Annotated in this window: 43 protein-coding genes and 6 pseudogenes (1 of these 49 running past the window's edge); 20 read left to right on the top strand and 29 right to left on the bottom strand. The window is 39.3% G+C overall.

Going from position 1 to position 57,671, the window contains the following annotated elements; all coding sequences use genetic code 11:
- The 7 genes from P20480_RS01450 to rppH form a co-directional block, all read right to left on the bottom strand.
- Positions 1 to 2,473 carry the 5' portion of a tyrosine-type recombinase/integrase gene (locus P20480_RS01450; RefSeq protein ID WP_008132726.1) on the bottom strand. It extends 395 nt beyond the left edge of the window, so the window shows 2,473 of its 2,868 coding nt (coding positions 1–2,473); the start codon lies at positions 2,471 to 2,473; the stop codon falls past the left edge of the window.
- A complete protein-coding gene (locus P20480_RS01445; RefSeq protein ID WP_008132728.1) occupies positions 2,470 to 3,705 on the bottom strand; it encodes a tyrosine-type recombinase/integrase in 1,236 nt (411 codons plus the stop codon). Before P20480_RS01445 ends, P20480_RS01450 begins: the two co-directional genes overlap by 4 nt.
- 92 nt (positions 3,706 to 3,797) lie before the next feature.
- A complete protein-coding gene (locus P20480_RS01440; RefSeq protein WP_008132731.1) occupies positions 3,798 to 4,403 on the bottom strand; it encodes a thymidylate synthase in 606 nt (201 codons plus the stop codon).
- Positions 4,404 to 4,410: 7 nt separating this feature from the next.
- Positions 4,411 to 5,214 (bottom strand): prolipoprotein diacylglyceryl transferase, encoded by an 804-nt coding sequence (gene lgt, locus P20480_RS01435; RefSeq protein ID WP_008132732.1) that lies wholly within the window; start codon positions 5,212 to 5,214, stop codon positions 4,411 to 4,413.
- 12 nt (positions 5,215 to 5,226) lie between these two features.
- Entirely contained in the window at positions 5,227 to 6,036 is an 810-nt protein-coding gene (locus P20480_RS01430; RefSeq protein ID WP_006792676.1) for a sulfite exporter TauE/SafE family protein, read from the bottom strand.
- A gap of 91 nt (positions 6,037 to 6,127) precedes the next feature.
- Positions 6,128 to 8,392 (bottom strand): phosphoenolpyruvate--protein phosphotransferase, encoded by a 2,265-nt coding sequence (ptsP, locus tag P20480_RS01425; protein WP_008132734.1) that lies wholly within the window; start codon positions 8,390 to 8,392, stop codon positions 6,128 to 6,130.
- Between the two features lie 30 nt (positions 8,393 to 8,422).
- A complete protein-coding gene (gene rppH, locus P20480_RS01420) occupies positions 8,423 to 8,941 on the bottom strand; it encodes an RNA pyrophosphohydrolase (protein ID WP_006792674.1) in 519 nt (172 codons plus the stop codon).
- Between the two features lie 528 nt (positions 8,942 to 9,469).
- On the opposite strand from rppH, the gene mutH reads away from it, so the two are divergent.
- The gene (gene mutH, locus P20480_RS01415; protein ID WP_008132736.1) at positions 9,470 to 10,141 is read left to right on the top strand and encodes a DNA mismatch repair endonuclease MutH; all 672 of its coding nucleotides are present in this window, start codon (positions 9,470 to 9,472) and stop codon (positions 10,139 to 10,141) included.
- Between the two features lie 203 nt (positions 10,142 to 10,344).
- Here mutH and eno read toward each other — a convergent pair whose 3' ends face one another.
- The 5 genes and pseudogenes from eno to rlmD all read right to left on the bottom strand — a co-directional run bounded on the left by eno (position 10,345) and on the right by rlmD (position 17,837).
- Positions 10,345 to 11,643, bottom strand: coding sequence for a phosphopyruvate hydratase (gene eno, locus P20480_RS01410; protein ID WP_006794158.1), 1,299 nt, complete (start codon positions 11,641 to 11,643; stop codon positions 10,345 to 10,347).
- A 116-nt stretch (positions 11,644 to 11,759) separates the two neighbouring features.
- Positions 11,760 to 13,394: a CTP synthase gene (locus P20480_RS01405; protein WP_006794157.1), complete on the bottom strand. Its 1,635-nt coding sequence runs from the start codon at positions 13,392 to 13,394 to the stop codon at positions 11,760 to 11,762.
- Positions 13,395 to 13,545: 151 nt separating this feature from the next.
- Positions 13,546 to 14,343: a nucleoside triphosphate pyrophosphohydrolase gene (mazG, locus tag P20480_RS01400; RefSeq protein ID WP_008132740.1), complete on the bottom strand. Its 798-nt coding sequence runs from the start codon at positions 14,341 to 14,343 to the stop codon at positions 13,546 to 13,548.
- 2 nt (positions 14,344 to 14,345) lie between these two features.
- Positions 14,346 to 16,502, bottom strand: a complete 2,157-nt coding sequence (relA, locus tag P20480_RS01395) for a GTP diphosphokinase (protein ID WP_006794155.1) — start codon at positions 16,500 to 16,502, stop codon at positions 14,346 to 14,348.
- Positions 16,503 to 16,510: 8 nt separating this feature from the next.
- Positions 16,511 to 17,837: pseudogene (gene rlmD / locus P20480_RS18815) on the bottom strand (23S rRNA (uracil(1939)-C(5))-methyltransferase RlmD).
- A 125-nt stretch (positions 17,838 to 17,962) separates the two neighbouring features.
- Between rlmD and barA the strand changes: the two are divergent.
- Positions 17,963 to 20,748: pseudogene (gene barA / locus P20480_RS01390) on the top strand (two-component sensor histidine kinase BarA).
- Between the two features lie 70 nt (positions 20,749 to 20,818).
- Here barA and pdxJ read toward each other — a convergent pair.
- The 10 genes from pdxJ to rpoE form a co-directional block, all read right to left on the bottom strand.
- Complete coding sequence (gene pdxJ, locus P20480_RS01385) at positions 20,819 to 21,550, bottom strand: pyridoxine 5'-phosphate synthase (RefSeq protein ID WP_008132749.1); 732 nt, start codon at positions 21,548 to 21,550, stop codon at positions 20,819 to 20,821.
- 22 nt (positions 21,551 to 21,572) lie between these two features.
- Positions 21,573 to 22,265 carry a DNA repair protein RecO gene (gene recO, locus P20480_RS01380; protein ID WP_006794151.1) on the bottom strand — a complete coding sequence of 231 codons (693 nt, stop codon included), beginning with the start codon at positions 22,263 to 22,265 and terminating at the stop codon, positions 21,573 to 21,575.
- A 20-nt stretch (positions 22,266 to 22,285) separates the two neighbouring features.
- Positions 22,286 to 23,218 (bottom strand): GTPase Era, encoded by a 933-nt coding sequence (gene era, locus P20480_RS01375; protein WP_008132750.1) that lies wholly within the window; start codon positions 23,216 to 23,218, stop codon positions 22,286 to 22,288.
- Positions 23,208 to 23,897, bottom strand: coding sequence for a ribonuclease III (gene rnc / locus P20480_RS01370; RefSeq protein WP_033025865.1), 690 nt, complete (start codon positions 23,895 to 23,897; stop codon positions 23,208 to 23,210). Before rnc ends, era begins: the two co-directional genes overlap by 11 nt.
- The gene (gene lepB / locus P20480_RS01365) at positions 23,887 to 24,822 is read right to left on the bottom strand and encodes a signal peptidase I (protein ID WP_008132752.1); all 936 of its coding nucleotides are present in this window, start codon (positions 24,820 to 24,822) and stop codon (positions 23,887 to 23,889) included. Before lepB ends, rnc begins: the two co-directional genes overlap by 11 nt.
- A gap of 16 nt (positions 24,823 to 24,838) precedes the next feature.
- Complete coding sequence (gene lepA, locus P20480_RS01360) at positions 24,839 to 26,629, bottom strand: translation elongation factor 4 (RefSeq protein WP_008132753.1); 1,791 nt, start codon at positions 26,627 to 26,629, stop codon at positions 24,839 to 24,841.
- Positions 26,630 to 26,875: 246 nt separating this feature from the next.
- Positions 26,876 to 27,325, bottom strand: coding sequence for a SoxR reducing system RseC family protein (locus tag P20480_RS01355; protein ID WP_008132754.1), 450 nt, complete (start codon positions 27,323 to 27,325; stop codon positions 26,876 to 26,878).
- A gap of 19 nt (positions 27,326 to 27,344) precedes the next feature.
- On the bottom strand, positions 27,345 to 28,295 hold the full coding sequence (locus P20480_RS01350; RefSeq protein ID WP_008132755.1) for a MucB/RseB C-terminal domain-containing protein: 951 nt from the start codon (positions 28,293 to 28,295) through the stop codon (positions 27,345 to 27,347).
- A gap of 4 nt (positions 28,296 to 28,299) precedes the next feature.
- Entirely contained in the window at positions 28,300 to 28,911 is a 612-nt protein-coding gene (locus P20480_RS01345; protein WP_008132762.1) for a sigma-E factor negative regulatory protein, read from the bottom strand.
- Position 28,912: 1 nt separating this feature from the next.
- Positions 28,913 to 29,494 carry an RNA polymerase sigma factor RpoE gene (gene rpoE, locus P20480_RS01340; RefSeq protein ID WP_006794143.1) on the bottom strand — a complete coding sequence of 194 codons (582 nt, stop codon included), beginning with the start codon at positions 29,492 to 29,494 and terminating at the stop codon, positions 28,913 to 28,915.
- Positions 29,495 to 29,740: 246 nt separating this feature from the next.
- On the opposite strand from rpoE, the gene nadB reads away from it, so the two are divergent.
- Entirely contained in the window at positions 29,741 to 31,351 is a 1,611-nt protein-coding gene (nadB, locus tag P20480_RS01335; RefSeq protein WP_008132766.1) for an L-aspartate oxidase, read from the top strand.
- On the opposite strand, the gene P20480_RS18820 is transcribed toward nadB, so the two are convergent.
- On the bottom strand, positions 31,326 to 31,667 hold the full coding sequence (locus P20480_RS18820) for a hypothetical protein (RefSeq protein ID WP_370587999.1): 342 nt from the start codon (positions 31,665 to 31,667) through the stop codon (positions 31,326 to 31,328). The two genes, nadB and P20480_RS18820, sit on opposite strands and share 26 nt — an antisense overlap.
- Before the next feature lie 70 nt (positions 31,668 to 31,737).
- Positions 31,738 to 31,989, bottom strand: coding sequence for an FAD assembly factor SdhE (locus tag P20480_RS01330; protein WP_006794140.1), 252 nt, complete (start codon positions 31,987 to 31,989; stop codon positions 31,738 to 31,740).
- Positions 31,990 to 32,150: 161 nt separating this feature from the next.
- Here P20480_RS01330 and ygfZ point away from each other — a divergent pair, with 161 nt between their 5' ends.
- A complete protein-coding gene (gene ygfZ, locus P20480_RS01325) occupies positions 32,151 to 33,062 on the top strand; it encodes a tRNA-modifying protein YgfZ (RefSeq protein WP_008132772.1) in 912 nt (303 codons plus the stop codon).
- A gap of 12 nt (positions 33,063 to 33,074) precedes the next feature.
- The gene (locus P20480_RS01320) at positions 33,075 to 33,560 is read left to right on the top strand and encodes an FKBP-type peptidyl-prolyl cis-trans isomerase (protein WP_008132774.1); all 486 of its coding nucleotides are present in this window, start codon (positions 33,075 to 33,077) and stop codon (positions 33,558 to 33,560) included.
- 36 nt (positions 33,561 to 33,596) lie between these two features.
- Here the strand turns inward: P20480_RS01320 and P20480_RS01315 are convergent, their stop codons facing one another.
- Genes P20480_RS01315 through P20480_RS01305 form a run of 3 tightly spaced genes read right to left on the bottom strand, consistent with a single transcriptional unit; the run spans position 33,597 to position 35,287 of the window.
- On the bottom strand, positions 33,597 to 34,085 hold the full coding sequence (locus tag P20480_RS01315) for a hypothetical protein (protein ID WP_008132775.1): 489 nt from the start codon (positions 34,083 to 34,085) through the stop codon (positions 33,597 to 33,599).
- Positions 34,086 to 34,109: 24 nt separating this feature from the next.
- Entirely contained in the window at positions 34,110 to 34,922 is an 813-nt protein-coding gene (locus P20480_RS01310; RefSeq protein ID WP_008132777.1) for a DUF481 domain-containing protein, read from the bottom strand.
- A gap of 44 nt (positions 34,923 to 34,966) precedes the next feature.
- On the bottom strand, positions 34,967 to 35,287 hold the full coding sequence (locus P20480_RS01305) for an HI1450 family dsDNA-mimic protein (RefSeq protein WP_006794135.1): 321 nt from the start codon (positions 35,285 to 35,287) through the stop codon (positions 34,967 to 34,969).
- Positions 35,288 to 35,530: 243 nt separating this feature from the next.
- On the opposite strand from P20480_RS01305, the gene P20480_RS01300 reads away from it, so the two are divergent.
- The 15 genes and pseudogenes from P20480_RS01300 to pelG (P20480_RS20045) all read left to right on the top strand — a co-directional run bounded on the left by P20480_RS01300 (position 35,531) and on the right by pelG (P20480_RS20045) (position 55,335).
- Entirely contained in the window at positions 35,531 to 36,322 is a 792-nt protein-coding gene (locus tag P20480_RS01300; protein WP_008132782.1) for a crotonase/enoyl-CoA hydratase family protein, read from the top strand.
- An 88-nt stretch (positions 36,323 to 36,410) separates the two neighbouring features.
- Positions 36,411 to 36,764 carry a CidA/LrgA family protein gene (locus tag P20480_RS01295; protein ID WP_010555858.1) on the top strand — a complete coding sequence of 118 codons (354 nt, stop codon included), beginning with the start codon at positions 36,411 to 36,413 and terminating at the stop codon, positions 36,762 to 36,764.
- Complete coding sequence (locus tag P20480_RS01290) at positions 36,757 to 37,476, top strand: LrgB family protein (protein ID WP_008132785.1); 720 nt, start codon at positions 36,757 to 36,759, stop codon at positions 37,474 to 37,476. The genes P20480_RS01295 and P20480_RS01290 overlap by 8 nt, the downstream gene beginning before the upstream one ends.
- A 37-nt stretch (positions 37,477 to 37,513) precedes the next feature.
- A complete protein-coding gene (locus tag P20480_RS01285; RefSeq protein WP_008132787.1) occupies positions 37,514 to 38,344 on the top strand; it encodes a mechanosensitive ion channel family protein in 831 nt (276 codons plus the stop codon).
- Positions 38,345 to 38,501: 157 nt separating this feature from the next.
- Positions 38,502 to 41,755, top strand: a pseudogene (locus tag P20480_RS01280) (nSTAND1 domain-containing NTPase).
- Positions 41,756 to 41,775: 20 nt separating this feature from the next.
- The gene (locus tag P20480_RS01275; protein WP_008132792.1) at positions 41,776 to 42,156 is read left to right on the top strand and encodes a DP-EP family protein; all 381 of its coding nucleotides are present in this window, start codon (positions 41,776 to 41,778) and stop codon (positions 42,154 to 42,156) included.
- A 197-nt stretch (positions 42,157 to 42,353) separates the two neighbouring features.
- The gene (locus P20480_RS01270) at positions 42,354 to 43,343 is read left to right on the top strand and encodes a sensor domain-containing diguanylate cyclase (protein ID WP_008132794.1); all 990 of its coding nucleotides are present in this window, start codon (positions 42,354 to 42,356) and stop codon (positions 43,341 to 43,343) included.
- Positions 43,344 to 43,680: 337 nt separating this feature from the next.
- Positions 43,681 to 46,390: pseudogene (locus tag P20480_RS18825) on the top strand (endo alpha-1,4 polygalactosaminidase).
- Positions 46,390 to 49,671, top strand: a complete 3,282-nt coding sequence (locus tag P20480_RS01265) for a tetratricopeptide repeat protein (protein WP_008132801.1) — start codon at positions 46,390 to 46,392, stop codon at positions 49,669 to 49,671. Before P20480_RS18825 ends, P20480_RS01265 begins: the two are co-directional and overlap by 1 nt.
- A gap of 14 nt (positions 49,672 to 49,685) precedes the next feature.
- Complete coding sequence (locus tag P20480_RS01260) at positions 49,686 to 50,201, top strand: hypothetical protein (protein WP_008132805.1); 516 nt, start codon at positions 49,686 to 49,688, stop codon at positions 50,199 to 50,201.
- Complete coding sequence (locus P20480_RS01255; protein ID WP_006794124.1) at positions 50,198 to 51,499, top strand: PelD GGDEF domain-containing protein; 1,302 nt, start codon at positions 50,198 to 50,200, stop codon at positions 51,497 to 51,499. The genes P20480_RS01260 and P20480_RS01255 overlap by 4 nt, the downstream gene beginning before the upstream one ends.
- The gene (locus P20480_RS01250; protein ID WP_008132807.1) at positions 51,492 to 52,475 is read left to right on the top strand and encodes a tetratricopeptide repeat protein; all 984 of its coding nucleotides are present in this window, start codon (positions 51,492 to 51,494) and stop codon (positions 52,473 to 52,475) included. The genes P20480_RS01255 and P20480_RS01250 overlap by 8 nt, the downstream gene beginning before the upstream one ends.
- Positions 52,468 to 53,986, top strand: a pseudogene (gene pelF / locus P20480_RS18830) (GT4 family glycosyltransferase PelF). The gene P20480_RS01250 and the pseudogene pelF overlap by 8 nt, the downstream one beginning before the upstream one ends.
- Positions 53,974 to 54,575: pseudogene (gene pelG / locus P20480_RS20040) on the top strand (exopolysaccharide Pel transporter PelG). The pseudogenes pelF and pelG (P20480_RS20040) overlap by 13 nt, the downstream one beginning before the upstream one ends.
- Positions 54,568 to 55,335 (top strand): exopolysaccharide Pel transporter PelG, encoded by a 768-nt coding sequence (gene pelG, locus P20480_RS20045; RefSeq protein WP_274377875.1) that lies wholly within the window; start codon positions 54,568 to 54,570, stop codon positions 55,333 to 55,335. The pseudogene pelG (P20480_RS20040) and the gene pelG (P20480_RS20045) overlap by 8 nt, the downstream one beginning before the upstream one ends.
- Before the next feature lie 58 nt (positions 55,336 to 55,393).
- Here the strand turns inward: pelG (P20480_RS20045) and P20480_RS01245 are convergent, their stop codons facing one another.
- On the bottom strand, positions 55,394 to 56,392 hold the full coding sequence (locus P20480_RS01245) for a D-Ala-D-Ala carboxypeptidase family metallohydrolase (RefSeq protein ID WP_008132817.1): 999 nt from the start codon (positions 56,390 to 56,392) through the stop codon (positions 55,394 to 55,396).
- A gap of 11 nt (positions 56,393 to 56,403) precedes the next feature.
- Positions 56,404 to 57,660, bottom strand: coding sequence for a L,D-transpeptidase family protein (locus tag P20480_RS01240; protein WP_238530327.1), 1,257 nt, complete (start codon positions 57,658 to 57,660; stop codon positions 56,404 to 56,406).
- Positions 57,661 to 57,671 lie beyond the last annotated feature (11 nt).

The raw sequence follows: 57,671 nt of genomic DNA on the forward strand, positions 1-57,671 counted from the left end.
TATCCATTTCCTTTGTTTCTTTACATTGTTCATCCAAAGCCGATTGATGTATTTCTCTCAATTTATCATTAAGTTTTTTTCGACTAATCGAGTTAAAGTCTAAAGAATCCAGATAACGGATCGTTGTTTGAATTGATGAATGACCTAACATTAACTGGATTTCGCGAAGGGAAACGCCATTATCAAGCATCTCACTAACAAAAGTTGGCCGAAACCTACTAATAGTAAGAGTTAACGGCTCTCCTTTTTCATTTTTTAAACCATGTTTTTCAACAAAAAAAGAAAGTGTTCTGCCTAATAATTGAGCATGACTCCATTTACTCCCTATGAAAGGAAAAACTACCCCATGCTTTTGTGAACTATTAGACTGATAAATAAATAGTCGGTTTTTAAATCTATCGTCATTAATATTTTGTCTAATAGAACTAGTCAGCTTAATTACTTCTTCAAATGTTTGCTTCACCGACCTTGCCTGACCTGAAGAAAGCCAAGTAAGTTGAGCATTAAATAAATCAAGGTGATATTCTTTGTGTCCATCTGAACGCTCTTTCCAGTACCTCAGGCAAGGTCTTGAGGTAGCTGGGTGACTATCTACATAATCGTCAATATCTAAAGAAAGTAATGGCTCCACATTCAACCCCGTCACTTGTGCTAATCTCAAAATATAGGGAATAATAAGATCTACACCTATCATTGGATTAACACCCCAATCATTGTATACCTCAGATAGACCTTTATCTGAGGCTTCAATGATTTGCAAAAATGCTTTTTCCTCTGGCGATTTCGCGGTATTGTGATGGGCAGGAATACATTTCATTGAATTCTCAAATAGCCAGCGAGCGTTATCCAAATTTGACAGCCCTCGAATTCTTCCCCCCTTATCATCAAGAGGGTTTTGACCAATACCTGTTTTTTGATAGGGTTTTAATTGTGCTTTAGATTCTTTTATTCCTATTTTAATGGCATCTAAAATTTGCAGGCGTTCATTCTTAGCGAAAGGCTTCTTAAAATCCGTACTCCTACCAGTCTCAAACCCCTCAATATCATAGAAGCTATATTTCAAGTCACGTACCTGAGTTAATCTACGAAGAGCATTTCGAACTGCGCTTAATATAGTATTAGCATGGTGGCTGGAAATCTTCTGAGTAATGATTTGCTGTTGCAAATATTTTCGATATCTAGATAACAAGTGTTCATCGAAAACATTGAATATAATCAATGGTGACGTTCCGTATTGTTCAGATAAAAACTCAATAAATAGACTGCATGCATTACTGTAGTTACTTTTACCCGATTCCGATGATACTGATTTGCTTCGTGAAGCAAAGATCTGCTCAACTTGGACAAACGGTTCATTTTTTGTAGGTTCAATTAAATCGGCTTGAAAATTCAACGGAATGAAAGCTAACCTAGTAAAGCGATCTTTCTGGGTCTCATGATTTTTATTGTGGTTAAGTGCTTTTAAAGCTTTTTGCTCTGCGACGCTCTGATAGTCGAAACTTATTACACCAAGCTTTTCAAGCTCATTATGAATAAAGTCCCACGCATTCTTTACAAGGTTATATCGGAAATCAGATTTATTGATCGGTCGCTTATCCTTAGGAATTCTCTTAAGTGATATTTTATTACCAAAGATTGGTAAAGCTTTTTTCTCATCAACAGTTAAACATCTATACCAACTTAGCAACTTCCTACGTAACTCTACTCCGGCACAACTGCTTTCCTCATCAGAAGCGACTAAAATCTCTTTATCGATCATTTTTTCAACCAGAGGGTAAGCTAATTCTCTGACTTTATATGCTGAACTATAAGAAACGCCTATGGTTTGTTGGATGTGTTCTACTGTGATATTAAAACCTAGTGGGGTGGGCGCCTTACTGATAGGTAAACTCCAAAGCTCATCTTCACTTTCTGATACCTTAGATACCCACGCTAACATTGCTGACTTTATGTCTTTTACAGGCCTCTTACGCTCAATAACCGTCTTAAATTCAGCATCTATAACTCCAATTTTATGAAGGTCTTCATGGATTTCATCTATGGTTTTTGCTATCCACTCAAACTGAGTTGCTTGTGTTACCCACGAGCGTTGCTCACTTCCCATAGATGTAAAGCTAATATTGTTTTCATGATTAACAGAACGAGGAAGTTGTTTTTTATCTTGTAAGGTAAGGCTGTTATACCAGCCTAAGATCTGTTGCCTTACTATATTTTCTCTACTCGAAGCCCCTTTAACAACGATACCTTTCTCGGCCATTTTATTTATCAAAGGTAAAATTAGTCCACGTCTTCTTCGAGCTTCACTAATCGTTATACCTACATCATTCGACACATAATCAGGCTTTATATTTACTCTCCATGGACTTTTTGTATCACTACTAAGCGGTAAAGATAAAAACAAGTTAGGCTTATTTAACAACTTTTCTAACCAGGTAGTTACTAATAGGTCACTGGCTTTTCCATCACGTTTCATTTTTTATCACCAATACCTATTTTTAATTGCGTACGTTCGACTAGTCGCCTCATCCGATCTGCTCTGGTCAATAGCTCACCATTTTCTGCACACATACTGTTATAAATATCCTGAGGAATACTCGTATAAATTTGCGTTGTTTCAAGATAGTTATGCCCTAAACTCTTTTGAACAATAACCAACCGATCTAAGTAATCTTCCCCCAAATCATTCGATTGTAAAATTGCGTAGGCATTTCCATGACGTAACTTATGTGGAGAGATTAATCTATTCAAACGACCGGACTTCATCGCTCTTTTACTCACTCTCTCAAGTAACTTATTGATCGCACTAGGAGTGTATGGAGTACCTTCAGCATTAAAAATTGCAGGAGTTTCTGCTGCACTCTTATATTTTCTGGCGTGTTTTTTATACAAGGGTGACGAATGATACTTTTGTATTCGTTTTAGGGTTGCTGAGCTTACTAAAGTCCATCGTGGTTTTATTTGATTTCCTCGACCTTTACTACCTTTAACTTCCAAAGGACTATAGTCAGTTTGAATAGGTATGTCCGTATCATGGGCTATAAATTTTTCTGAATTAAATATAGAAGCGGCTTTAAAATCTTCAAGCGTTAGCCGAGGGACTTCTGAGCGCCTTAAACCAGAGTCATATAAAAGCTGAAGTAAAGCTCTTTCCCGTTCAAAGCGAGTTGATTCTATTAGAACAAAAAGATCATCAAGTGCACATGGGCTTAGTGGTTTTCGTTTTGGAGATTTAGAAAGGAACCCTTCAACATATGGATTGTCATCTCTAAGCGGCTCTCGGTCCTCAGTTCGACTACATAGATATTCAATAAATGCCTTTATAGAAGCATCACGATTTCTAATTGTAGATGAGCTTAAAAGTTCATCTACACTCAGGTACGTAAGATATTCTTGAATAACATAACTTGGTATTGTTAAGAATACTTCGTCAGTTTCATCATCTTCATAGTCTGAACGATTGCGAATATATGTCAAAAAGTAAGTAAGGTTTTTCCCATAAGTACTTGCCGATTTAAATGCAATTTTTTCGTGCTTAGATTGATAAGACAAAAACTCAGAAATAATAGGCAAAACTTTTCCGTTATCATCAAATACACCTACACCACTAACTTTAACTACCGTATCTAACGAAAGATTAGGAATTGTTTCATGTAAGCAAGACTTAGATAGGTCTATTTGTGTATTGGAAAAAACTTTCACATCCATAATGAACACCAAGAAGAAGTATGATTGATATTATATATCAAACTGTGCACTTCTCAATGGTCACTATAAACAACAATAATAAAGAGGATTAGCTAAGCAGCTAGAGCCTCATACTGTGAATTATTTTCATGGGGGAATAAAAACGGCACATCGCAGCTGCGCTGATAAGATGTTAGGTAAAGCGTGTCACCTAATAGTGAAAACGTATGCGTGTGCATGCAAGGTCTTAAACAACCTAGTTCAAATTCACCTGGGTTATAAAACGTGATTATTTCACCACGATCATCAATACCATTTTTTAAATTGTTAATTACTTTAGCTAACTGATCGAGTGTTGAGCCATCAGGGCGTTGCCAGCCGCGGCCTTGGACGCCGTAAACGCGCCCCATATCGTCTTCACCTTTACGATTTGGGTTATTAAGCCAAGCTTGGTTATCGTTGGCATTAGCATCCCATGTTTTACAGCCAATTTCACGAAATTGTTCTGCGCTATCGTAGCCTCGTAAATAGCCAAGTAACTCTGCAATGGCCGCTTTATAGTAACTTTTACGCGTTGTGATCATCGGGAACTGATTGTTTGCTACATCATATTCTAAATCGGCGTTTATAACGGTTAAGCAACGTGTGCCTGTGCGTTTGTTTTCTACCCATTGACCTTCGTCAACGATACGCTGACATAATTTTAAATATTGTTTCATGCTTTTATTATGCCTTTGCTGCTGTTACTTGCTGCGGGTTTTTATAAGCCCAAATTAATAAACCTAAACCACCTATAATCATAGGCAGTGACAGTATTTGTCCCATAGAGATAAAGTCGGCAAATAAGCCTAGTTGTGCGTCTGGTTGGCGGAAGTATTCAATACCAAACCTAAACACACCGTAACCTAATAAAAATACACCGCCAACACTGCCCGCAGGGCGTGGCTTTTTAATAAACCATAGCATAATTAAGAATAAAACGAGCCCTTCAAAAAAGGCTTCGTATAACTGCGAAGGGTGGCGAGCAAGCGGCCCGCCGGTTGGAAATACCATAGCCCAAGGTACGTCTGATACACGCCCCCATAACTCACCATTTATAAAATTACCTATACGCCCTGCTAATAACCCCACTGGCACCAGTGGCGCTACAAAATCGCCAACTTGTAGCAGTGATTTTTTGCGTGTCCAAGAAAAAATAGCAACGGCTGTAATTACGCCCAGCGTACCTCCATGGAACGACATACCGCCCTGATCAATGCGGAATAAGTAAAGTGGGTTTTCTAAAAAATAGCTAAATTGGTAAAACAATACATAGCCAATACGACCACCAAGTATGACCCCTAACATGCCATAAAATAATAGATCACTTACCTGCTCTTTGGTCCAGCCAGAATTAGGCTTTGCCGCTTGACGATTTGCAAACCACATCGCAAATGCAAAACCAATTAAATACATCAATCCGTACCAACGTACGCTCAGTGGTCCAATCGAAAAAATAATTGGATCGATTTGAGGAAACTCAAGTGCCATAAAAATAAACCTTTAGCTAAAAACCATTTTAATTGCGATAACAACAAGCAGTACCGCAAAAACTTTCTTTATTGTATTAACAGGTAAATAATGAGTTGCTTTAGCCCCGTAAGGCGCCACAAACCACGACGTAATAACAATACCAAATAACGCAGGTAAATATACAAACCCTGCAAAACCATGTGCTAAGTCGGTCACCTTCCAACCCGCGCTAATGTAGCCAATAGAGCCAAATAAGGCAATTACAATGCCCGAAACGGCAGCGCAGCCAATGGCTTTTCTTATATCAATAGAAAAGTAATTGAGCATAGGCACAATTAACGCTCCACCACCAATACCAATCAAGCCCGATAAACCACCCATAATAGCGGAAATACACCCTAAAATAGGACCCGGTGGGAGCGGCTTAGTTGATGAGGGTTTATTACGTGATGATAGCGCCATTCTAGCTGCAATAAATACAACACTTACTGCAAATACACTACGAAGTAACTGCTCCGGTATTAAGCTTGCGGCAAAGCCACTAATTAAAGCCCCTACTGCTACACCAGCCATAACCCAAGGTGCAACATGCCAAGGCACATTATCATTTTTATGATGAGCCAATGCTGAAGACGTAGAAGTAAATAAAATAGAGGCCAAAGAGGTCGCAATCGAAATAACTACAACATGTTCTGCAGATGTAACATTAAATAAAATCAGCAATGTGCTCAGTGCAGGCACAATTATTAATCCGCCGCCAATACCTAATAATCCTGCTAAAAAACCAACAATACAGCCTAGTAGTGCGCAACATGCGACCAACAAACCTAAGTCATACATAGTTATCTCAAATGCCTTTTGAAGGCTTATATGTTAAAGGATTATAAAACGAATAGCATCTGCGTATTAAAATTAATTAAGTCAGTACTTTTTACTTTGGGGTATAAAATAGGTCACCTAAATTATGTTCTAACATAAAATTGCGCGTTAAACGCAGGACCTGTTTAGCTGTTGATTGTGCTAAACACTCGCTCAACAACTGCTCCATGTCGGCAACGCTCAAACGCCTAAGCACCCATTTTACCTTATTTAAAGACGATAAGTTCATACTCAATCGTCTGTAGCCCATTGCTATTAGCAATATGGCCCCTTCTGGGTCACCACCAAGTTCACCACATAAACTAAAGGGTAATTCGTAATTTTCACACTCACTGGCTATTTTACTTAAAACTCTGAGCACCCCGGGATGATAAGGATTAAAAAGCTCAGCAACACGCGCGTTGGCTCTATCTACTGCCAATAAATATTGTGTTAAATCGTTACTGCCTACTGAACAAAAATCTACTTTTTTAGACCATTCAGGCAACATAAACACACTGGAAGGCACCTCAAGCATAATACCAATATCGGGGCGATCTATTTGCTGCTCAGGAAAATGTTCGTTGAGTTCAAAATAAGCTTGTTCAAATAACCCTAATGCTTCATCTACTTCTTCAGTGCCGCTGATCATCGGCAGCATTATTTTTAAATTGCCTAAACCTATATTAGCCTTAAGCATTGCTTTGAGCTGATCCAAAAATAACTCGGGGTGATCAAGACTAATACGTATACCGCGCCAACCTAAAAATGGGTTTTCTTCGGTTATATTAAAATAGTCGAGCACTTTATCGCCGCCAATGTCGAGCGTTCGCATTACAACGGGATTTGGGTAATAACTAGTGAGCACTTCTCGATACCAATTCTCTTGCTCTAACTGAGAGGGAAACTGGCCTTTTTGCATAAACCACGCTTCAGTGCGGTATAAACCTACGCCGTCGCACACATGTGCGTTGTTTTGATCTATTTTTAGCTCTAGCCCGGCATTTAACAATAAACTGACGTGTTCGCCATCTAAAGTAATAGACTCATACTCTTGCTCTGCTAAAAAGCGATTATTTAAAAGGTTATCTTGATGTTGTAAGTCTGCATACTCATCTAATAACATCTGCGAGGGTGAGATATACAAGCGCCCTGCAAACGCATCTAAAATCATTGGCTTACCATCAAATTGAAGTAATGGTAAATCTTCTATCCCCCAAATAGCAGGGATCCCCATTGCGCGAGTCAAAATAGAAGCATGACTATTGGCAGAGCCATTAACACTAACAACCCCTGCTAAATACCCTTTTGGTACTTCAGCAAGCATGGCGGGAGTTAATGTATTAGCAATCAAAATAGTATTTGGGGGGTAATCTTTTATTGCGTGTTCAGTATTAACTAAGTGATGCAATACGCGTAAGCCTATGTCTTTAACATCAACAGCACGCTCTTTTATGTATGGGTCTTGCATCGCATTAAATTGCGAAATTAAACGCTCAATCACAATTTTAAGTGCGCTTTTTGCACACCATCCCTCGAGTAACTGAACCTCTACATTGTGACCTAAACTTTTAGCATCCAATAACTGTTGGTAAACATCAAATACGGCTAACGCCTCTTGAGGAATAGAGTCACTCAACGTCATCGAAAGCGTGTTAAATTCTTTTCGTGTGGCGGCCACCGCTTGAGTAAATAGCCGCCGTTGCTCTGTTACATCACTATTTTTTTGAAGCTCAATTGATTTAAAGTCAAGCTTTGGTAGAAGCACAAAAGCAGTACCTATACCTATACCCGGTGCACTGGATACACCTTTTAAAACGGATGTTTGATGAGATGACTCGTCTTGGCGAAGTACTTCTTTAATTTCGGCATGTGCCAATTGTGAAGCAAGCTGAGCAGAAAGCGTTATTAAAAATGATTCTTCATCTTGGCTGAAAACACGGGCCATTTTTTGTTGAACAACAATAACACCTAACACTTTTTTTTGATGTACCACAGGCACCGACAAAAAAGCATTATAGCCTTCTTCGTTTACCTCAGGAGAGAGCTTAAAGCGCGGGTGTGATTTAGCAAAGGCAATATTTATGGGCTCTTCGCGTTGAGCAACTAATCCTACTAAGCCTTCTGTAAAGCCAATTCTAAACTTACCAACCGCATCAGGATTTAACCCTTCGGTAGCCATAAGCACAAAATTGTCTTGGCTATAATCAGCAAAATAAATAGAGCAGCACTGGGTTTTCATGGCGTCTTTAACCATTTGCACAAAGCACACTAATGCAGTGTCTAAATTCGCTTGTTGCGATACAGACTCAGCAATAGACCTCAATGTTGCCAGCATGTCCTGCTCCTTTATTTTACTATAATGTTATTACCTTTTACTTCGCCAGTGGTCTTTATGTTGTTCTCTTTTATTAAAAGGCATAGCGAAAGGAGCAAACTCCTTCATTACACGTCGGTAAACATCCCGTTTAAACGACACAACCTGCCTTACAGGATACCAATAGCTCACCCAACGCCAGTCATCAAATTCTGGGTGATGAGTTTTAAGTAAGTTTACATCTTCGTCTTTACAACGAAGTTTCAGTAAAAACCATTTTTGTTTTTGCCCAATACACACCGGACTTGAGTCGCGACGAATTAATCGTTTGGGTAATTTATAGCGTAACCAATGTTTTGAACTTGCGACAATTTCTACATCTTCTGGTCGCAGTCCGACCTCTTCGTGTAATTCACGGTACATAGTTTGTTCTGGTGTTTCACCATCATCAACACCACCTTGGGGAAATTGCCAAGAGTGCTGACCGTAGCGCCTGGCCCAAAATACTTGTCCCTGATTATTGCAAATTACAATTCCGACATTGGCACGAAAACCTTCGGCATCAATCACCTTAGTGCCTCATTTGTAAGTCGATTTTTAATGATTGTTCCACATTAGCCGCAATACGGCAAACACTATTATAAGCGAGCCAGTGGGTAAGTGTAATTTACACTCAGCTCAGAGATGAAAATACTGAGATACGAGTAAAAAGATTTAAAAAATGTATGAAAGCTATTGCAGTTATTATTTTGCTCTAGTTACTCACAGTTTGTGCATAACTTTTAAAAAACACGTTCATTTTGCAAACAAATCCACAATACAAGATCGAAAACGTGTTGTTCTCCACAGATTCTGTGGATAAACATGTTCATATAGTTGTATTTATCCCTGTAACTTTTATTACGCCCAATACAATCAATACTCGACAACAGAAAAAAGCCAAGTTAGTCAGCAACTTAACGAATTAGATGCAATTTTCACAATGTATAAAATTAACACACCCAACCACCGAACAAAAAACACACAACCCTAAAGATATCCACGGCTTAGCTGATTTGCTATCATGAGCATGGTATTTATTCAACTCAAATTAGTGCTATGCGTCCAACTAAACCACATTCAATTAATGACCTTATTCAACGTGTTAACAGTATTGCAGGCCTTACGCTTGGACAGCTTGCCGAGCAATATAACTTTAAAACCCCTGATGATTTATTAAGAGAAAAAGGCTGGACGGGTCAATTAATTGAGTACGTTTTAGGTGCAACCGCGGGTTCTAAACCCCTTCCTGACTTTGAGGATTTAGGTATTGAACTCAAAACGCTGCCTATTTCCTATAAGGGCAAACCTCTTGAAACCACCTTTGTATCGGTAACGCCACTAATAAACGTAACGGGCATGACATGGCACACTAGTGCGGTTCGTAAAAAGCTTAACCACGTTTTATGGCTTCCGGTTTTAAGCGAGCGAGATATAGCACCGTTTAATAGAACCATTGGCAGTGGCTTTTTATGGCAACCAACGCCTGAGCAGGACGCTAAACTACAACGAGACTGGGAAGAGCAAATGGAGCTTATTGCGCTTGGTAGGGTTGATGAAATATCAGGCCATTTAGGCGATGCAATGCAAATTCGTCCAAAAGCCGCTAATAGCAAAATTGTGACCGATGCCATTGGCCCAAACGGGCAAATAATTAAAACCCTCCCCCGTGGTTTTTACTTAAAAACCAGTTTTACAGGTGACATTTTAAAGCAGCAATTTCTGCTTTGATTAATCCTTGTCGACAACAAGGCTTAAATTTTCCATAAAACTTTTTAGGAAGTTTTAACACCATTAACGCCATATTAGTATCTCAAATTAATTGAGGATTCTTGTTAATTAGTGTTGTAGTTACTCAAAAAGCTTAAACAAAAAATCCCCGCATTGGCGAGGATTTTATAGCTTAAAATTTAAAATCAGTTTCTAAAAAAGAATTACTGACCTTTAACTTCTTTTAAACCGTTGTACGGTGCTTTAGCGCCTAATTGCTCTTCAATACGAAGTAATTGGTTGTACTTAGCTACGCGGTCAGAACGACTTAATGAACCTGTTTTGATTTGACCTGCCGCAGTACCTACTGCTAAATCAGCAATTGTTGCATCTTCTGTTTCACCAGAACGGTGAGAGATAACAACAGTAAAGCCAGCGTCTTTCGCCATTTTAATAGCTGCTAACGTTTCAGTTAGTGAGCCGATTTGATTAAACTTAATTAAGATTGAGTTAGCAATACCGTTGTCGATACCACGTTTTAAAATCTTAGTGTTAGTTACGAATAAATCATCACCTACTAACTGGATTTTATCGCCCATTAATTTAGTTTGGTGAGCAAATCCATCCCAATCAGACTCATCTAAGCCATCTTCAATAGAAACGATTGGGTATTGCTGAGTAAGCTCTTGCAAAAAGAAGTTAAATTCTTCAGACGTGAATTTTTTGCCTTCACCTTTAAGATCGTAGATGTTTGCTTCTTTGTCGTAAAACTCAGAGGCAGCACAATCCATTGCAAGCGTAATATCTTTACCTAACTCGTAACCTGCGTTTGCTACCGCAACTTTAATTGCTGCAAGTGCTGCTTCGTTAGACTCAAGGTTTGGCGCAAAGCCACCTTCATCACCTACAGCTGTTGAGTGACCATCTGCTTTAAGTACTTTTGCTAGGCTGTGGAAAACTTCTGCGCCCATACGTAAGCCTTCACGGAAGTTTGAAGCGCCAACAGGTTGGATCATAAATTCTTGAATATCTACAGAGTTATCTGCGTGTTCACCACCATTGATGATGTTCATCATTGGAAGTGGCATTGAATAAACACCCGGTGTGCCGTTTAAATCAGCAATGTGCTCGTATAGCTCTACTTTTTTAGATTGAGCTGCGGCTTTAGCTGTTGCTAGTGATACTGCTAAGATTGCATTTGCACCTAATTTTTCTTTGTTTTCAGTGCCGTCTAAATCTAGCATTACTTTATCAACTGCACTTTGGTTAAGTGCGTCTTGGCCAGCTAGCGCATCAGCAATTTCTTTATTGATGTAACCAACCGCGTTTAATACGCCTTTACCTAAGTAACGCGCTTTGTCACCATCACGTAACTCTAATGCTTCGCGAGTACCAGTAGATGCGCCAGAAGGTGCTGCCGCACGACCCCATGAGCCATCAGCTAAATGTACATCAGCTTCAACAGTTGGGTTACCACGCGAGTCCATGATTTCGCGACCAATTACTTTTACGATATTTGACATCTTGTTTCCTCTATATTCCCAAAATGGTGAGTTTTGTTTACTTTACTATGTTTTGTCATAGTTTAGTCAGTCTTAAAACAAAAAAGCCGTGCAATATATGCACGGCTTTTTATAAATTACGACGACGCTTTTTGGTGGATATGCGCTGCTGCTACAAATCCTTCAAATAGCGGGTGACCATCACGTGGTGTTGACGTGAATTCCGGGTGGAACTGCGCGGCAATAAACCAAGGGTGATCTTTGTTTTCAATAATTTCTACTAGTTTTTTATCTTCAGATAAACCAGAGAATGTTAAACCTGCTTTTTCAAGTTGGTCTACAAAGTTGTTATTAACTTCATAACGGTGACGATGACGTTCTACAATTTCGTCGCTACCGTAAACTTCGTGTACCTTAGAGCCTGGTGCTAAGTGACATTTTTGAGCGCCTAAGCGCATTGTGCCACCAAGATCTGATTTCTCGTCACGAACTTCCACTTTACCTTCGGCGTCTAACCACTCAGTGATTAAACCTACAACAGGCGCTGCTGATTTAGCATTAAATTCTGTAGAGTTTGCATCGGTTAAGCCTGCAACATTACGTGCATACTCAATAAGCGCCACTTGCATACCTAAACAAATACCTAAGTAAGGCACTTTATTTTCACGTGCGTATTTGGCCGCTAAAATTTTACCTTCAACACCACGACCACCAAAACCGCCTGGAACTAAAATAGCATCAAGGTGAGAAAGCAGCTCTACACCTTTGCTTTCTAGATCTTGTGAATCAACATATTCAATGTTGATAGTTAAACGGTTTTTAAGGCCCGCATGTTTTAAAGCTTCGTTAACCGACTTGTATGCATCGGGTAGTTCAATGTATTTACCAACCATGCCAATGGTTACTTCACCCGTAGGGTTAGACTCTTGGTACAATACTTGTTCCCACTCAACTAAATCAGCTTCAGGTGCGTCTAAGTGAAAACGACGACATACAAAGTTATCTAGTTCTTGTGATTTTAACAGTGCTGGAATTTTATAAATACTGTCTACATCAGGTAGTGAAATTACCGCTTTTTCTTCTACATTGGTAAACAATGCAATTTTTGCACGCTCATTGTTAGGTAACTTACGGTCTGAACGACAAATTAGAATATCTGGCTGAATACCAACAGAGCGAAGTTCTTTAACTGAGTGCTGTGTTGGTTTTGTTTTCACTTCGCCTGCAGGGCCTAAGAAAGGCACTAACGTTAAGTGAATAAAGAGTGCGCGTTCGCGACCTATCTCTGTGCCCATTTGACGAATTGCTTCGATAAACGGTTGTGATTCTATATCACCTACTGTGCCACCAATTTCAACAATTGCTATATCATGGCCTTCAGCGCCTTCGTAAACACGCTGTTTAATATCGTTAGTGATATGAGGGATAACCTGAATAGTTGCGCCTAAGTATTCACCACGACGCTCGCGACGTAATACGTCTTCATATACGCGGCCTTGTGTGAAGTTATTTCGGCTAGTCATTTTGGTGCGAATAAAACGTTCGTAGTGACCTAAATCAAGATCAGTCTCTGCGCCGTCTTCTGTAACGTATACTTCACCGTGTTGAATTGGGCTCATTGTGCCTGGGTCAACGTTGATGTAAGGATCCAGCTTTAAAATAGTAACATTTAAGCCACGGGCTTCTAAAATAGCCGCCAACGATGCTGCTGCAATACCTTTACCCAACGAAGAAACAACCCCGCCAGTAACGAAGATAAATTTTGTACTCATGCGAACCCTAGAATATCAGGAATTAAAAGGAATATAACACCCAAAAAAATGGCTATGGGCATATCATCAAGACGGGGCGAAATTGTACCAAAACACGCTTTAGCAATCCAGCTAAAATTAGCGAATGGGCGATTAAAAAACGTGCGCTATTTTATTTATGTTTTTTGATTGCTTCCCATGCATTATCCATTTCTTCAAGGCTTGCCGTGTCTAAGCTTTTACCTTGTGCTTGCAAGTACGCCTGTACCTTTTCAAATCGGGCAGAAAACTTGTCATTTGCATTTCTGAGGAGCTGCTCTGGGTCGCGTTTAACGTGACGCGCTACATTAACAGTGGCAAACAGTAAATCGCCAAGCTCTTCTGCCGTGTGATCCGATAAGGGGTTTTGTGTTATTGCTTCTTTAACCTCAAGTACTTCTTCGCTTACTTTATCAAGTGCGCCATGATAGGTGGGCCAGTCAAATCCCATTGAAGCCACTCGCTGTTGAATTTTTTTAGCCTTGCTAAGGCTTGGCATATTTGCAGGAATATCTTGCCATAACAGTGATTCTTCAGACATTGCTTTTTCGCTTCGCTCTTGGGCTTTAATAGCTTGCCACTGAGCTGACAACTGCTCATCATTGAGGGCTTTTTTATCGCCAAAAACATGAGGGTGGCGACGTGTTAATTTTGCATTTAGTTGTTCTATTACGTCGTTAAAGTCAAACAAGCTTTGCTCTTGAGCTAATTGGGCATAAAAAACAATTTGAAACAGTAAGTCTCCAAGCTCATTTTTAAGCTCACTTAAATTACCCGATTCTATACAGTCGGCAACTTCGTAGGCTTCTTCAAGTGTATGCGGCACAATTGATTTAAAGTCTTGTTTGAGATCCCAAGGGCAACCACCATTGGGATCTCTTAGTCTTTGCATGATATTCAGTAATTCTGTTAATGCTGAATGGTTAGCCAAAGCTACTGCCCTCGCTTAGCATGGTGAACACCTTCAATTTGGTGCAATTTAGACAGTACTCGATTAGTGCCCGATAAATCATGTACTTCTATTTGCATGGTAAATACTGCTAACTGGTCAGCGCCCACGGTATTTACATTCATGTTAAGTACGTTTACTTTTTCGTTAGCCAGTACAGAACTGATATCACGAATTAGTCCAGATCTGTCGCTTGCTTCAATTTTTATACTGAGCGCGTATGATCCATTTATATCTTCAGACCAACTAACTTCAACAACACGCTCTGGGTGCTGCGTTTTCAAATTATTAAATGAATCACAATCATCACGATGTACACCAATACCGCGGCCTTGCGTGATATAACCGATGATCTGATCACCTGGAACGGGGCGGCAACATTTAGCAACGTGGCTCATTAAACTACCCACACCATCAACCACTATGCCGTTTTTATCGCCCGTTACTTTGCTTGGTGCTTTAAAACGAATAACAGGTTCGTCTTCTGTACGGTCAGTAACAAAATTAAGCATTTGGTTAAGACGCACATCGCCTGCTCCAATTGCGACCATTAAGTCATCAAGCTCTTTAAAGTTAAATCGCTTGATTGCTGGGGCTAAATCTTTGTATGTTAAATCAAGCTTTTGCAGCTCGTTATCAAGAATTTCTTTACCCGCACTTAGGTTTTTGTCGCGGTCAAGTTGCTTAAACCAATGGTGTATTTTGGCACGTGCACGAGATGATTTAATATAACCCAGTGACGGATTTAACCAATCTCTGCTGGGATTTGGCTGTTTTTGTGTGAGAATTTCGACCTGATCGCCCGTCGTTAATTGATGCGTAAACGGCACTATTTTGCCAAATACTTTTGCGCCAATACAACGGTGTCCCACATTAGAATGAATGTAGTAAGCAAAATCGAGCGGCGTGGCCCCTAATGGTAGATCAAAAATATCGCCGCGCGGGGTAAATACATATACACGGTCTTCAACAACTTGGTTTTTTAGTTCTTCAGCTAAATCGCCGCCATCCACCACTTCTTCTTGCCATTGCAGTAATTTACGTAACCAGCTAATTTTTTGCTCGTAACCCGAGCCTCGCCCAGGTAAAGCCCCTTCTTTGTACATCCAATGAGCGGCTACACCTAGTTCTGCATCTTGATGCATATCTTGCGTGCGTATTTGTATTTCTACGGTTTTGCCCTCAGGGCCAAAAACAACGGTATGGATTGACTGATAGCCATTTTGCTTAGGCGTTGCAACATAGTCATCAAACTCTTTGTTCAAATGGCGCCAGTTGGTATGCACTATACCGAGCGCACCGTAGCAATCTTGCAAGCGGTCAACCACAATACGCATAGCACGTATGTCAAAAAGTTGATCAAACTCGTAGTTTTTTTGCGCCATTTTTTTGTAAATACTGTAGATATGCTTAGGCCGACCATATACCTCAGCCTCTATACCTGCTTCACTTAAACGGCTTTTAACCTGTTCTACCATGTCTTCCATATAGGCTTCACGGGCAAGACGTTTATCATCAAGCTGTTTTGCTATTTTTTTATACGTATCTGGGCGTAAATACCTGAACGATAAATCTTCAAGTTCCCACTTTAACTGGCCAATACCAAGTCGGTTTGCTAAAGGAGCAAAAATGTCAGCTGTTTCTTTGGCGGCAATAACACGCTCTTCTTCACCTGCATTTTTAACGTTACGTAAATGACATACCTGCTCAGCAAGTTTAATCACCACAGCGCGCACATCCTCAACCATGGTTAATAACATTTTACGAATATTATCGACTTGAACAGTGCCTTTACCTTGGTGCGACAAAGTACTAATAGTCGCCATTTGAGAAACCCCTGTTAACAACAAAGATATATTGCTTCCAAGCTGCTCTTGAACGGTTTCAAGGGAGACCACATCATTTAAAAAATAGGGTGTTAGATACGCTGTAGCTAACGACTCAGCATCGAGGTTTAACTCGACTAAAATTTCCACCATTTCTATGGCTGTATTTTGCCAGTCTTGGTTATCACTTTTAACACAAAGCGCTTGCGCCTTATTAAGCAACTGAGTCTTTTCTGTAGATAGGTCGAGTGCTTTTAACCGTGTAAAAAGATCACCCGTTTCATCTTGTTGATGTGATTGACGTGTCGCTACCATAATGCGCTTTACCTCCGTTGAAATAACGCCATAGTTTCAATATGCCCAGTATGAGGAAACATATTCATTAGCCCAATTTTGTTGAGCTCAAAGCCTGCTTGCGAAATAATAGCGCTGTCACGGGCTAGGGTAACAGGGTCGCAAGAGACGTATAAAATTGTTTTAAATTGCTTTAAAGGTAATTGCTCTAATATAGCCATTGCACCAGTACGTGAAGGGTCTAATACCAACACATCTAGGTTTTTATTAAACCACTGCGCATTTTGTATTTTTTGCGTTAAATCAAAACAATGAAACTGCGCGTTACTGATAGAGTTAGTTTGCGCATTTTGCGCGGCCATTGCAACCGCAGAAGCAACACCTTCTATACCAATCACCGTTTTTGCTTGTTTTGCCAGCACAAGTGAAAAGTTACCAATACCACAAAATAAATCTAATATATTTTCATTACCACTTAAACCAAGCCAATCTACCGATTGTTTTAACATAGCTTGATTAACTTGAGCATTAACTTGAATAAAATTATCCAAACCAAACTCTAAATTTTAGTTTAAATTCATCTAGGTAATAGTAAGGCATAGTAATATTAGTATGGTCAATTACATCACTTTCGCTTTGCCAAATAACTGAGTATTTGTAAGGCGTACAGGCTTTTATTACCACAGCTTTTACTTCATCACTAATTGCTTTAGTGTGACGAATGACAACAAAGTTATGCGTTTCACTTTGGCATAATTGTAGGTGGCTTATACTGTGTAATGGCTTATTGTGATTAATTAATTCATCAAAGAGTGTAAAAACAGTTTCATAGGCGTCAGTCAAAACCGCACACTTATTAATACTTACAATATTTTTTGAACCACTCGCTCTGTACCCTATACGCATTTTTTTAGCGGCCTTATCAAACATAACCGCTATCCGTGCACTTCGCCTATAATGCGTTGCACTACTTAATAATGGAGCTTGCCAGTTTAAATTTGTTTGCTTGGCAAATTTTTCGAAAAGCTGTTCAACTGCTGCTTGCTTTTCAACTACTTGCTGGTTTACATCTAAATGCTGTAATTGACAGCCTCCACAATGGTTATAATGCTCACAAAAAGGCGCTACTCTGGCTTCACTTGCTTTAATCACTTTGTGTGTAATTGCACTACTGTAGCGCGCCTTATCATCAACAAGGGTCGCTTTTACTTTCTCGCCCGGTAATGCGCCTGCGACAAAGCATACTTTATTGTTATATTTTGCTACGCCACGGCCTTGGTGATCCATATTTGTTATATCGAGCACCACTGACTTTTGTTGAAGAGGTTTTTTTTTCGCTTTAAAAATTTGCGCCATGTGGCATTACCTTACATTTATTTAGGTTAAAACTCGTAACTAATCACGTGTAGGTGAAGCTTTGAGAATAGGCATCGAAACGTATATACTCAAAACATACTAATAATGATAATAATGCTCCCACTATGACCAAATTAGGCTTACGTGATTCTGTTTTAACTTTGACCCTGATCCCCACGGTGATCATTGGATTGCTGCTTGGTGGTTATTTTACAGTAAATCGTTACATTGAGCTTGATGAAATTTTATATCAGCAAGGTGCAACTATTTCAGAGCCTCTAGCTATTGCCTTAGAACAACCACTTCTTGATAAAAATAAAGTATTACTAAATCGTTTAATCAGTTTTACACATAATCGGCACTCCCCGTCTATTAAATCAATTGCTATATTTGACACTAACAACGAGCTGTTGATGACGAGTAATTACCACCGCTCATTCGATGAATTAATCAATCAAGCGTCTCTTAAATCGCTTAAAGCCACAAAAATAGAATCCTCAAAAGATATAATTACTTTCTATACGCCAATTGTTGGTCATTCTTCACCTAATACTCAATGGGACGCTTCAGCCTTTCAAACATCGTTAGGTACGGTCATTTTACAGCTAAACAAAGATAAAGCCGTTATAGGCCAACAACGCGCCTTACTTATTAGTGGCATTGTTATTATTTTATCTTTGGTATTAGCGGCAATTATGGCATTTAAACTTAGCCGCATGTTCATGACCCCTTTAAATAAGTTAGTACTTGCAACCGACAAACTCGTTGAGGGAAAAAGAAGTACTGGCCTTACCGATACCATGTTGGGTGAATTTGATATTCTTCGTGAAGGGTTAAATACCATAGCCGATACTATGGTAATGCAAAAAGACGAAATGCAAAAAAATATTGACCAAGCAACCAGTGATTATCGTGAAACGCTTGAACAATATGAAACGCAAAATATTCAGCTCACAATGGCAAAAAAAGAAGCACAAGATGCCAATCGTGTTAAGTCAGACTTTTTAGCAAAAATGAGTCACGAGTTGCGTACACCACTTAATGGTGTAATGGGATTTACCCGCCAGCTTTATAAAACACCACTGAACAAGCATCAAAAAGATTACCTAGATACAATCATGTTATCGGCTAATAGTTTAATGACTATTATCAGCGATATTTTAGATTTTTCTAAACTAGAAGCTGGAGCGATGGAACTTGAATCGATTCAATTTCAATTGCGCGATGCAGTAAATGAAGTAATGACATTGCTTGCCCCAAGCGCCCATGAAAAACAGCTTGAGCTCTCTATTTATATAAACCCGCAGGTCCCTGACGACTTGACTGGCGATCCTACTCGCTTTAAACAAGTACTTATTAATTTATTAAGTAACGCAATTAAATTTACCGAGCAAGGTTCTATAAAAGTAGATATTAGCTACCGCTTACTTGATGAAGAAAGTGCCTCTGTTTTAGTGTCAGTAACAGATACCGGTGTGGGTATACCAATGGATAAGCAAGATTCATTGTTTACTCCTTTTGGCCAAGCAGATTCAAGCATAACGCGCAAATTTGGGGGTACAGGCCTCGGTCTGATTATCACCAAACATATTGTTGAAGCGATGAATGGTCGAATATCGTTAAACTCAGCACCTGGTAACGGAACGTGTTTTACATTTAATAGTGTTTTTAGACTGCCTAATCACGTATTTACAAACGATCTACCAAGTAAGTCACTCATTGGTAAGCGTATTTTATACCTTGAGCCGCACGAGCATACGCATCATGCTGTACTGTCCTTATTGACTGAGTGGCAAGCAAATGTAACGCCATGCTTTAACGAAGCCAGCTTTTTATCGGCCGTAGAAAATACCCAAACTAAATTTGATATTTGTTTAATTGGTCACATGGCATCGGTTGATCACATGCAACTATTAAAAGGCTATGTAAAAACGGTAAGAGACTCGACCGACTATTTATATTTAATGCTTAATACCGTTTCACATAATATGCGTGAGGCGTTTATTGGCAGCGGTGCAGATGCTTGCTTAAGTAAGCCGCTTAATCATCGTAAGTTATGTGAAGTGCTTGCCGCACCATATAGACTCGACCACCCTGTTCATAATATAGAGCAGAGCGAGCAAAAATTATTACCGCTTAAAGTGCTGGTTGTTGATGATAACGATGCTAACTTAAAACTTATATGTACATTGCTCGATGAACAGGTTGAAGTAATTGATACCGCTCATAATGGTTCACAAGCTTATAGTTTAAGTAAAAGTCATAAGTATGATGTTATTTTTATGGACATTCAAATGCCGATAATGGATGGCATAACCGCATGTAAACTTATCCAAGAGTCATCCCTTAATGAAGATACACCTATAATTGCAGTAACTGCGCATGCCTTGCATAGTGAAAAAGAACAACTACTGAAAGATGGCTTTAAAGGGTATTTAACCAAGCCTATTGATGAAGATACACTTAAACAAATTATTAGCGACCACAGCCCACAAACGCCAATAAACCGTGAAAAAACAAAAATGAAATACCACAAAGTCCAGCGCCTTTTGAGAGTAGCCGAATAGATTGGCCCCTTGCATTACAACGGGCTGGTGGAAAAAACGAATTGGCGCTTGAAATGCTTAATATGCTGCTTTTAAGCGTACCAGAAACGCTTAATTTACTAACTAAAGCTATTGATAATGAAGCTTGCGAACAAGTACTCAGTATTGTGCATAAATTTCATGGTGCGTGTTGCTACACCGGTGTACCGAAATTAAAATCGTTAGCTGAAACTATTGAGACTTCACTTAAAAATGAGTGCGTGCTCGAAAATATAGAACCTGAACTTTTTGAGCTACAAGATGAGCTTGAAAACCTATTGGTTGACGCAAAAATGGACAGTAAAAACAAAAAAGACGTGCTTTAAGCGCGTCTTTCAATTATGCCTTAACACTCATATGTGATTGTTAAGTTAAAACAGCTATTTATAATTGAAGTTAAATCCGCGCTTCAATCATTAGGCGCTTCATATCACGCACCGCTTTATCTAGGCCATCAATGGCGGCACGCGCAATAATAGCGTGGCCTATATTTAACTCATAAATTTCTGGCATAGCCGCTATTGGCTTTACATTATGGTAATTTAAACCATGCCCTGCATTTACAATTAAGCCTAAACTTGCTGCGTATTGTACACCTTGACGAATGTGTTCAAGTTCTTTGCTTAAGTCGCTATCGTTTGTAGCATCTGCGTATGCACCGGTGTGTATTTCTACATAAGGTGCGCCGCAGGCTTTTGCAGCATCTAATTGTGCAGTATCCGCGTCAATAAATAATGAGACTTTAATCCCTGCATCAGTAAGGGTTTTAGTTGCCGCTTTTATTTTTTCTATATTAGCTGCAACATCTAAACCGCCCTCAGTGGTCAATTCCTCTCGTTTTTCCGGCACTAAACAAACATATTCAGGCTTCACTTCTAAAGCAATAGCAATCATTTCATCGGTTACTGCTGTTTCGAGGTTCATACGAGTTTGAATTGTTTTTGCCATTACGTACACGTCACGGTCTTGAATGTGGCGGCGGTCTTCACGTAAATGAATGGTAATGCCGTCTGCACCAGCGTGCTCTGCAACGCTTGCTGCATGCGCTGGGTCAGGATAAGTTGTTCCTCGTGCTTGGCGAAGCGTTGCAATGTGATCAACATTTACACCCAAAAGAATATCTTTCATTGTTTTACCTGTAAAATTACGTTTATTGAGAGGCCGTAAATAACTCACGGCTTTTTAATGGCTTATTACCTAACAAAGGTTTTAGTAAATAGCGACTTAACTGTTTTGCCATATATAACACATCTTTTCGGCTAAAGTCATGATTTGCTATTGCTTGAAGCTGTTCACCGCTAAAACCTGAGCGAGTATCTTCTTGGATAACAAACCCAAGTTCAGAGAAATAACTATACGTAAGCGCTTCATCTATTGGCTCACCGTTGGTATCAAAACTGAAATCAACACCGTAACCTAATAATTCTAGTAATTGAAATTCGTACGAACGCAAAACAGATTGCAAATTGACGCCACGGTTTAAGTTTTCTAAATGAGATTTATAAAGCTCATAAGCTTGTTCAATAGGCTCATTAACAGGCACTATTCTGTTTGTTAACTCGTTTAAATAAAACCCACAATAAAGCTCGTCACCAGATAGAAAAAGCGGTGCGCCGTGCAGCTCAAATTTATTAATGTATTTTAAATCGTACTTACCACTATAGTGAACAAGTAGAGGTTGAAAGGGTTGCAATTGCGCTTTGTGTTTAGTGGCCTGGCGGCCACTAATTCGTGCGATCATTCTAAGCTGGCCAACGCCTTCTACTAGCATATCGAGCATTACTTGTGAGTCACTATAAGGACGTCGGTGTAATAAATATGCGGTATAGAAGTCACTATCCATAAAGTAGGTTACTTACTATTTTAGTCTTCACCATAGCCTAGGCTTCTAAGTGCGCGTTCGTCATCAGCCCAACCAGACTTAACTTTTACCCAAAGCTCTAAAAATACTTTGTTATCAAGCATCTCTTCAAGGTCTTTACGGGCTTCACGGCCAATTACTTTTAGCTTTTCGCCTTTGTTACCAATAACCATGCGTTTTTGTGTTTCACGTTCAACTAAAATTAAGCCATTGATATGCCAAACACCGTTTTCTTGCCACTTAAACTGCTCTATTTCAACAGTAACCGAGTAAGGTAACTCTTCACCCATAAAGCGCATTAGCTTTTCACGGATAACCTCTGCAGCCATAAAGCGCATCGAACGATCGGTTACGTAGTCATCAGGAAAGTAAAACTCACATGGCGGAAGACGTTTGGTTACTTCGTCTTTTATAAGGTCAACATTTTTACCTTGCTTAGCCGAAACGGGCATAATGCTCACAAAGTCAAACTTATCGCCTAATAACTTCATGTGCGGAAGCACTAAATCACGGTCTTTCACTTGGTCAATTTTATTAATAACCAACATCACTGGCTTACCGCTTTGCGATACTTTATTTAGTACCATTTCATCATCAGCAGTCCAGTGTGTTCCTTCAACCACAAAAATAATCAGCTCTACGTCACCAATCGAACTAGACGCAGCGCGGTTCATTAAGCGGTTAATTGCGCGCTTTTCTTCTATGTGAAGTCCCGGCGTATCAACATAAACGGCTTGATGCTTACCTTCTGTATGAATACCCATAATACGGTGGCGCGTTGTTTGCGGCTTACGTGAAGTAATACTGACTTTTTGCTCAATAATCTCATTGAGTAAAGTCGATTTACCTACGTTAGGACGTCCTACAATGGCAATCATGCCACAAAATGTATCAACATCACCTTCATGAGGTTGTATTAGGGTATCAAGATTCATTTTTAATTATCTTCAATGCTTTTTCAGCAGCTTTTTGTTCGGCCTTACGGCGTGAGCTACCAACAGAAATTATGCTATCCATTCCATCAACAATACATTCAACCGTGAATGTTTGATTGTGCGCTTGGCCCTTTGTATCAACCACAGTGTAGCCTGGTAAAGGAAGTTTGCGACCTTGTAGATGCTCTTGCAGCAGGGTCTTCGGATCTTTTTGGTTAAGCCCTGGTGAAATAGCATCTAACCGTGATTCGTACCACGATAAAATAAGCTCGCTGCAACGCTCGATACCTGAATCTAAAAACGCGGCACCAATAATGGCTTCTACTGCATCGGCAAGTGTTGATTCGCGGCGGAATCCACCACTTTTAAGCTCACCTGGGCCTAAACGTAAGTAATCACCTAAACCAAATTCAACGCCAAACTCAGCAAGTGTTTGACCACGTACCAGTGTTGAACGCATGCGGCTTAAGTCGCCTTCACGTGCTTTTGGGAATTTGGCATAAAGTGCATTAGCAATAACAAAGCTCAAAATTGAGTCGCCTAAAAACTCCAAGCGCTCGTTATGCTGACCTTTGTGACTGCGGTGCGTCATTGCCTGTTCAAGTAAACCTTGATCAGAAAACTCGTAGCCGATTTTGTTGTATAACTCTGTTACATTTTTTTCATTGTTACTGAATATTACCTAGGCGTTCAAAGCGAACACCAGTTGGAACCCATCCTGGTAAAACATCATCAGGGCCATTCTCAAATTCAAAACTCATCCATATAAAGACAGCTTTCCCCACCAAGTTTTCTTTTGGTACAAATCCCCAAAATCGACCATCTTCACTATTATCGCGGTTGTCACCCATCATAAAATAGTGATCTGCGGGTACAACCCACTCATCGGTGCGAGTACCAGCTTGTCTAAAGTAGCGACCTTTTTTCTCTGGAACCTCAGGGTAAATTAAAATATCGTGACCATCTTCTGTTAGCGATTCATTTATTCGAACCGATTCCATGCCTTTTAGCATAAACTCGCCTCTATCTTTCACTTCCATGTCAATTTTGTTGTACTCACCACATTGTAAGTTACTGCGGCTTACTTCACCTTCAGCACACTTTGGCTGAATGTATAGGTGCTTATCGCGGTATACAACCTTATCGCCAGGTAGTCCTATTGTTCTTTTGATGTAGTCAATTGTTTCATTACCAGGAAACTTAAAAACAACAATATCACCACGTTCTGGCTCGTCCATCTCAACTAATTGAGTGCGCCAAACAGGGTCTTTTATACCGTATGAATACTTTTGTACTAAAATAAAATCGCCCACGAGTAGTGTTGGCATCATTGAACCTGACGGAATTTGAAAAGGTTCAAAGATAAACGATCTGAAAATAGTAATAGCAGCAATCATCGGAAAAATCGATTTTGCAGTTTCAGTTAATACTGGCTCTGGTGCAATTAATGCTGCTGTTTCATCATCTAACTTTGCGCCAGCAGAGGTTTGTGCTAACGCTAAACGCTCTTGCCTTTTTGGTGCATACATTAAGTGGTCTATTAACCATATTAAGCCTGAGCCTAAGGTTAACAGCACCAATAAAATTGAAAAGTAACCAGCCATTTATAATCCTTTGTTGTTATTTGCCAACTTTCAAAATAGCTAAAAACGCCTCTTGAGGTACTTCTACATTACCTACTTGTTTCATGCGTTTTTTACCATCTTTCTGTTTTTTGAGTAGCTTTTTCTTACGACTCACATCACCACCGTAACATTTGGCAATTACGTTTTTACGTAGCTGTTTTACAGTTGTACGCGCAATAACATGCTGGCCAATCGCTGCTTGAATTGCAATATCAAACATTTGGCGCGGAATAAGCTCTTTAAGCGCATCAGCAAGCTGACGACCACGCGATTGCGCACTGTCTCTGTGAGCAATAATTGCAAGCGCATCAACACGTTCACCATTAATTAAAATATCAACGCGCACCATGTCTGAGGTTTGAAAGTGCTTAAAATTATAATCTAGCGATGCAAAACCACGGCTTGTAGATTTAAGCTTATCGAAGAAATCCATTACCACTTCAGCCATTGGTAACTCATACGTTACTGCAACTTGCTTACCGTGATAAGTCATTTTGGTTTGGCTACCGCGCTTTTCAATACATAGGGTAATTACATTACCTAAGTACTCTTGCGGTACTAATATATTTGCCTCAACAATCGGCTCACGAATTTCTACAATGTCATTTACTGCGGGTAAGTCAGACGGATTATCGATTTGGAAAGTGCGATCGTCCTTCGTTACGATTTCGTAAATTACCGTTGGTGCGGTTGTAATCAAATCAATATCGTATTCGCGCTCTAAACGTTCCTGAATAATTTCCATGTGGAGCATACCCAAGAAACCACAACGAAAACCAAAGCCAAGTGCCGTTGAGTTTTCTGGCTCGAAGAATAAAGACGCATCGTTTAAGCTTAGCTTGTTAAGCGCATCACGGAATGACTCATACTCGTCAGACGCAATTGGGAACATACCTGCATATACTTGCGGTTTAATTTTCTGAAAGCCAGGTAAACGTTCTGGTGCTGCGTTTCTTTGATGTGTGATCGTATCACCAACGGGTGCACCGTGAATCTCTTTAATACCTGCGATAACAAAGCCTACTTCACCGGTACGTAAGATACCTGTATTGGTTTGCTTAGGTGTGAATATGCCCACTTGATCGGCTGTATGAATGTGCTCGTTAGACATGATTTTAATTTTGTCACCCGTGCGTAGCTCACCGTGCTTAATGCGCACAAGCGATACAACACCTTGATATGGGTCAAACCATGAATCAATAATTAGCGCTTGTAGAGGCTCATCTTTTTCACCAACTGGCGGCGGGATGTCTTTGACGATCATTTCAAGTACTTCGGCAATACCAACACCTGTTTTAGCACTACACTGCACAGCGTCTAAAGCATCAATACCAATAATTTCTTCGATTTCTTCAGCAACACGCAATGGATCTGCTTGTGGCAAATCGATTTTGTTTAATACAGGAATTACTTCTAAGTCCATTTCAATTGCGGTGTAACAGTTTGCTAAAGTTTGCGCTTCAACGCCTTGCCCTGCATCAACAACTAATAATGCGCCTTCACATGCAGCTAAAGAACGCGATACTTCATAGGTGAAGTCAACGTGCCCTGGGGTATCGATAAAGTTAAGTTGATATGTTTCGCCGTCATTTGCTTTGTAGTTCAACGTTACACTTTGCGCTTTGATGGTAATACCACGTTCGCGCTCAATATCCATTGAATCTAAAACTTGTTTTTGCATTTCACGGTCGGTTAAACCGCCACAAACTTGAATCAAACGATCTGAAAGGGTCGATTTACCGTGGTCAATATGGGCGATTATCGAAAAATTACGGATATGCTTCATAAACTGAGTTCAATACTTCTTATTTAAAGGACTAAATATGGATACCTAAGTGACTTGCAAATACTTGTTTTAGCATGCTTTTTAATTAATTCAAAACATACATAATGACGAAAAATGATATAAACAATCAATAACGGCTCACACAGCAACCATGCTGGTTAACATTTATTAAATTGTTTTAAATCACAGCTTCCTGTATTTCCAAGTTACTTGGGTATAAAACGCCAATTTTACATTTAATTGGCGTCAATCACCATCTATTTGAGTTAAAGGGATGCTAATTGGGTGAATTTTTACTACTTTTATATCGTGCCTGAGCGATTTAACACGTGTTCTTGCAATATAAAACCCCAAAACACCGCCCATAACAGCTGCAAATATTTGCCACACTTCGCCCATTATTAATAACTCAGACGTAGCAAGTGCAAAAACAAGACTTAAAAAAAGCGGCAGCATATACACAGCAAATGCGTGTTTTACCATATGGCTATCATCAAGGGATAAAGTGATCTTCTGGCCTATTTCGACAGGGGACTCAAATTTATAAGGGAGTGTTTTTTTTGCAGTGCCAAATAATTTACTAAATACTTGGGAGCCGCAACGACCGTTGCAGCCAGCGCAAGCTTGCTTTTGCTCGGCTTCTAAATGAGCCGTGTGACCACTAAGGGCCACAACAGTGAGGGTTTGTTCAATCATAACAATCCTTACGAATCGTTTATAAAGCGCGCGTAACAGATTCGGCTATTGCCTTTGCAGTTAGGCTTGGCACATTACCAACAACCGATACATCAAAATTACCGCCATTATGCACATAAACCGTTGTAGCGCCAGAGGTGAGTGCACCACTTAAACGTTTACCAGGTAGTGGTCGCTGAATAAATACCGACACTTCAACAAACCCATCTGAATATAGATAGTAATCCGTAAGCTCATTATTCAAATCTAGCTTGTGTCTGTCCGATTTGAGTAGCTCAAAACCGGCAGGTAACCAGCTTATTTTCCAGTTAGTTGACGAATTATCAACTCCTTCCAACTCGCTTTCAGGTAAGGGTGTAGGAAAATTTCGATTTAACACTTCTAATAGCATAGGAGCTGGTTGTTCAGTCACACTAATATGGGTTAACTGAAGCTGCTCAAGAGCTTCTCCTTGATGGTTTACATAAGCAGCTTTTAATAGCAGCGCCGATTCCATATCAAGCCAAATCCAGTAGTTATATTTGTGCTCATCTTTTGACTCTATACGTACAAGTTGTGCAGCACGCCCAGCAATACGCCCTTTTCCGCCAAGTACAAAATCGTAGTGCTCACTTAAGCGTTGTATGTCTTTAAAAAGTACTTCTGGGATAGGCCCTGCAATAGAGTCTGTTTTTAGTGAATAAGGTTCAGACTGAGGTTCAAAGTAAGTTACCTGGTCGTTGACTCTAATCATTTCAAGGCCTGCGCCATTGAGCAAACTTAAGTGTTCGAGTTCAGTTTCACCTTGTTTGGCGTGCACCCATCGATAGGGTTCCATTGATTTACCTTTAACAACCACAAACGAGGCATCAAAGTTACGATTATGAACAGCATTAGCCATTTCTAATAATAACGTTTTGGCAGGATTTGTGTCGTTGGCAACTGCAGTAAAGCTCAATACCAACGACAGAACAAAAGTGATTACTTTCATTTAATTAGTTTTTTTCCTCTTGCGCTTTTGTTTCATTTTGCGCTGTTTGAAGAGAGTTAGCAACACGTGCTTGACGTTGATGCTCTAATACTAACGCGCCAATACGCTGTTGTTGCAACTCACGTAAACCTTGCTCTGCGTTTTCAAGAGCGGGCGCAGATGAGTAGCTTACTGGTGACGCCATACCTGTTAACGGTGTTGTTTGCAGTAATGGGATTTCATTTTGCTGTGGATCACTTTGCGGTAACGTGCTTACTCCCACAATCGCAAACATTGCCACACTTGCGGCAATTGCAAGCTGAGCAACAGGCTTACGCCAATTAAATGCCACTACGTTATTCTGTTCTGGCTTATCGTCCACTTTAGACTGCGCTTTCGACTGGGTAAAGTCAGCATATACAGGCTCGCTTTCAAGTGCTAGAGCAACGCGTTCGCTAATATTAATATGGATGTCGTGGTTATTTTTTTGAGCACGCATTGCATCACCAATTAACGCATAACGACCAAACGTAGAAACATCTTGCTCTGCAATTTTTGCATCAGCTAGGTGCTGCTCGCCATCAAGTAATGCAGATAACGATTCGTTATCTAACTTGTTAAGGTGTGCTTTTGTCATACTAAGACTCGCCTATTAATGGGTTTAATTTGTTATCAATTGCTTCACGGGCACGAAATATACGCGAACGTACTGTGCCTACAGGGCAATCCATTACCACAGCTATTTCTTCATAGCTCATACCCTCAATTTCTCTGAGAGTTATTGCGGTTTTAAGGTCTTCAGGCAAACTATCAATTGTATTAAAAATTACAGCGCGAACCTCTTCACTTAATAAAAGGTTTTCAGGTGATGCGTTTGAACGCATCGAGTCACCACAATCATAAAATTCAGCTTCTTCAGCGTCAATATCATTAGCTGGCGGCTTACGCCCCTGAGCAACTAAATAATTTTTAGCACAATTAACGGCAATACGGTATAACCAAGTATAGAAAGCACTGTCGCCTCTAAAGTTGGGAAGTGCACGGTAAGCTTTTATAAAAGCTTCTTGCGCTACATCAGCAATATCGCCTTGATTTGATACATAACGAGAGATCAAACCTGCAATTTTGTTTTGATACTTCTTTACTAATAGATTGAAGGCATTTTTATCGCCCTGCTGCACTCTTCTTACTAGCACTAAATCCAATTCCTGCTCGCTCATTCGAGCCGGTACTCCTATGTCTGGTTTTTGCTTGTTATTCATATTATCGCCATTGTTCACAAATACTCTGACCGCGACATGAATAAAAAGTTCTGCTTAATATTATTTTTATATAAAATAGTTCATAAATAACGGCGCTAAGCCATTAAAATCACTACATAGTGGTATGACAAATATGATACAACTACACATATTAAAAACAAATACTGCTTTATTTAAGCATTGTAACCGCAAAGTACCCCTGACATGAACCAAAATAAACATCACATCGCAGATATCGCAATTATCGGAAGCGGCGCGGCTGGCTTATCTCTTGCCTTATCACTAGCTAACTATTGTAACGTTACCGTTATTAGTAAAGGCGCGCTTACCGAAGGCTCTACACTTTATGCACAAGGTGGTATAGCCGCAGTATTTGATAAAAAAAATGACAGTATTGAATCGCATGTTGAAGATACTTTAGATGCTGGCGGCGGCCTATGTGACCGTGAAGCTGTTCACTATACAGCAAGTAATGCACACGATTGCCTTCAATGGCTAATTGACCAAGGTGTGCCTTTTGACATGGAATTTGATAGCAAAGGCAAAGAGCGTTTTCACTTAACGCGAGAAGGCGGTCATAGCCATCGTCGAATTTTGCATGCCGCCGATGCGACTGGTAAAGCCGTTCAAACAACATTAATAAGCCAAGTGAAATTACATAAAAACATCACTCTACTTGAGCAATACAATGCAATTGATTTAATTACTGATAAAAATACTGGCAAAGCAGGAACACACGTTGAGGGTATGTATGTGTGGAACAAAAAAGCTAAAAAAGTCGAAACTATATCGGCTAAATTTGTAGCACTTGCGACCGGTGGAGCAAGCAAGGTGTACTTATATACATCTAATCCTGATGTATCAAGCGGTGACGGTATTGCTATGGCTTGGCGAGCTGGCTGTAAAGTGGCTAATATGGAATTTAATCAATTCCATCCCACCAGCTTATACCACCCTGAATTACAAAACTTTCTAATTACCGAGGCAATGCGCGGTGAGGGCGCGTATTTAAAACGCCCCGATGGCACTCGCTTTATGAAAGATTTTGATGAACGTGAAGAGCTAGCCCCTCGTGATATAGTCGCTCGCGCAATCGATTTTGAAATGAAGCGCTTAGGTGCTAATTGCGTTTACTTAGATATTAGCCATAAAGATAAAGAATTTATTATTGAGCACTTCCCTACCATTTATGCAAAATGCTTGAGTGTTGGGTTAGATATTACAAAAGAAGCGATTCCGGTTGTCCCTGCCGCACACTACACTTGCGGTGGTGTAATGACTGACTTTAATGGTAAAACAGATTTAGATAATCTGTATGCAGTTGGTGAAGTAGCTTACACCGGCCTGCACGGTGCAAACAGAATGGCAAGTAACTCATTATTAGAGTGCATTGTGTTTGCCCATGCTGCAGCGAAAGATATTTTAAGTAAAATTGAACATGCACCAGAACCCATGACCTTGCCGCAATGGGATGAAAGCCGTGTAACTAACTCGGACGAAGAAATAGTCATTACGCATAATTGGCATGAGCTACGCCTATTTATGTGGGATTATGTCGGTATTGTTCGTTCAACTAAGCGTTTAGAGCGCGCACTACATCGGGTTGAGTTGCTGCAACAAGAAATACACGACTATTATGCTAACTTTAGAGTAAGTAACAACTTACTTGAGCTACGTAATTTAGTGCAAGTAGCAGAGTTAATTATTAGAAGTGCAATGCAAAGAAAAGAAAGTAGAGGGCTTCATTACACAATTGATTACCCTGAGCAAAACGAAAACCCAACCCCCACTATTTTGACCCCTGAGCGCCATTAACCGCACTCAAAACAGCTCGTTTTAATCGGGCATAGCTTTGCTTATCAACACCATTGGCTGAAATAATAAGCCAATGGTTGTTATTAAATCCTTTTATAAATAGCCAAACACTGCCCATAAACACTTTGCTTTTTGGACCTATTTGCCCTTCTATTTTATGTACGTCATTTTCGAATCTAAACAAACTAGGCTCTAAAATAATCACGCCCATTTGCGGTTGGCAGGCTTTTACTTTACGCCAGACTAAAACCCCGGTTATCAGGTTGGCAAAAATACATATTAGGATTGCCAAAAAAGAGCTTAAAAATAAACACATTATTAAAATAAGCACACAAAAAAAGACCACAATGGGTTTGTGGTCTGCTTTATTATTTTTTACAGTGAACCTATACACGAACTCTGTTTAATATGAGTTGTACCATACTATTTAGCTGCTCGTCTTTGCATTTTTCATGGCCCATAAACCATGCAAATAGATCAGGATCTTCTTGTGTTAACAAGCGCTGAAAAATAGCTTGTTGCTCTGCATTTAAAGAATCGTATGCTTCTTCTACAAACGGCATAAACAAAACATCTAGCTCTAACATACCACGACGACAAGCCCAACGAATACGTGCTTTACTATGAATTTCAACCATTTTAAACCTCATACTGAATTGACTCGAGTTTAACAAACACAAGCCGGTTTAGCAGCTATTAATCAACTATAAAATAAATACACCCCTGCGGGTGCTTGTCTGTACCATACGTAGCAACTGCGTTATTATGTCACTTCATTTGTATTGCAAAGAAGGTTTTTATGTCTAGCGTTTACGCATGTCCGTTATCTCACCAACTTATTAGCCTTACAGGTGCTGATAAATTATCTTATCTGCACGGGCAAATTACTCAAGATCTAAATAAACTAACCAACAGCAATTTTTTATGGACCGGCCACTGTAGCGCCAAAGGAAAACTTTGGGGCGTATTTAAGCTATTTTCTCACCAAGACAGTTACTACTTATCTGGCAGTAGTGCTGAGGTAGAGCAATCGTTAGTTGAGCTAAAGAAATACGCAGTATTTGCAAAAGTAGACATAAGTGCGTCTTCAAACCGGTTAATTGGCCTTATTGGTGATGACTTATCTACGATTTTAACAGAGCTGGGTATTGCTTTTGACGACAATATAATAGCGTGTGACTTTGATAACGGTAAAGCATTGAAGCTGGCTGATAACCGAGTGTTGCTTATGGTTGACAGTCAGTTTGCAATCCCGGATAGCGTTTTAACGCTTGATAACGATGCACCATGGCAGCAAGCAGCAATTTTAGCTGGCGAGCCACAGCTGAGCAGTGATGCAATTGGTGAATATGTGCCGCAAATGGTTAATTTACAAGCCATTGGTGGAATCAGCTTTAAAAAAGGCTGCTATACAGGGCAAGAAACTGTAGCCCGCATGAAGTACCTTGGTAAAAATAAGCGAGCCATGTATATCGTATCAGGCCAAAGCGAAAGCATGCTGGACGAACCCGAACTTGAAGTACAACTGGGTGAAAACTGGCGTCGTGCTGGTAAGCTTATTGCGCAAAGCTTTGATGAAAAAACAAAGATCTTAACTGGCCTTGTTGTGTTGCCAAACGATACTGAAACAACGCAAGTACTTCGTGCAAAACACGCGCCTCAGGTAGAGCTAAACATTCTGCCTCTGCCCTACTCTTTAGATGATGAATAAATAGGAATGACTATGATCGTTGCGGCAAACAAAGTGGTAAAAATGCATTATTCAGTGATGGATAATGATGGTAACAGCATTGATAACTCGTTCGGTGGTGAGCCGCTACATTTTATTGTGGGTACTGGTTATCTAATTTCAGGCCTTGAAAACGCACTACTAGGTAAGCAACCTGGTGACACGCTAAGCGTAAAAGTAGAACCTGAAGATGGTTACGGTGAACGCCATGACAACCTAATGCAAGCTGTACCAAAGTCGATGTTCGATGGTATGGAAATTGAAGTGGGTATGCAATTTCGCGCATCAACAGATGATGGCGACCAATCAGTAATGATTATTGATATTCAAGATGAAGAGGTCATTGTTGATGGCAATAACCCGCTTGCAGGTATTACACTAAACTTCGATGTTGAAATACTTGAAGTACGAGATGCAACAGCTGATGAGCTTACCCATGGCCATGTACATGGCGAAGGTGGTTGTGGTCACGACCACTAATAAAACCTTTTATAAAAAAGCGCCTAAGGCGCTTTTTTATATCATATTATTACGTTTAACCACCTTGGAGTCACTTTGTTGCTTTTTAGGCTGTGCCACTGGTACGTTTTGTTTTTTTAGTGCGTCTAGTAACCCTTGTTGGTCGTTTGTACCCACTCTATACAAGGTGCCATCGTTAAGCGTTAGCTGAACAGCACTAAATCCAGACACAGTATAAACCCACCCATCGTGCGTTATACGAATACCAATACCATGCCTGTAAGAGTTTTGAACTGCTTTCGCCTCAGAAATATCGCTAAGCGTAATTTGCTGGCCTGCCACACCAGGGCCAAATCCCCAGCTAATTGTTTTATCGTTTACTTTAACTGTTAAGCCATGAAACAAAAAGCCCACCAGTACCAATACACCTGCAAAAATAATTAACGGCCAATCTGCCCCAATTAAATTCCATGCTAAAGCAACAAAGCCACCAATCCAGGTCAAAACAAAAAAGATAAACACCGCATACTGTTTATGCTGATACATAAAATTCTCTAATTAAATAAATACTTAAAAGCTATACACTAAAGTAGCACTGAGCTCAGAATCAAACTTAAGTTTATCATCTTCTGGTTTTGAATTATAACGATACATATAAGCAAACTTAAGAGACACCGCCCCTATAACCTGACTAATCAGCGCAGTTTCAGACTTTAATCGTGAATTTAACCCTGACAATGACTGCTCTATACTCACATCTTGATTAAAACGTGTGCGTTTTGAAACCAGTCGCTCCCATTGCATAGCAACACGAAGTAAGTAACCGGTTTTACTTTCTTCGCTTTCACTCACCGTTGAGTCTTCATCAGCTACCGAACGGTACAAACCAGGCCCGATATCAATATCTACTTTGTTCTTAGTGCCCTGATAAACACGCGCACCATACCCTGTTGCAATGGTGCTTTTAAATTTAAGGCCACTAAACTGATCTTCCTCGTAATCGCCATAAATAAAAAACGATGAATTTTTAACGCCTACTTTGTAGTTACCTTGTGCAGATACAAACACACGGTTTGCAGTTACATCGCTGTCTCCAGTGTCGTCATTTTCGTCGCGCTTATAAAGGGAGTCAATTTTGAATTGGTTTCGCCACTTTTCAAAATCTTGGTAAAGGTTACCTTTGAGCTTAAAGCTGGTTGAATTGATATTTCCCCGAGACAAAATAAACCCAAACTCAGTATCGCCGTAAAGCATTTCGCCTTTGTGTAAATCATGAATTTCTTCGTCAGAAAGCTGCCCATACTCATGAAAATCTTCAAATGGATCAACAGCCCAGCAAGAGCCACTAATTAAAATAAAAATTAAAAATAAATACTTACGCAAAATTCTATCTCGCCACTTAATCAAAAATAAACAAACAGCAGGGCTTATTCACTTTCTTTCCATAAAATATGGCAAAACGGGGCGTCTTTATCACGGCTAATTAAAATTTTTGCAAATAGCACATCTTCATTATCAAACTCTAAACCCACTAGCACTTGAATAAAGTGTTCTGGCTCAATTTCAAGCGCAACAAAATCTTGCCACTGGTCGTCCGGTTCATCTTCTTCAATAAAGCCAAGATCTTCTCGGTACTCATTAAAGTTTTCAACGTCATCATCACTTAAGTTACTCGGTGCTAACTCTAAAAAAATATCATAAGCTTGATGTGTTGCTTCTTCGATTGTAAATAAACGTGGACCCGACATAGTTGCGTAACCTTAACCTTAATAATTGGCGGTATGTTATCAAATCTGATTAGCTATTTGATAAAAAAGCGTTTAAAAACCTGACTTTTTTAACCTCAAACCACACTTTGTTAATTATCAAAATAAAACCAAGTAATTCAGACTGCTCATTTACAAATAAATTCAATCTATTTTAAAAACTACATCACTTTACTTCACCTTTCTAACCGCATAAGCTCAAGCAACAGGTCAGAGGAGTTAATAATGATAAAACTAGAAAAGCAAGACGGTATTGCAACGGTTACCTTGAGTCGAGCTGATAAACAAAACGCATTAAACTTTGCCATGTTTATGTCGTTAAATAACACGATTAAAAATATAAAAAAGGATCGTACTATTCGTGCGGTAGTTATAAAGGGGGATGGCGATCATTTTTGTTCAGGGCTTGATATTGCCGCAGTTATGGCCTCACCTTTAAATATCATAAAATTACTGTTTAAGTGGTTACCCGGCAACCAAAACTTAGCGCAAAAAGTAGTACTGGGCTGGCAGTCGTTAAGCGTACCTGTTATTGCACAGATTAATGGCAACTGCTTAGGAGGAGGGTTACAAATAGCGTTAGGAGCAGATTACAGAATTGTACACAATGACGCCAAGCTAGCCATAATGGAAGCTCGCTGGGGGCTTTGCCCTGACATGGGGGCAAATGTAATGATGGGCGGACTTGTTAAACGCGACCAAGCACTTTTACTTGCAAGCCATGCAAACCCTATAACTGCAGAGCAAGCAAACGAGCTTGGACTGGTCACACAACTAACAAACAACACCGAACTTGCAACCCAAACACTGCTGAGTACATTGCTTGAACGCTCACCCGATACCCTAGCTGCCATTAAACGTATTACTCAATTAAGCTACAAGTCACGGCAACGAAAAATACTCGCAAAAGAAACCTGGAGTCAAATTCGTTTACTAACAAACCCAAATACAAAAAAAGCCATTGCAAAAGCAAAAGGTAAATCCGATATAAAATACAACAACGCCAAACGGTGGTAATGCATTAATATCGGTAATACTAAGGCACAATGTACACACTGTTTTTGATTGTTAAACTAAATGCACCCTATTAAATTGAGTAATAATGATGAAATACCTATTAAGTAGCGCAATCATTTTGCTTTGTTTAGCCTGCGCTAAACTTATTATGTATTATACAGGAGGCAGCTTTCCTGCACCTTTACTCGCTATGGTTATTTTATTGGTGTTGCTGCTAGCAGGCATAGTAAAAGAGCAACACCTAAAGCCTTGTGCCTCTCCAATTTTAAATGTTATGCCTATTTTTTTTATTCCCGCTGGCGTTGGCTTTATTGAACACCTAAACCTTATAAAATCTAATTGGCCTTTTTTAATGTCTGTTATTTTTATTGTGCCAGCAAGTACATTATTACTAGTTAGCTCAGTGATGGTTTTTTTCAAAAGCAGAAAAAACAATGACTGAATTAAAGCCTGACATTTGGTGGTTGTGTGTACCTATAATTATTGCTTTGTTTTTACTGCTTAGGGCGTTTAACGTACGCATGAAAAGCAGTGCTTTAAAGTCAATTACAAACCCTGTTTTTTTAAGTATTGCCGTTATTGCTTTGTTATTGATTAACTTAAACCTGCCTTACTCCAAGTTTGCTTATCATAGCCAGCTACTAAGCTGGCTTTTAGAGCCCGCCATTGTCGCATTAGCGCTACCTTTGTATCAGCAGTTTATTCACGTACGTAAAAATCTATTACTCATACTAGGTACTTGCAGTTTAGGTATTGTAAATGCAACTTTTGTGGCTTTTTTATTAAGTGTATTTTTTAAGGTTCCTTCTAAGTTAAGTGCCTCTGTGGCGGCACTTAGCGTCACTACGCCTATTTCGTTAATTGTTACAGATTCGTTGGGGGGGATCAGCTCTTTGGCCGCCGCTATAGTTATTTTTATTGGCTTATTAGGGGCATTATTTGGTTTCATGCTGTTTAAATTAGTAAAAATAGGCAGTCATGAATCCCAAGGGGTTGCTATGGGGACGGCCTGCCACGCTATTGGGACAGCAGCGGCTCTTGCTGAACACCCTAAAATAGGTGCATTTTCATCAGTAGCTATGGCGCTCAGCGCATTGCTAACGGCCATAATAGTCCCACTCCTCTATCCTTTTTTAGTAAACAGTTTGCTATAGTTTACAAAAATTTAATTACACGAGTTAAGAGCCCATAATGATCAGTTCTGAAATCGAACAGTTTGAAAAGTATTACAATATGCTCACTGAGTATTTAGTTACCTACAGCATGCAAATTGTAGGGGCTGTTTTTATATTGTTGATTGGCCTTTGGATAGCACAAAAACTATCTAAAATAGTCGCCAATTTAATGACTCGCCATAATGTGGATATTACGCTTACAAACTTTGTTAGTAGTGTTGTAAAAGTACTGCTTATTGTTATGGTTATTATTATAGCGCTTGGCAAGATAGGGATAAGTGTTACTCCCTTTGTGGCGGCAATAGGTGCAGCTTCTTTGGGTGCAGGTCTAGCACTACAGGGCATGCTGTCTAATTATGGTGCTGGCCTTGCCATTATCGCTACACGCCCTTTTGTAGTTGGCGATACCATTGAAGTTAAAAATGTAAGCGGTCAAGTTAAAACAATAGAGCTTGGCTACACCATTTTAATAGATGAAGAAAAAGTAGAAATCACCATTCCTAACAAACATATAATGGGCGAAATAATTCATAACTCATTTAGTTACTCGTTAGTTAAGGGTGAAATAGATATTGCCTATAGCGCATGTGCTGATACCGCAATTAATCTTATTGAAGAGGTACTCAACGCACACGAGTTAGTTGCTCAAAACCCGCACTCGCAAATAGGCATTGAGCGCTTTGCCGATAGCGGTGTTACCCTTAGCTACCGATACTGGGTACCCACCACGAAAATTATAGAAACAAAGTTAGCTATAAACGGTGGAGTGTACAAAGCCATTAACGACGCCAATATCGAAATTCCTTTCCCGCAACGTGTTGTTACCATAAATAAAAACGACCTATAACTGTAAATACAACGCTGGTCTAGCCAAGGGCTGGCGTTAAAATAACTCAACACCACTGACTAAAAGCCATACTGGTTTGCCATTTTTTCTGTACTATCAAGTTACAGCTTAACAAGCCGATACATATTTAGATCAGCAAAAACAACAATGAGTCACTATGAACCTCAGCCCATTTTATTTAGGCGATTGGCAGGTAAGCCCCCTATCAAACAGCATTCAACATGCTGGTAAAAACAAGCAGCTAGAACCAAAAGCCATGGATGTTTTGATCTATTTATGCTCAAAAAAAGGGGAGCTTGTTAGCAGTGACGAACTACTTAACCACTGTTGGAAAAATATTGAAGTAGGTGATAATCCGTTACATAAAACAATCACACAGTTACGTAAAGCTCTTGGCGATAAAGCAAGTGCACCCCAATACATAGAAACAATAAGAAAACGTGGCTACCGTATTATTGCAAAGTTAGACTTTCCTTTAAGTGAAGAAGCCCCCAAAGTAACAAGCTGGCAAGGCGGCTCTCCCTTTTTAGGATTAAGCGCTTATAATACAACCGATAATCACCTGTTTTTTGGCCGAAATCAGGCTATTACCACTTTATTGGAAAGAGTGGCTAGCCAAGTGAATTTTGGTCGCGCTTTTTGCTTAATTTTAGGTCCAAGTGGTACCGGTAAATCATCCTTAGTGAACGCAGGCATTTTACCTAAACTGCTTGATGAGCGCGGCTACAACGGGATTGGTGTTGTTTCGTATACTCAACTAGATTTTGCAGATATTGACCACAGCCGGCTTTATTTAGACTTAGCGTCTGCCATGCTTGATTGGGATATAAATAACCTGCCTGTCTTTGATGGTTTAAGCGCCGAAGCACTCGCCCAGCAATTAACGCAAAACACTAATAACGTTATTCATACTTTAACAAATGCCCTAACTAAAACAGTACCAACGCTTAACAAACCGCAATTATTTTTGTTCATAGATCGTTTAGAGGTCCTACTTTCATCACCTTTATTTGATGATGAAACACGTAGCCAATTTTTATCAGTTATTGAGCGCTTAGCAACGTCTAAAGCGGTGATTGTATTTAGTGCGTGCAGAAACGATTTTTATCCTTTAGTGGTTGAGCAACCAAGCCTAATGGCTGGCAAAGCTAATGGCGCGCATTACGACTTAACACCACCAAACAGGCACGAACTACAACAAATTATTCGCTTGCCAGCAATAACCGCTAATTTAACGTTTTCACATGACCCACAAACCCAAACACCACTGGATGAAATACTCTGCGCCGATACCGCCAACAATCCCGATGCACTACCCATGCTGCAATACACACTGCAAGAGCTGTATTTACAGCGCAGTGATAATAATGAGTTGTTACACAGTGTGTATAAAAAACTTGGCGGTATTGAGGGCGCCATAGGCAAAAAAGCAGAAGATGTATTTATAGGCCTTAGCAACAAACAACAACTGCAACTAAAAAGCGTGTTATCACAATTAATAACGCTAAACCCTGATGGTAAAACTATTACTAGCCGCGCAGCCCGCTGGAAGGCATTAACTAACACTAGCCAAATAGAACTTGTACAAGCCATGGTCGATAGCCGCTTATTTGTATCGCACTTACAAAATGGCGAAGCCTGTTTTAGCCTTGCGCACGAAGCATTATTGCGTCAATGGCCACGCGCAAAGCAGTGGATAAGCGATCACAAAGATTCATTAGCAATAAAAAGCCGTTTACAACACCAAGCACAAAATTGGATAGATGAAGGTAAAAGTAATGCTTACCTCCTTGCGACAGGAAAACCGCTGCAAGAGGCCGTTACCTTATTGAACGACAACACATTCGAACTAGGCGATGACGAACACGCCCTTATAACCAGCTCTCTTAAGCATAGTAAAACAAAAACAACCATAAAACGTGGCACTGTCGCTTTGCTTTGTTTACTTACCTGTGTTGCCCTATTAATGAGTGTTACCAGCTTTCAAGCGCAGCAACTAGCACAGCAAAAACGCCAAGAGGCCGAAAGCTTACTAGGGTTTATGGTCGGCGACTTTGCGGATAAATTACGTAGCGTTGAACGTATGGACTTACTTGATGGTATTAGTAATAAAGCACTTGAGTATTTTACTGATCAAACTGACGATTCAAGTTCACTTTTTAGCTTTAGCAATAATAAAGCACAATTTAACAACCGTTTTCAGTACGCACAAACCCTTGAGGCCATGGGGGAAGTGGCCTATTCGCGCGGAAAAACCATTGAGGCCTTAACCGCCTTTGAAAACGCCCGCATTCGCGTTGAGGCATTATTAAAAATTCAGCCAAACAACTTAGAGCTACTCACGCTTGCAGGCGCCAATGCCTTTTGGCTTGGTCAATTAGCTTATGATCAAAATGATCATCAAGCTACTGAGCAAATGTTTAAAAGATACCACGATTACAGTAAAAAAATGTATGCGCTGGCAGCCAATGATTTTAACTCCATTATGGAATTATCGTATTCATCTAATTCTTTAGGTTCTTTATACATAAAAAAATCTAACTACAGCGCTGCAAAAAAGAACTTTGCAGAGTCACTTTTACTTAAGAATAAAGCGCTTGAACTGAAACCTAATAACAAAGACTTACTTCGAGATAAATCCGATACAATTAGTTGGCTTGCAAAAACAGAAGAGAGGCTAAGTAACTTTAATGAAGCAGTTAATATATTAGAAGCTGCAGTTAAAGTAATCACAAAATTGATTGCTAACTACCCTAGTGATGCAAGCCTTTTTTACACATCAGCAAACCTATATATGCAACAAAGTTATTTACTGAGCTATTTGAGTGATAAACGGATGGCACATAAAAAAAGCCAGCTTGGCTAATCAAGTTATCAATGAAGCTTTAGTACAAGATCCAAAAAAACAATAAATTTCAGCTTATGTATTATCGCTCTTTAGCACTTTCACTAATGCTATCTACTGATGAAGCTACTGACTCAACAATTGAAAAAATAATTAATTTTTTAAAATCTCAAAATTTTAAAAATACCAGCACTATTAATACACAAATTACACTGATTCAATATTTTATAAATAGACAATCATCACTCAAAGCGCAGAAGTTATTAACTGAGCTTGAGAATAATGAAAACTACAAACATCAATTATCCAACCTAACTAAAACTGGTGATTACTTAGTATATACAAGAATAAACTTAATCAAAGCAAACTTAGCTACAACTAATAAACAGCGAGAGCAATTTTGCTTAAGCGCTATCAAAGCTATTTCTGAAGCTGCAAAAATAAGTCAGAGCGTAAAAATAACATACCCACTAGTACAAGCTTATACCTGTTTAAACAGGGAAGACGAGATATCAGAAATAAAAACAAGCCTAGTTAAATTAGGCATTACGAACTTCCAACTATAATTACTCATAAAGGAAATAATATGAATAACACCCTAGAAAATGTCGACTTTCAAGTAAATATTAAACTTAACAACAGTGAAGCTATTTTTAGCTATACAAAAAATGGCGAACCCGCTACTGGCGGTGGTGTTGTAAGAACTGAAACCGCTGGCAACTATAATTTAGACGACGCCACAATTCAAAATGGTTTCGTATTTACTGGCGCTACTATCACCGATATCGACACACAAAAACCATGCGCCCAAGACTTCAGCTATAAAGTAAGTGACAACGGCCACACAATTATCATTACCGACACAGATGAAAATAATGGCTCTGTATGCTTAATTTTTAACGTTGAATGTAATGGCAATAAATATGAAAGCGCTGATCCACAAGTTAAGAATGAAAAAGAACTCTAATTAGTAATACTTATTTTTAAATTGCACAGGACTAATTTATGCCTGTGTAATTAATTTATAACCCCCCTTAGCTATCAACCAATAATAACCAATAAAACAACAACTTAAAAAAGAAGATTACCGAAAGGTTTAAAACCCATAAATTGAATACACTGCTAGACATCAAGTTTCATTAACAATAAAAATGAGCAACTGCCATGTCTAACAATAATCAACACAGCAAACTAAATAACGAAAATATCGCTGTATCAACATTAGTAAACAGCCTTTCTGAGCGTGTTAACAATGAAAAAATAAGCGCGATTATTAATGTCACTAACGTGATGGCCGATGCTATATTTATTGTGAATGCACACGGTGTTTTTGAATCGGTAAACCCGGTAGCTGCACGATTTTTTAATGTTCCTTCAGATATATTAATTGGTAAAAAGTGGCAGCATTTTTTACAAGAGCAATACCGTGACGATTACGAATACATGTTTGAAAGTTGGAAAAACAATTATCAAACGCCGCTAAATCATGGCCCCAAAGAAGTAAAAATAATTAAAGCTAATGGTAACTTTTTAGATGTAGAACTTTCGGTTTCATGCATTCCACCAGCAACAACTAATAATACTCCTTTATTTATTTGCATCATGCATGACATTTCTAAACACATAAAAAAGTATAAAGTACTCGAAACACTTTCAAAGCTCGATCACCTAACGGGTATTGCAAATCGTGGAACGTTAGAAAAAACAATCCACAAAGATTGGCAAACATGTCTAATGAACAAGCAACCATTAAGTTTTATATTGATTGATATTGATTATTTTAAATTATTTAACGATAACTTTGGGCATGTAAAAGGTGACAAATGCTTGCAAAAAGTAGCAAAAACAATTGAAGAATGCCTGCCGTCAAAAGACAGCTTAGTTGCCCGATATGGTGGAGAAGAGTTTGCCGTGGTATTACCGCGATCTCATATTTCAAACGCTGAGATGATAGCCAAGCGTATTCAAGATAGAATTTTAAATTTAAACTTTAGAGAAATAGGCCTACCTGACAACGTTAAAATTAGTGTTAGCCAAGGCTTAGCGTGTGAATACAATAACCAATATAGAACATCTGAAGCATTAATGTGTGCCGCCGACAGCGCTTTGTACAAAGCTAAATCGCAAGGAAGAAACATGATTTGTATTAGGTAATGATTAATATTTAAAACAATAAACTTTTTAAAGGCCATTTTATAAGCGAAATGGCTTTTAAATTTATCCAGAACTGACAATAAAAACTTACATTTCTTTACAAATCTCGTTTAAAATCCAAGCCTTTATTAAAGGTTTTATTTATTTAAATTCATAACCTTGCAATAATAAGACTACCTAAATAATAAGTTAAGTTAGTATAAATTTAAAACAACATGATAGACCTTTTATTTTTGTTAACATATAATAATACTTAATAATTAATACAAAATAACTAGAACAGCCTCGGAACGCCTTCCTTTGAGCAATAGTTTAAAATTAATATAACGAATCATAAATGAAATATATTTTATGGCTTTTGCTTTTAGTATCAGCGCAGTTACTAGCAAAGCCCGTTAATAACAGCATCGCTTTTTACTATTCAGCCCCAATGCCTTTAGCTGAAATGACTTTTTACTCACGCGTTGTTGTGCAACCTGAGTTAGTGACTGAGCATGAATTAAATTGGTTTAAAGAACGTAACATTGCTGTATATGCTTATTTGAGCATTGGCGAATCATATAATAAAAGTGACTATTCACTTACTACAAACCCAAATTGGAATAGCTACATTTCCGATTTAACTTCACCGAAATGGCAACAAAAATTAAACAGTTCGGCTGTTATATTAAAAGAACGTGGCTTTAGTGGGTTGTTTTTAGACACCCTTGATAGTTATCAATTATTAGATAACGAACGTTACGATAAATTAGCGCAGCAAGCTGGATTAGTTTCAATAATAAAAGATCTTTCTTTAGTATTTAAAAAGCAATTAGTGCTCAATCGTGGCTTTGAATTACTGCCAAGCCTACAAAACCTTGCAACCGACTTAGTTGCTGAGGGATTATTTAGCCACTTTAATCCACTTGATAATAGCTACAAGTTAACCTCTAAGAACGATCAAGCATGGTTAACAACTCAACTTAAAAAAGCGCAAAGCTTAGGTTTTAATGTTCAAGTTATTGACTATGCAAAACCTGACAAACGCCTTGTAATGGCTGAAAAAATTATCGCTTCTGGGTTTAGTGCTTGGGTGACCGATGGGCATTTACAAACCTGGGGAACATCAACTATTAGCCCTGTGCCTAGGCGCGTACTTATTCCGTACAATAGTGACTTAAAACCCCTTATTTACTCTACAGTTCATTTAAAGCTAGCCACTCTTATTGAGTATTTAGGTTATATTCCTGACTACATTGATATAGCAAAACGAGAGTTGCCATTAGTTGATCCAAGTTTACATGCTGGAATTGTTTCATGGACAAACATGGGGGGCTTTTACTCCCCAAGTGTAATAAATTGGCTCGAAGCTAGCCTAGGTACAGTGCCTCAGTTAGTGGTAGGTGAGCTACCACAATCAGCTAAATTATTAGCCGCATTAGGCGTGGAAACACTTAACAGCTCCCCTCCAGGGCCTTATAAACTTAATTATTTAGCACCATGGTTAAAAGGTGAGTCAAGCTCTTCGCCTGCCATTACCAAACCTTATTTATTAAAATTAGCGCCAGAAGCCACCACTCTTATTGATATAAAAGCGGCTGATGGCAGCACCGTTGTACAAAGTGCCAAAACCAAATATGGCGCAGTTATTGTTGCCCCATGGCTGATTGATACGCTCCCAATGGAAGGTAGTAATTGGGTTATTGACCCAATTACACTGCTTACTAAAGCCATGGGGTTACCCGCTATATTAGCACCCGATACAACAACCGAAAGTGGCAGACGTATGCTTACTATGCATATAGATGGGGATGGCTTTACCAGCATTGCACACTTTGACGGCAGCCCGTATGCAGCAGAGGTCATTCGCGATGACATTATTAAACCTTATAAACTTCCCATCACATCTTCTATTATTCAGGCTGATATAGAGCCTGGAGGAATTCATGCTAAGCACAGTAAAAAACTAGAAAAAATTGCGCGCAGTATTTTTGAACTTCCCTATGTAGAGGTCGCTTCGCATACTTATAGTCACCCTTACTTTTGGACCGCGCTTTCTGGCCGAAAAGAAATCGACAAAGAAGATACAGATTATGGGTTTCACCTAGATGTACCTGGCTATGACACAATTAGCTTAGAAAAAGAAATTACCGGCACCATTAACTATATTAATGAAAGGCTTGTACCTAAAGGAAAAAAACAGTGCTTATGTTGTGGTCGGGCGATGCTACACCTGGGCCAGACGCATTAAAAATAGCACGCAATGCTGGCGTACTAAACGTAAATGGTGGTAATACAGACGTAAATGGTGATAACCCAAGCCTTTCCCATATATCGCCAATTGCCCGCCCTGAGGGTGATTTACTGTATCAAATTTATGCACCAATACTGAACGAAAACGTATACACTAATTTGTGGCATGGCCCTTTTTATGGGTTTAAGCGCCTAACAGAGACCTTTGAAATAACCGAAAAGCCATACAGGTTAAAGCCCTATACTATTTACTATCACTTTTACTCTGGCGAAGTTCCTGCGGGGCTTGACGCTTTAAAGCATAATATTGACTATGTATTACAAAGGCCCAACCCCCCTGTGTACTTAAGTCACTATGCAAAAATTGCGAAAGATTTTTACTTTTCGGCCTTAGCTAAAAATAGTAAAGGAGACTGGTTGTTTAGCTCAAAAAACATTCGCACCCTTCGTATACCAAGCGACTTTGATATTGCAAATATATCTCAAAGCGATGGGGTATTAGGGGTAACGCAGCAAGGTGACTACGTACATACTATAGAGGGTATTTCACGTATTAGTTTTGACCACAGCCAAAAAGATAATGCCCCCTATTTAGCCTCTGCCAATGTAGTAATAGATACATGGCAAGTAAATGGCTCGGTTAGTTTTAAAGCGTGGATACCTGCAACACTTGATTTGGTGAATGCTCATTCATGCCAATTTATATCTCACATGGGAAAAGTTATAAAGGTATCACTCGCGGAAAATTAACCCACTTTAAACTACCTGCTGGTGAGTTTTTGGGTTATTTAAACTGCACAGGGGTTGCTAAGTAATGAATACCAAAAAGCGCCCTCATTTAGTTTCTATAAAAACAATTTTAACAATACTCGCTGTTAGCTGTTTTTCATTATATGCGCTATTTCCACATACCCTCTTCTTTGAAGACGATGCACTTTCGCAAGACTACACATTTGAAAAGTCATACTTGCATGCTGCACTTAATACTGACCCTAACAATGAAAAGCTGCGCGCTAAATTGGCTGAACTTCATATAGCATTGAGTGAATATTCAAACGCAACTAATGAGCTTGAAAAACTGCCAAAAAGTAAGCGTAAAACAGAACTTGAAATAAAGTTACTTTACTCATTATGGCTTGCAAGTGGTGCCAATGTAGATGACCGATTTGAAGAACTTTCATTAAAGGTTAGTGCCTATAAACCATGGAACGAAGACATTCTTAGTATAGCTAAAGCACTCGGTTTGAATGTTAAGCTTGCACAATATTATGAAACACACAAAAAGCCGTTAATTGCCGCTGATTATTGGCTAACCGCAGGCCAACCTGCAAAAGCGTTGCCGCTTTACAAAAATAACATGAGCGAAACAATAGCCGAAAAAGCCATTGAAACTGCACTGGGTGCAAACGAAGCGTTGCAAGCATATGCGTGGTGGAAGCAATATGGAGATCAATCAAATATAAAGCGCACACTTTATCTCGCTGACTTAGCAGGCAATAAAGAAGATGCAATTATTGCAGCTACAAAACTGCTGCAAAAAGAGCCTTGCAATATTAAGTATTTAACACAGGCAATGCAGCTTCACTTAGCAAATGGCGATGCTAACGGCGCTGAATTATTGCTTTCAAAACTACTAAAACAAAAACCTAACGATAAAGATCTTCATTTACTAAATTGGAAAGTAAAGCGCTGGCTCAATAAGCCAAGAGCTGCGCTCAAAGAATTTAAATGGTTAATGATAAATAAAGCCGTTACCGCATCAATGCTTACAGACAGTATTAACGATGCAACGGCATTATATTTGTACCAAGACGCTAACGACATTTACGCTTACAAAGCTAAAAATAGGCAACTAAAAGGCAATGGCTTTTCTAAATGGATGCAAACCAACGAGTTTATTGGTGACGCCAAACAAGAGCTCAAGCATATAGAGCGTTTTGAAAGCATAAACGGTAAAAGCGTATTATCACAATATTGGAAAGCAAAAGTATTACATGACACAGGTAACTTAAGCGGTTTACGTAATTTGTGGCCTATTTATCAGGGCCCCAAAAACGAAGAAGATTTAATGTGGCTAGCCCGTGCGTTTTGGTTAAATAACGACTTTAACACGGCACTAACCATTTTAAAGCAAAAGCAGCAAAGCAGTGACGACGAGTTTTGGAGTGCTCGCGTTGACATGGCGCTCAGGGTAAATGATAAAAAAGAACAGCTTTATGCCCTTGAACAACTTAAATCACTGGGTAAATTAGGCGAAAGCGATTTATTGCAGTACCAGCAAATACGCTTTGAAGGCAACCCCAAAGCGTTACTTGCGCATTTATGGCAGCAACCTTCGCTGAGCGAAAGTCAGCTAATTGACATTGCTAATTTAAGTACGCAAATAAACGATTCAAACGCCGTTGAACGAATCTATAACGAACTGAACAAGCAACGCTACAACAAGGCGCTATACCCTGCTTGGTTAACGCTTGCTAGCTGGTATCAAAATCAGAGCGATTTAAATTCAGCGTATACAACGCTCAACCGCGCCGCAAAACTGAGCGAATACAATCCTGACGTAGTACTTGTGCAAGGTTGGTTAGCACTGCAGATGCACGACAGCATCATGATTAAACGTATTTTAAATAACTATGCTGACAACAACCCAACGTATGCGTGGGGCCAACTTTTAGCGAGTTTATCTATTTATGAAAAGTCATATAACAGTGCTTATTTTTACTTACGTAAACTAGCGATAGCTGAGCCTAGTGACTTAACAACATTAGTAAACTTAGCCGATGTAATGAAGCAACTCGGCTATTATGCCAACGCCACAGAGCTTAATCATTATCTTCTTCAGCATTTACCTAAAGATAAATATGCATATCGAGGACTTATGTTTAGATGGGCTGGCGCTATGGCTATGCCACATTTAATGCAGCTAAACACACTCGATGAGTTAGCCCCTGAAACCATAGGCACAGCACAAGCAAACTGGTGGTTATCACGCCGTGCTGCTCAAAAACTTGAGCCTTGGCAAGCACTTCAGCTATACATGACTCAAGGTGAGTTTAGTAAAATCAAACAATTAGTTGATACAAATACACTGGGAAAAAACGATCAGTTAAGTGCGCTTTTATACTTAAACCAACCTTATGCAACTATGCAACGTTGTTATGAAGAGCTAATTAACGAGCCAAGTGAAGCCCAGCTAGGCTTTTTAAGAAACGCGCGCACAGCTTACTTTCGCGCACTTGAAGTAAACCTATCACCACAAGCAGGGCTTAATAGTACGCAATACGACATAAATGTGTATTTTCCTTATGCAAAAGGCCAGTGGAAACTGAGCCTTAGCGATCAGCAAAACCTTGGCAATAACGGACTGCTATTCGCAATAGAAAACACTATGACGTTTGGCCGGTGGGCTTTTAATACAAAAGTTGATACGCATCAGGGCAGTATTATTAGCCGACAAGGCGTAATTTTAGACTCTCGTTATCAGTGGGATGCGCGCACTCAAGTTGGCGTAAACTTACAATACAACGCCGAAAACCGCCAATCTGAAGTGTTACTAAGCTATGCGCAACTTAATAAAGCCACGGCTTATATAAATTATAATATTGATAACAGGCAAAGCGTGCAGCTATCAGCAGCTGCAATGTCGTTCACGCGTAGAGATAACGACAGCACACTCGTTAATGGACAGGAATATAACGCACGCTACCAATACAGTATTTTAAAAGATCGCCCTATTTGGAACGCCTACTTTAGTGCGCAATGGCAAGACTTTGACCCAGTAAATACTGCTATTAATACAAATAGAAGACCCAGACGCATAGTTATTGAACCTTTTAGGCGCTTTGCCCTAGGTACTTCGTTTGCCTCAACAGGCTCATTAACGCCCCCATACTTGGGTGCCAGTCCGTCTTGGTTATTTGACATAAGTACAGGCTACCAAACACTGAACGATACAATTGATGTGTCTGTTTCCAGTGGTGCTGGATGGTCAGTACTTGGTGATGATTTATTTAAATTACAGCTCGGTTACCAAAGTAGTAATAAGGTCGGTAACTCAGATACACAGTTACAATTAGGATATTACATACATTTTTAATGTTAGGAGAGAATATGTTTCGCTTAGTTATACTTAGTTTGGTTTTGCTCTTGTCGGCGTGTACTACAAGTCGAATTGCTGATGATATCGAAATTAGCCCAGCAACTACCGTGGCTTTATTACCGCTTGTTAATCATGCACAAACACCACTGGCAGGTGAACGCGCTGAAGATATTTTAGCAAGTATTTGGCAACAAAATAAGCTACCTAAGTTACTTCGTGCACCAAGAAATAGCAGTAAAGACCTGCCACCTTTAGACGATCAATACCGTTTAAACAACGCAATGCAATGGCTCAATACTCAACAAGCTGACTATGTACTTAGTGGCAGCATTGAAGAATGGCGTTACAAAGCAGGTCTTGATGGAGAGCCTGTGGTTGCACTTACTTTATTGCTTACAAAAAACGGTGAAACAACGCCAATTTGGACCGGCACCATTGCAAAAAGCGGTTGGGGACGCGATAGCATTGCAGCAACTGCGCAAGATGTAATTGCCGATTTAGTGTCATATATTGAGGTTAGTGAGTGAAAACACATTTCTTACGCCCAAGAGACGTTCCTGAGCTACAGATATGGGCTGAGGTATGTTTTTTTACCGCTTTAGCTTTAGGGCTGCCTGTTCTATTTAATGCTGAGGACCCCTATTGGACGCAAGGAGGGTTTTCTTGGCCAGTATTAGGGCCGTTGCTTGTTGCTCTACGCTATGGCTTTTCAAAAGGTTTTATTAGTATTTTAACCTTACTAGTAGGGCAATTATTGCTAATACAAAGCAATATATTAGACCCTAAAAGTGAGTTTAATATTAACGCCATGATTGGCTACATTATTGTAGTTATGGTGGCAGGTGAATTTAGAGATGTATGGGAGCGAACTAATCAACAGCAAAGCATTCAACTAGCCTATGTATCAGACCGACTTGAAAAATTTACGCGCCAATATCATTTAATTAGCTCATCACATGACCGAATCGAACAAATGCTTGCTGGACATACACTTAGTTTACGTGAGTCATTACAAGCCGTACGAGAATCAATTGGTAAATTAAAAGAAAGACGCTTAGACAGTGCCGCTGAGGTTATTTTAAATCTATTTATAGAATATGGCTCGATAGAAAAAGCAGGCTTATATAAAGTTGAAAACGATAAAATACAAGAGCCTGCACTAGCTAGTGTAGGAAAAATGAGTGAGCCATCTAATTCAGACCCATTAATAGCTGCCATGTTTGACGAAAAAGAACTGGTGTCACTTAAAAATCCAAAAGCCTCATCGGGTGATAGCAAGTATCATATTGCTATTCCATTGATTGATGTGAACGACACAATTTATGGGGCTATTTTAGTTGAAAAAGTGAAGTTTTTTGCTCTCAAAGAAAACACCCTTACTTTACTTGCCGTTATGGCCGGACACATTGGTGATTTATTGCGTCACGAAATCACTAATCCAATAATGACCCGTGAAGAGTCGCCATACTTTAAGCGCCAAGTTAAACACGCAAACAAAGAAGCAAAGCGTTATAAAATTCCTTCACACTTTTTAAAGGTGAACGCGCTAAGTATTAATGATGAATCTCGACGGCTGATGGAGTATTTAACCGAGGCTCGCCGAGGGTTAGACATTTATTTATACGATAATGAAAAACAAGTTCTGTTAATACTGATGCCGCTTGCCGATGAGCTTGAAAAAGATGGTTTTGTAATGCGAATGAATAGCTGGTGTAAAGAACGTACCGGTAAAACATTACAAGAACTCGATATTATTATTGAGCAAGAAGTGGCGTTTCCAGTCAATAAGGATGAATTATCTAAACTGGTAGCCCTACATGATTAAAGTTGTGATAGCCGCCTTAATTGCATGTTTATGCGAGTATTTTGCACTGCAAGAAATTCTTAGTACACCAAACTGGTTTGGTGTACTTTTCCTGCATGCCATTGCAAGCATACTTTTTACCTTTGTAAGCTACGTTTTAATTCCTAAAAAATATAAAACAACGCTTATAAATGGCACGCTATTATTATTCTTATTACTGTTTAGCTTACCTGTATTTGGTATTTTAGGTGTTGTGATGGCGCTTACGTTTGCGCTATGTAAGCCACTTAAAAGTGATGATACCGAAATAATAGAGCATGAAATTCCAGAGCTCCCCTTTGAAGTTCCTGATATTTCGGCGAACCCTACTTATTCAATTGGTGGTGTAAAAGCCATTTTAAAATACGCAAGCGAACCTAACAAACGCTTAACTGCAGTAATGGCTGCTCGCCACATGCGCGACAGCCAAGCAATCCCAATATTAAAACTTGCCCTCAAAGATTTAGAAGACGATATACGCTTACTGGCTTACTCAACACTTGATGCTAAAGAAACAAAATTAAACGAAAAAATTAGCGTTTATCAACAACAAATAGCTAATACCACAAAGCAGCCTGAGCTGAGTAACTTACAACAACAATTAGCACACGTGTATTGGGAGCTTAGTTATTTAGGGCTTGCACAAGGCGCTCTAAAAACATATGTATTAGAAAAAGCTGAAGCACTCAGTTTACAAAGTATTGAGTACGCACAAAAACCAGCCAATTATGTATTTTTAGGGCGTGTTTATTTAGCGTTGGGTCATTACGAACGTGCGCTTGATTTTCTTGTACAAGCAACTGAATTAGGTATGGCGCGTCGCCATGTTTTACCCTACAAAGCCGAAGTTGCCTTTTGCATGAATAAGTATGATGACTGTAAACGCTACTTAAGGGAGCTACCCGAACAACCTAAAGGGAGCGAACTTCGCCAATTACAGGAGTATTGGAATGCCTAAACCCAATGCCGATATATTATTATTATTAGAAGGTACTTATCCTTATGTTCGTGGGGGGGTATCAAGTTGGGTTCATCAAATTATTGAAGGGCTACCTCATTATAACTTTGAGCTTATTTTTTTAGGCGGTGCTTCTGAGCACTATGGCGATATTAAGTACACACTTCCAAAAAATGTTACAAAATTGCATGTTCATTATCTAGTAGAGCAAAATAATACTGATATAAAAGCAAAGCACGGCGTTAAATATAAAAAAGAGTTGTTTGAGTTTTGGCAGCAACTGCAAAGTTATTTTAGAGACTCAAAAGAGCCTATTCCCACCGAGTTACTTGAATTTGCATTTGAACAACTTGGGCAAAAAAACGGTATAAACGAAGCTGACTTTTTATATAGCGAGTCATCTTGGCAGGCATTGGCTGACTACTATTTAACATTTTGCGACGAATCATCTTTTATTGATTTTTTTTGGTCGTACCGTAATTTGTATAAGCCTTTGTTTAAAAATTGCAGATATTGCCCGCCAATTACCGAATGTTAAACTTATACACTCTATTTCGACAGGTTATGCTGGTTTATTAGGTGCAGGTGCAAGCGTAATTAATAACACGCCTTACCTATTAACAGAGCACGGTATTTATACGAAAGAGCGAAAAATAGACTTAATTCAAGCCGATTGGATAAAAGAGTCTGAAGCTATTTTAGGTAAAAACTTAAACACCGAAATGGGCTTTATTCGCCGAATGTGGATCACTTTTTTCGAGCAAATTGGCCGCACGAGTTACCACCAAGCCGATAGAATAATTTCACTATACGAAGGTAATAGGCAGCGCCAAATTAAAGACGGAGCCTGTGAGAAGCGCTCTTTAGTCGTACCAAACGGCATTAAAACCGCTCACTACGCTAAAGCACTGGCTGCACGTTCTAAAACAATTCCATTAACAGTAGGCTTAATTGGGCGTGTAGTACCAATCAAAGACATTAAAACCTTTATTCGTGCCATTAAAGAAGTGCAATCAAGCATGCCCGCAATAGAGGGATGGATCATAGGTCCTTTTGAAGAAGACCCAAAGTACTACAAAGAGTGCCAGTTACTGGTGGGCAGCCTTGAGTTACAGAACAGCGTGAAGTTTTTGGGTATGCAAAATATAGCTGAAATACTCCCTAAGTTAGGCCTTGTTGCATTAACATCTATTTCTGAAGCCCAACCCTTAGTGTTACTAGAAGCAATGGCAGCAGGCGTACCTGTTCTAGCCAGTGATGTTGGCTCGTGTCGAGAAATTATTGAAGGTGCCACAGAACAAGACAAGGCTTTAGGTAAAGCAGGTGAAGTTGTTTCTATTGCATCGCCAAGCGATACAGCCGTACAAATTACAAACATACTTAATAACGACGATAAATGGCATGAGTATCAATCAAGCGGCTTAAAACGTGTAAAAGCATTTTATGACGAAAGCCACATGTTTGCCCGATACGACAAGCTTTATAAGGATACAATGTCATGGCCGGAATAGGTTTTGAGATACGGAAAATTCTCAAAAAAAATACCCTCCTCTCTGTTTTTGAAGCCTATAGCTACGCTGGCCTCATTGGATCAGGCCCTTGGTTATTGTCAATCATCGCACTAATGCTTATTGGTATTTTAAGCCTTGGAATAGTATTACCTAAGCTGTTAATTATTCAGTTTCTAACCCTGATAACTTACATGATGGCGGCCTCGTTAATATTAACTGGCGGCTTACAGCTTATGCTAACGCGCTTTGTGGCAGATTTATTTTTACAAAAGACGACGACTCAGTACTCCCCAATTTACTTGGTGCGCAACTTATTACAACGATTGGTGCATTACTGGTTGGATTTGCTGTTTGGCCATTTTTACCTTTACCCGTTGTAACCAAAATTATTATTTTAGGTGGCTTTGTTAGCCTTTGTAATCAATGGCTTGGTGCTATATTTTTATCGGGTATGAAAGAGTATCGGCTTATTTTAATCACTATGCTCAGCGGGTACGCGTTTATGGTGCTACTTGCATTATTACTACGTGACTGGCAATTAGATGGACTCTTTTTTGCTTTTTTGCAGGTGAGGCACTGTTATTTTTAGTTTTTTATTCATGATTATTCGTCGCTACCCAGGTAATAAACTAATAAGTTTCGACTTTATGAGTCGAAAAAAAGTCTATTACATGCTGTTCTTTTGCGGGCTATTTTACAATATTGGCGTTTGGGCAGATAAAATTTTATTTTGGTTTTCACCAAGTACATCCATACATATTATAGGCCCCCTAAGAGCTAGCCCAATTTACGATCTCCCCATATTTTTGGCCTATTTATCAATTATCCCCGGCATGGCGGTATTTTTAGTAAGAATGGAAACTGACTTTGTAGAACAATATGACCGGTTTTATTCTGCGATAAGGGGCGGCTCCTCGCTCGAAGAAATTTACTTTTTAAAAGACAACATGATCACAACAGCTCGAGGTGGCTTGTACGACATATTTAAAATTCAAGGCATTACTGTTGCATGTTTACTATTGTGGGGCGAGCAAATTCTTACCTACATTGGGATTGATCCTAACTATAAAACATTACTTTTTATTGATGTAGTGGGCGTAGGCGTGCAGGTAATATTTTTATCTATTCTCAATATATTGTTCTATCTTGATAAACGCTTTACTGTGTTAATCCTTTCGGGCCTATTTTTAGCATTAAACATTGTGCTTACGTATTTATCTATCGCACTTGGGCCACAATTTTATGGCTACGGATTTGCCCTTTCTACAATAATTACTTCTGTAGTTGGCTTGTTTTGGTTATCTAGGCAGTTTGAAGACCTAGAATACGAAACGTTTATGTTGCAATAAAAACACTTACACCTAATAAAAAGTAACTAATATATTTATTGTTTATTAGGTGTAAACTTTATTTACTTACCCAGCGGGCTTTAAAACCACGTGTATCTACATGTATAAATGCCCCTCGGTGCGGTTTAGGGCCATAAACGCCCAACCCACCTAATAAGCCTTTAAATGATTCGCGTCTGGCTAAAGACTCTACAATATTTGCCATCACTTTTGCGTCTTCAATAGTATATTTTGCATCTTTATTGACATCATCCATACGGTAATTTCCATCGTTATCGATAAAAATATCTGCTGCGTCCCCAAACACATGACGGCTCAGTTTTACATTCCCAATGGCTTTATTGTAATAAGGTGTTCGGTAACCACTCATCACCACCATGTTACTAACTGGAATGCCTTCTAAAATTAGTTCCTTACGAATCATTTCTAACTTTAGCAGCAGTTTATTTTGTAAAAAAAGATACTTGGGATGATTGCTTTTTTGCTTACTCACAAATTCTTTTAAAGAAAAATGAGGCGATAATTTGGTACCTTCATTCTCTGGGGTCACTTCAACAAACCCGTCAGGAACAATATAGTGCTTTGAATCTTTTATTTGCGATGGCTTTGGGTAATGCCCTATTTGGTAATATTTTAGCTTTCCGCCCTCTACTTTATCGGCAGGTACTTTTACAAACACGTTAATTTTCATGCGCTGTTTTTTATTTGGCGATTCAATTATTACCGATGTTAAGCCGGGAGTATCCGGTGCCTGCCATTGCCAACGGTTAGTATCAGTTAGCATGAACTTTTCATCGCTAATTAATGTGTAAGCATCGGGTGATTGCGCATATAGCACTTCAAATTCAACCTGCTCATTGGGCATTACAAACACCGAAAAAAGTGAGTATGGCATAACAATATCGTTAATTTTTAAACTAAATTCTGCGTCCTCAAAAGCAGGCCTGTTTTGTATATCAACAACCTGATGAGCCGTTTTAGCAGGCTGAGAAGCAAATAAATGCGTACTAAGCAGAGTAGTCAGCATACTAATTAATAAAATACCGATTAATTTCATATTACCTCTCATTATTTACTTTCTAATAATGCTGCAATAACCGACTGGTTATCATTTTTTAGGAGTGCTTTTTGATCGCGTTTGTAAATATCATCTCTAAAATTAACGAGCTTGTTTTCATCCACCCACGCAGTCCAATAAACTAAATGAATGGGTAATGGCTCGTCCAAATAAAATGTTTGTGTGCTGTTTTCACTGCGTGCATCGTTAACTTGTGCCAATGCATGCTCTTCACCTTGGTGTTTAATTATTTCTTGAGCAAGTGAAAAAGGGTCTTCAATTCTTATGCAACCATGCGATAGCGCACGTCTTGTTTGGCTAAATCGCTGCTTTGCAGGTGTATCATGTACATATATAGCCTCAGGGTTAGGGAACAAATATTTTACTTCACCAAGGGGATTTTTTTCACCCGCACGCTTCACTAAAAAATGGTCAAATTGATAAGGCTTAACTGAATCCCAATCAATATTATTTGGGTTAACTGTTTGTGAGTCTATGTAGCTGTTTTTTCTGATTTCAATATTGTTTTTAACAAGGTAATCAGGATCTTCTGCCACTTTAGGGGCTATTTCTCTAGTAGCAATTGAAATAGGTATGCGCCACTCAGGGTTAACAACAAATTTTTCTATTTCGTCACTAAATGCCGGTGTTTCCCAGCTAGGTTTACCAACAATCACGTTGTTTTGAAGTTTTACATCACCTACTTTCACATAACGCAACTGATACTCAGGAATATTTACATACACGTACTGTTCATCGCTCGAACCGGCAAAGTTGGTAATGCGATAAAAGTTTAACTTTAACTTATTGAGTTTTTGCTCAGCTGAAATATTAAGTTTAGCAAACGTGTTTTTGCCAACTCGTCCATCAACCTTTAAGCCATGGCGATGTTGAAACTGCTTTACAGCGCGCTCAATATGTTTATCAAAAATGCACGGCGCTTTAGTGCATACGTTAGTGAGTAAATCTTGTTCTTGAAATAAACGCATAGCGAGTAAACTTACCGCTTTACTGTTACTACCTAGTTCAAGCAACTCGCTGGCGGGTAAAGAAATAAACCCACCGCGATTCACTATTTCTTGGTACCAATTAATCGCTTTTTCAGTACGCTTTATTAATTGGGCTGAGTATTGATCAAAGTAATAGCTATCTTTAGTTTGCGTGTAGCGCTGCGAGCTGTAGGTGGTCAGTGATGAGCTGGCAAGTAAAACACCATCAAGATCATCATTCGCGAGTAAAGGTGAAGCAAACATGCTTGCTAAGCTCACAAAAAAAGCCC

Source organism: Pseudoalteromonas sp. BSi20480, assembly GCF_000241365.1.
GTDB classification, from domain to species: Bacteria; Pseudomonadota; Gammaproteobacteria; order Enterobacterales; family Alteromonadaceae; genus Pseudoalteromonas; species Pseudoalteromonas marina.

Coding starts and splice junctions, on each gene's coding strand:
- P20480_RS01445 (WP_008132728.1), bottom strand. CDS start 3,705: ATGGATGTGAAAGTTTTTTCCAATACACAAATAGACCTATCTAAGTCT.
- P20480_RS01440 (WP_008132731.1), bottom strand. CDS start 4,403: ATGAAACAATATTTAAAATTATGTCAGCGTATCGTTGACGAAGGTCAA.
- lgt (WP_008132732.1), bottom strand. CDS start 5,214: ATGGCACTTGAGTTTCCTCAAATCGATCCAATTATTTTTTCGATTGGA.
- P20480_RS01430 (WP_006792676.1), bottom strand. CDS start 6,036: ATGTATGACTTAGGTTTGTTGGTCGCATGTTGCGCACTACTAGGCTGT.
- ptsP (WP_008132734.1), bottom strand. CDS start 8,392: ATGCTGGCAACATTGAGGTCTATTGCTGAGTCTGTATCGCAACAAGCG.
- mutH (WP_008132736.1), top strand. CDS start 9,470: ATGCGTCCAACTAAACCACATTCAATTAATGACCTTATTCAACGTGTT.
- eno (WP_006794158.1), bottom strand. CDS start 11,643: ATGTCAAATATCGTAAAAGTAATTGGTCGCGAAATCATGGACTCGCGT.
- P20480_RS01405 (WP_006794157.1), bottom strand. CDS start 13,394: ATGAGTACAAAATTTATCTTCGTTACTGGCGGGGTTGTTTCTTCGTTG.
- relA (WP_006794155.1), bottom strand. CDS start 16,502: ATGGTAGCGACACGTCAATCACATCAACAAGATGAAACGGGTGATCTT.
- pdxJ (WP_008132749.1), bottom strand. CDS start 21,550: ATGAAAGATATTCTTTTGGGTGTAAATGTTGATCACATTGCAACGCTT.
- recO (WP_006794151.1), bottom strand. CDS start 22,265: ATGGATAGTGACTTCTATACCGCATATTTATTACACCGACGTCCTTAT.
- era (WP_008132750.1), bottom strand. CDS start 23,218: ATGAATCTTGATACCCTAATACAACCTCATGAAGGTGATGTTGATACA.
- lepB (WP_008132752.1), bottom strand. CDS start 24,822: ATGGCTGGTTACTTTTCAATTTTATTGGTGCTGTTAACCTTAGGCTCA.
- lepA (WP_008132753.1), bottom strand. CDS start 26,629: ATGAAGCATATCCGTAATTTTTCGATAATCGCCCATATTGACCACGGT.
- P20480_RS01355 (WP_008132754.1), bottom strand. CDS start 27,325: ATGATTGAACAAACCCTCACTGTTGTGGCCCTTAGTGGTCACACGGCT.
- P20480_RS01350 (WP_008132755.1), bottom strand. CDS start 28,295: ATGAAAGTAATCACTTTTGTTCTGTCGTTGGTATTGAGCTTTACTGCA.
- P20480_RS01345 (WP_008132762.1), bottom strand. CDS start 28,911: ATGACAAAAGCACACCTTAACAAGTTAGATAACGAATCGTTATCTGCA.
- rpoE (WP_006794143.1), bottom strand. CDS start 29,494: ATGAGCGAGCAGGAATTGGATTTAGTGCTAGTAAGAAGAGTGCAGCAG.
- nadB (WP_008132766.1), top strand. CDS start 29,741: ATGAACCAAAATAAACATCACATCGCAGATATCGCAATTATCGGAAGC.
- P20480_RS18820 (WP_370587999.1), bottom strand. CDS start 31,667: ATGTGTTTATTTTTAAGCTCTTTTTTGGCAATCCTAATATGTATTTTT.
- P20480_RS01330 (WP_006794140.1), bottom strand. CDS start 31,989: ATGGTTGAAATTCATAGTAAAGCACGTATTCGTTGGGCTTGTCGTCGT.
- ygfZ (WP_008132772.1), top strand. CDS start 32,151: ATGTCTAGCGTTTACGCATGTCCGTTATCTCACCAACTTATTAGCCTT.
- P20480_RS01320 (WP_008132774.1), top strand. CDS start 33,075: ATGATCGTTGCGGCAAACAAAGTGGTAAAAATGCATTATTCAGTGATG.
- P20480_RS01315 (WP_008132775.1), bottom strand. CDS start 34,085: ATGTATCAGCATAAACAGTATGCGGTGTTTATCTTTTTTGTTTTGACC.
- P20480_RS01305 (WP_006794135.1), bottom strand. CDS start 35,287: ATGTCGGGTCCACGTTTATTTACAATCGAAGAAGCAACACATCAAGCT.
- P20480_RS01300 (WP_008132782.1), top strand. CDS start 35,531: ATGATAAAACTAGAAAAGCAAGACGGTATTGCAACGGTTACCTTGAGT.
- P20480_RS01295 (WP_010555858.1), top strand. CDS start 36,411: ATGAAATACCTATTAAGTAGCGCAATCATTTTGCTTTGTTTAGCCTGC.
- P20480_RS01290 (WP_008132785.1), top strand. CDS start 36,757: ATGACTGAATTAAAGCCTGACATTTGGTGGTTGTGTGTACCTATAATT.
- P20480_RS01285 (WP_008132787.1), top strand. CDS start 37,514: ATGATCAGTTCTGAAATCGAACAGTTTGAAAAGTATTACAATATGCTC.
- P20480_RS01275 (WP_008132792.1), top strand. CDS start 41,776: ATGAATAACACCCTAGAAAATGTCGACTTTCAAGTAAATATTAAACTT.
- P20480_RS01270 (WP_008132794.1), top strand. CDS start 42,354: ATGTCTAACAATAATCAACACAGCAAACTAAATAACGAAAATATCGCT.
- P20480_RS01265 (WP_008132801.1), top strand. CDS start 46,390: ATGAATACCAAAAAGCGCCCTCATTTAGTTTCTATAAAAACAATTTTA.
- P20480_RS01260 (WP_008132805.1), top strand. CDS start 49,686: ATGTTTCGCTTAGTTATACTTAGTTTGGTTTTGCTCTTGTCGGCGTGT.
- P20480_RS01250 (WP_008132807.1), top strand. CDS start 51,492: ATGATTAAAGTTGTGATAGCCGCCTTAATTGCATGTTTATGCGAGTAT.
- P20480_RS01245 (WP_008132817.1), bottom strand. CDS start 56,392: ATGAAATTAATCGGTATTTTATTAATTAGTATGCTGACTACTCTGCTT.